Annotated in this window: 59 protein-coding genes (2 of these 59 cut by a window edge); 29 read left to right on the top strand and 30 right to left on the bottom strand. The window is 42.9% G+C overall.

All coding sequences use genetic code 11. The features are described from left to right. From Q8M62_RS02745 to Q8M62_RS02785, 9 genes are all read left to right on the top strand, one after another. Nucleotides 1-575, top strand: partial view of a glycoside hydrolase family 10 protein gene (locus Q8M62_RS02745; RefSeq protein WP_304899145.1) — the final stretch only. The gene continues 1069 nt to the left of window position 1, outside the view; 575 of the gene's 1644 nt are visible here — the last part of the coding sequence; the start codon falls outside the window, past its left edge; the stop codon is at nucleotides 573-575. Then, complete coding sequence (locus Q8M62_RS02750) at nucleotides 572-1051, top strand: GNAT family N-acetyltransferase (RefSeq protein ID WP_304899146.1); 480 nt, start codon at nucleotides 572-574, stop codon at nucleotides 1049-1051. The genes Q8M62_RS02745 and Q8M62_RS02750 overlap by 4 nt, the downstream gene beginning before the upstream one ends. Next, nucleotides 1048-2313 carry an MFS transporter gene (locus Q8M62_RS02755; protein WP_304899147.1) on the top strand — a complete coding sequence of 422 codons (1266 nt, stop codon included), beginning with the start codon at nucleotides 1048-1050 and terminating at the stop codon, nucleotides 2311-2313. The genes Q8M62_RS02750 and Q8M62_RS02755 overlap by 4 nt, the downstream gene beginning before the upstream one ends. A gap of 282 nt (nucleotides 2314-2595) precedes the next feature. After that, nucleotides 2596-4095, top strand: a complete 1500-nt coding sequence (locus Q8M62_RS02760; RefSeq protein WP_304899148.1) for a glycoside hydrolase family 3 protein — start codon at nucleotides 2596-2598, stop codon at nucleotides 4093-4095. A gap of 45 nt (nucleotides 4096-4140) precedes the next feature. Next, the gene (locus Q8M62_RS02765; protein ID WP_304899149.1) at nucleotides 4141-4548 is read left to right on the top strand and encodes a hypothetical protein; all 408 of its coding nucleotides are present in this window, start codon (nucleotides 4141-4143) and stop codon (nucleotides 4546-4548) included. Nucleotides 4549-4779: 231 nt separating this feature from the next. Further along, a complete protein-coding gene (locus tag Q8M62_RS02770) occupies nucleotides 4780-5079 on the top strand; it encodes a type II toxin-antitoxin system RelE/ParE family toxin (RefSeq protein ID WP_304899150.1) in 300 nt (99 codons plus the stop codon). A gap of 1 nt (nucleotide 5080) precedes the next feature. Further along, nucleotides 5081-5362, top strand: coding sequence for an addiction module antidote protein (locus Q8M62_RS02775; protein WP_304899151.1), 282 nt, complete (start codon nucleotides 5081-5083; stop codon nucleotides 5360-5362). Nucleotides 5363-5417: 55 nt separating this feature from the next. Then, nucleotides 5418-5591 (top strand): hypothetical protein, encoded by a 174-nt coding sequence (locus tag Q8M62_RS02780; RefSeq protein WP_304899152.1) that lies wholly within the window; start codon nucleotides 5418-5420, stop codon nucleotides 5589-5591. Further along, complete coding sequence (locus Q8M62_RS02785) at nucleotides 5585-5878, top strand: type II toxin-antitoxin system RelE/ParE family toxin (RefSeq protein ID WP_304899153.1); 294 nt, start codon at nucleotides 5585-5587, stop codon at nucleotides 5876-5878. The genes Q8M62_RS02780 and Q8M62_RS02785 overlap by 7 nt, the downstream gene beginning before the upstream one ends. Nucleotides 5879-5917: 39 nt before the next feature. On the opposite strand, the gene Q8M62_RS02790 is transcribed toward Q8M62_RS02785, so the two are convergent. The 3 genes from Q8M62_RS02790 to gndA all read right to left on the bottom strand — a co-directional run bounded on the left by Q8M62_RS02790 (nucleotide 5918) and on the right by gndA (nucleotide 10779). After that, nucleotides 5918-7048 (bottom strand): aldose epimerase family protein, encoded by a 1131-nt coding sequence (locus Q8M62_RS02790; RefSeq protein WP_304899154.1) that lies wholly within the window; start codon nucleotides 7046-7048, stop codon nucleotides 5918-5920. Nucleotides 7049-7184: 136 nt separating this feature from the next. Beyond that, nucleotides 7185-8555, bottom strand: a complete 1371-nt coding sequence (locus Q8M62_RS02795) for an amidohydrolase family protein (RefSeq protein WP_304899155.1) — start codon at nucleotides 8553-8555, stop codon at nucleotides 7185-7187. Between the two features lie 328 nt (nucleotides 8556-8883). Continuing rightward, nucleotides 8884-10779 (bottom strand): NADP-dependent phosphogluconate dehydrogenase, encoded by a 1896-nt coding sequence (gndA, locus tag Q8M62_RS02800; protein ID WP_304899156.1) that lies wholly within the window; start codon nucleotides 10777-10779, stop codon nucleotides 8884-8886. Between the two features lie 171 nt (nucleotides 10780-10950). On the opposite strand from gndA, the gene Q8M62_RS02805 reads away from it, so the two are divergent. After that, on the top strand, nucleotides 10951-12585 hold the full coding sequence (locus tag Q8M62_RS02805; protein WP_304899157.1) for an ABC-F family ATP-binding cassette domain-containing protein: 1635 nt from the start codon (nucleotides 10951-10953) through the stop codon (nucleotides 12583-12585). Between the two features lie 360 nt (nucleotides 12586-12945). Here the strand turns inward: Q8M62_RS02805 and Q8M62_RS02810 are convergent, their stop codons facing one another. From Q8M62_RS02810 to rpsT, 14 genes are all read right to left on the bottom strand, one after another. Next, complete coding sequence (locus Q8M62_RS02810; RefSeq protein ID WP_305668010.1) at nucleotides 12946-14241, bottom strand: TRAP transporter large permease; 1296 nt, start codon at nucleotides 14239-14241, stop codon at nucleotides 12946-12948. Continuing rightward, on the bottom strand, nucleotides 14241-14732 hold the full coding sequence (locus Q8M62_RS02815; RefSeq protein ID WP_304899159.1) for a TRAP transporter small permease: 492 nt from the start codon (nucleotides 14730-14732) through the stop codon (nucleotides 14241-14243). Before Q8M62_RS02815 ends, Q8M62_RS02810 begins: the two co-directional genes overlap by 1 nt. Nucleotides 14733-14752: 20 nt before the next feature. Then, complete coding sequence (locus Q8M62_RS02820; RefSeq protein ID WP_304899160.1) at nucleotides 14753-15739, bottom strand: TRAP transporter substrate-binding protein; 987 nt, start codon at nucleotides 15737-15739, stop codon at nucleotides 14753-14755. Nucleotides 15740-15953: 214 nt separating this feature from the next. Beyond that, complete coding sequence (locus Q8M62_RS02825; RefSeq protein ID WP_304899161.1) at nucleotides 15954-16985, bottom strand: Gfo/Idh/MocA family protein; 1032 nt, start codon at nucleotides 16983-16985, stop codon at nucleotides 15954-15956. A 105-nt stretch (nucleotides 16986-17090) separates the two neighbouring features. Continuing rightward, entirely contained in the window at nucleotides 17091-18104 is a 1014-nt protein-coding gene (yiaK, locus tag Q8M62_RS02830; RefSeq protein ID WP_304899162.1) for a 3-dehydro-L-gulonate 2-dehydrogenase, read from the bottom strand. Nucleotides 18105-18148: 44 nt separating this feature from the next. Next, complete coding sequence (locus Q8M62_RS02835; protein WP_304899163.1) at nucleotides 18149-18541, bottom strand: VOC family protein; 393 nt, start codon at nucleotides 18539-18541, stop codon at nucleotides 18149-18151. Between the two features lie 227 nt (nucleotides 18542-18768). After that, nucleotides 18769-19542: a zinc-dependent peptidase gene (locus Q8M62_RS02840; protein ID WP_304899164.1), complete on the bottom strand. Its 774-nt coding sequence runs from the start codon at nucleotides 19540-19542 to the stop codon at nucleotides 18769-18771. Between the two features lie 61 nt (nucleotides 19543-19603). Beyond that, complete coding sequence (gene rny / locus Q8M62_RS02845; RefSeq protein ID WP_304899165.1) at nucleotides 19604-21169, bottom strand: ribonuclease Y; 1566 nt, start codon at nucleotides 21167-21169, stop codon at nucleotides 19604-19606. A 66-nt stretch (nucleotides 21170-21235) separates the two neighbouring features. Next, a complete protein-coding gene (locus Q8M62_RS02850; RefSeq protein ID WP_092729309.1) occupies nucleotides 21236-21520 on the bottom strand; it encodes a cell division protein ZapA in 285 nt (94 codons plus the stop codon). A 1-nt stretch (nucleotide 21521) separates the two neighbouring features. Next, nucleotides 21522-21806, bottom strand: coding sequence for a hypothetical protein (locus Q8M62_RS02855; RefSeq protein ID WP_304899166.1), 285 nt, complete (start codon nucleotides 21804-21806; stop codon nucleotides 21522-21524). 2 nt (nucleotides 21807-21808) lie between these two features. Further along, complete coding sequence (gene pheT, locus Q8M62_RS02860) at nucleotides 21809-24223, bottom strand: phenylalanine--tRNA ligase subunit beta (protein WP_304899167.1); 2415 nt, start codon at nucleotides 24221-24223, stop codon at nucleotides 21809-21811. A 105-nt stretch (nucleotides 24224-24328) separates the two neighbouring features. Next, nucleotides 24329-24949: a DUF1684 domain-containing protein gene (locus Q8M62_RS02865; protein WP_304899168.1), complete on the bottom strand. Its 621-nt coding sequence runs from the start codon at nucleotides 24947-24949 to the stop codon at nucleotides 24329-24331. After that, the gene (gene radC / locus Q8M62_RS02870) at nucleotides 24950-25645 is read right to left on the bottom strand and encodes a DNA repair protein RadC (protein ID WP_304899169.1); all 696 of its coding nucleotides are present in this window, start codon (nucleotides 25643-25645) and stop codon (nucleotides 24950-24952) included. A 111-nt stretch (nucleotides 25646-25756) separates the two neighbouring features. After that, the gene (gene rpsT, locus Q8M62_RS02875) at nucleotides 25757-26011 is read right to left on the bottom strand and encodes a 30S ribosomal protein S20 (RefSeq protein ID WP_092729314.1); all 255 of its coding nucleotides are present in this window, start codon (nucleotides 26009-26011) and stop codon (nucleotides 25757-25759) included. A 210-nt stretch (nucleotides 26012-26221) separates the two neighbouring features. On the opposite strand from rpsT, the gene Q8M62_RS02880 reads away from it, so the two are divergent. Continuing rightward, the gene (locus tag Q8M62_RS02880; protein WP_304899170.1) at nucleotides 26222-27160 is read left to right on the top strand and encodes a zinc dependent phospholipase C family protein; all 939 of its coding nucleotides are present in this window, start codon (nucleotides 26222-26224) and stop codon (nucleotides 27158-27160) included. A 65-nt stretch (nucleotides 27161-27225) separates the two neighbouring features. Here Q8M62_RS02880 and Q8M62_RS02885 read toward each other — a convergent pair whose 3' ends face one another. Beyond that, complete coding sequence (locus Q8M62_RS02885) at nucleotides 27226-28530, bottom strand: pyridoxal phosphate-dependent aminotransferase (protein WP_304899171.1); 1305 nt, start codon at nucleotides 28528-28530, stop codon at nucleotides 27226-27228. Between the two features lie 389 nt (nucleotides 28531-28919). On the opposite strand from Q8M62_RS02885, the gene Q8M62_RS02890 reads away from it, so the two are divergent. Continuing rightward, complete coding sequence (locus Q8M62_RS02890; protein ID WP_304899172.1) at nucleotides 28920-30134, top strand: ATP-binding protein; 1215 nt, start codon at nucleotides 28920-28922, stop codon at nucleotides 30132-30134. A 172-nt stretch (nucleotides 30135-30306) separates the two neighbouring features. Here Q8M62_RS02890 and Q8M62_RS02895 read toward each other — a convergent pair whose 3' ends face one another. Further along, the gene (locus Q8M62_RS02895) at nucleotides 30307-30714 is read right to left on the bottom strand and encodes a hypothetical protein (protein ID WP_304899173.1); all 408 of its coding nucleotides are present in this window, start codon (nucleotides 30712-30714) and stop codon (nucleotides 30307-30309) included. A gap of 225 nt (nucleotides 30715-30939) precedes the next feature. Beyond that, nucleotides 30940-32619: an energy-dependent translational throttle protein EttA gene (gene ettA / locus Q8M62_RS02900; RefSeq protein WP_304899174.1), complete on the bottom strand. Its 1680-nt coding sequence runs from the start codon at nucleotides 32617-32619 to the stop codon at nucleotides 30940-30942. A 132-nt stretch (nucleotides 32620-32751) separates the two neighbouring features. Here ettA and Q8M62_RS02905 point away from each other — a divergent pair, with 132 nt between their 5' ends. Next, nucleotides 32752-34002, top strand: coding sequence for a DUF349 domain-containing protein (locus tag Q8M62_RS02905; protein ID WP_304899175.1), 1251 nt, complete (start codon nucleotides 32752-32754; stop codon nucleotides 34000-34002). A gap of 76 nt (nucleotides 34003-34078) precedes the next feature. Next, nucleotides 34079-34300, top strand: a complete 222-nt coding sequence (locus Q8M62_RS02910; RefSeq protein WP_026952747.1) for a DUF2795 domain-containing protein — start codon at nucleotides 34079-34081, stop codon at nucleotides 34298-34300. An 81-nt stretch (nucleotides 34301-34381) separates the two neighbouring features. On the opposite strand, the gene Q8M62_RS02915 is transcribed toward Q8M62_RS02910, so the two are convergent. From Q8M62_RS02915 to queA, 5 genes are all read right to left on the bottom strand, one after another. Continuing rightward, complete coding sequence (locus Q8M62_RS02915; protein ID WP_304899176.1) at nucleotides 34382-35116, bottom strand: LytTR family DNA-binding domain-containing protein; 735 nt, start codon at nucleotides 35114-35116, stop codon at nucleotides 34382-34384. Beyond that, on the bottom strand, nucleotides 35113-36150 hold the full coding sequence (locus Q8M62_RS02920; RefSeq protein WP_304899177.1) for a sensor histidine kinase: 1038 nt from the start codon (nucleotides 36148-36150) through the stop codon (nucleotides 35113-35115). The genes Q8M62_RS02915 and Q8M62_RS02920 overlap by 4 nt, the downstream gene beginning before the upstream one ends. Nucleotides 36151-36183: 33 nt before the next feature. Next, a complete protein-coding gene (locus Q8M62_RS02925; protein WP_304899178.1) occupies nucleotides 36184-37032 on the bottom strand; it encodes a LiaI-LiaF-like domain-containing protein in 849 nt (282 codons plus the stop codon). A 136-nt stretch (nucleotides 37033-37168) separates the two neighbouring features. Continuing rightward, a complete protein-coding gene (locus Q8M62_RS02930) occupies nucleotides 37169-37846 on the bottom strand; it encodes a 2-C-methyl-D-erythritol 4-phosphate cytidylyltransferase (protein WP_304899179.1) in 678 nt (225 codons plus the stop codon). A gap of 191 nt (nucleotides 37847-38037) precedes the next feature. Next, entirely contained in the window at nucleotides 38038-39087 is a 1050-nt protein-coding gene (gene queA / locus Q8M62_RS02935; protein ID WP_304899180.1) for a tRNA preQ1(34) S-adenosylmethionine ribosyltransferase-isomerase QueA, read from the bottom strand. Nucleotides 39088-39213: 126 nt separating this feature from the next. Here queA and Q8M62_RS02940 point away from each other — a divergent pair, with 126 nt between their 5' ends. Then, on the top strand, nucleotides 39214-40461 hold the full coding sequence (locus tag Q8M62_RS02940; protein ID WP_304899181.1) for an ABC transporter permease: 1248 nt from the start codon (nucleotides 39214-39216) through the stop codon (nucleotides 40459-40461). Nucleotides 40462-40528: 67 nt separating this feature from the next. Here the strand turns inward: Q8M62_RS02940 and recA are convergent, their stop codons facing one another. Continuing rightward, nucleotides 40529-41557 (bottom strand): recombinase RecA, encoded by a 1029-nt coding sequence (gene recA, locus Q8M62_RS02945; protein ID WP_092728922.1) that lies wholly within the window; start codon nucleotides 41555-41557, stop codon nucleotides 40529-40531. 181 nt (nucleotides 41558-41738) lie between these two features. Between recA and Q8M62_RS02950 the strand changes: the two genes are divergently transcribed. The 3 genes from Q8M62_RS02950 to Q8M62_RS02960 all read left to right on the top strand — a co-directional run bounded on the left by Q8M62_RS02950 (nucleotide 41739) and on the right by Q8M62_RS02960 (nucleotide 44462). Beyond that, nucleotides 41739-42527, top strand: a complete 789-nt coding sequence (locus Q8M62_RS02950) for a DUF3108 domain-containing protein (RefSeq protein WP_304899182.1) — start codon at nucleotides 41739-41741, stop codon at nucleotides 42525-42527. Nucleotides 42528-42679: 152 nt separating this feature from the next. Next, nucleotides 42680-43369 (top strand): response regulator transcription factor, encoded by a 690-nt coding sequence (locus Q8M62_RS02955; protein WP_092728923.1) that lies wholly within the window; start codon nucleotides 42680-42682, stop codon nucleotides 43367-43369. Between the two features lies 1 nt (nucleotide 43370). Beyond that, entirely contained in the window at nucleotides 43371-44462 is a 1092-nt protein-coding gene (locus tag Q8M62_RS02960) for a cell wall metabolism sensor histidine kinase WalK (protein ID WP_304899183.1), read from the top strand. On the opposite strand, the gene Q8M62_RS02965 is transcribed toward Q8M62_RS02960, so the two are convergent. Then, nucleotides 44459-44842 (bottom strand): DUF3037 domain-containing protein, encoded by a 384-nt coding sequence (locus Q8M62_RS02965; RefSeq protein WP_304899184.1) that lies wholly within the window; start codon nucleotides 44840-44842, stop codon nucleotides 44459-44461. The two genes, Q8M62_RS02960 and Q8M62_RS02965, sit on opposite strands and share 4 nt — an antisense overlap. Beyond that, a complete protein-coding gene (locus Q8M62_RS02970) occupies nucleotides 44820-45623 on the bottom strand; it encodes a HipA family kinase (protein ID WP_304899185.1) in 804 nt (267 codons plus the stop codon). Before Q8M62_RS02970 ends, Q8M62_RS02965 begins: the two co-directional genes overlap by 23 nt. Before the next feature lie 522 nt (nucleotides 45624-46145). Here Q8M62_RS02970 and Q8M62_RS02975 point away from each other — a divergent pair. The 7 genes from Q8M62_RS02975 to Q8M62_RS03005 all read left to right on the top strand — a co-directional run bounded on the left by Q8M62_RS02975 (nucleotide 46146) and on the right by Q8M62_RS03005 (nucleotide 50764). Beyond that, on the top strand, nucleotides 46146-46856 hold the full coding sequence (locus Q8M62_RS02975) for an RluA family pseudouridine synthase (RefSeq protein ID WP_304899186.1): 711 nt from the start codon (nucleotides 46146-46148) through the stop codon (nucleotides 46854-46856). Nucleotides 46857-47031: 175 nt separating this feature from the next. Next, a complete protein-coding gene (gene rplM, locus Q8M62_RS02980; protein WP_304899187.1) occupies nucleotides 47032-47475 on the top strand; it encodes a 50S ribosomal protein L13 in 444 nt (147 codons plus the stop codon). Nucleotides 47476-47486: 11 nt separating this feature from the next. Then, entirely contained in the window at nucleotides 47487-47873 is a 387-nt protein-coding gene (rpsI, locus tag Q8M62_RS02985; RefSeq protein ID WP_304899188.1) for a 30S ribosomal protein S9, read from the top strand. Nucleotides 47874-47911: 38 nt separating this feature from the next. After that, complete coding sequence (gene rpsB / locus Q8M62_RS02990) at nucleotides 47912-48673, top strand: 30S ribosomal protein S2 (RefSeq protein ID WP_304899189.1); 762 nt, start codon at nucleotides 47912-47914, stop codon at nucleotides 48671-48673. 117 nt (nucleotides 48674-48790) lie between these two features. Continuing rightward, complete coding sequence (tsf, locus tag Q8M62_RS02995; protein ID WP_304899190.1) at nucleotides 48791-49621, top strand: translation elongation factor Ts; 831 nt, start codon at nucleotides 48791-48793, stop codon at nucleotides 49619-49621. A gap of 166 nt (nucleotides 49622-49787) precedes the next feature. Beyond that, complete coding sequence (locus Q8M62_RS03000) at nucleotides 49788-50288, top strand: hypothetical protein (RefSeq protein WP_304899191.1); 501 nt, start codon at nucleotides 49788-49790, stop codon at nucleotides 50286-50288. Nucleotides 50289-50290: 2 nt separating this feature from the next. Next, complete coding sequence (locus Q8M62_RS03005; protein WP_304899192.1) at nucleotides 50291-50764, top strand: hypothetical protein; 474 nt, start codon at nucleotides 50291-50293, stop codon at nucleotides 50762-50764. A gap of 145 nt (nucleotides 50765-50909) precedes the next feature. Here Q8M62_RS03005 and Q8M62_RS03010 read toward each other — a convergent pair whose 3' ends face one another. After that, nucleotides 50910-51056, bottom strand: coding sequence for a type II toxin-antitoxin system VapB family antitoxin (locus tag Q8M62_RS03010; RefSeq protein WP_370690529.1), 147 nt, complete (start codon nucleotides 51054-51056; stop codon nucleotides 50910-50912). 207 nt (nucleotides 51057-51263) lie between these two features. Further along, a complete protein-coding gene (locus tag Q8M62_RS03015) occupies nucleotides 51264-52553 on the bottom strand; it encodes an aminopeptidase P family protein (protein WP_304899193.1) in 1290 nt (429 codons plus the stop codon). Between the two features lie 112 nt (nucleotides 52554-52665). Between Q8M62_RS03015 and Q8M62_RS03020 the strand changes: the two genes are divergently transcribed. The 4 genes from Q8M62_RS03020 to Q8M62_RS03035 form a co-directional block, all read left to right on the top strand. Further along, a complete protein-coding gene (locus Q8M62_RS03020; RefSeq protein ID WP_304899194.1) occupies nucleotides 52666-53895 on the top strand; it encodes a pitrilysin family protein in 1230 nt (409 codons plus the stop codon). A gap of 3 nt (nucleotides 53896-53898) precedes the next feature. Further along, nucleotides 53899-54543: an O-methyltransferase gene (locus tag Q8M62_RS03025; protein ID WP_092728934.1), complete on the top strand. Its 645-nt coding sequence runs from the start codon at nucleotides 53899-53901 to the stop codon at nucleotides 54541-54543. 61 nt (nucleotides 54544-54604) lie between these two features. Next, nucleotides 54605-56182, top strand: a complete 1578-nt coding sequence (locus Q8M62_RS03030; protein ID WP_304899195.1) for a lytic transglycosylase domain-containing protein — start codon at nucleotides 54605-54607, stop codon at nucleotides 56180-56182. Nucleotides 56183-56205: 23 nt separating this feature from the next. Beyond that, nucleotides 56206-56912: the 5' portion of a DUF3078 domain-containing protein gene (locus Q8M62_RS03035; protein ID WP_304899196.1), read on the top strand. It continues 286 nt past the right edge of the window; 707 of the gene's 993 nt are visible here — the first part of the coding sequence; its start codon is at nucleotides 56206-56208; its stop codon lies off the right edge, out of view.

Consider the following 56912-nt stretch of genomic DNA (forward strand, 5'->3'; position numbering starts at 1 on the left):
ACCGTAAACTGGCAGACTGGTGGTCCAACAACAGTTATAACACCAATATTTACATCGGAAACGGCCCGTATAAAATACGAGACGACTCCGATGAGGCTTGGAAAATCCCATCCGAACTCAACACGCAGGTCAATTATGCCCGGACTTTACCTCAGATTCATGGCAACGCATTTTTTTCGGCAAAATCCATCTATGTCAAAAATCAGGATATTGCAGAATTGCTCAAAAAAGAAGTCTACGACAAACCAACCCTGCCTCCTTCCTTTGAACCCAAGTCCGCGGCAATCATCGAAATCCCGGTAGTATATGATGTAAAAACGACAACGGACAAAACTCAAATCAACCTCGAAAAGCCACTTGATCCAGCCATTCGCTATGCAATGGTCCAAGGTGGAAGCGATCTCAATACACTTCATGAAGCCACCATCCATACCGCTTGGGTCGGGGGATCGCGAGTCCGGTATTTAGAAGTACCCAGCCTGAACACTGAGTATTTAGCCATTCGGTGGATTGATCATTACGGAAGAATTGTGCAAACTCAGGTATTCCAAACCCCAAAATCCACCCGCCCATGAAAGACATGCTCGTTCGCCTGATAGAACTTCCCGATGTTTCGGAAATTGAAAAGAAGCTTCTGGAAAAGGAAAAAATTATTTTCCGGAGGGCAATTGCTCCCGAAAAACATTTGGTAAGCGAATGGGTCATGGAGCAGTTTGGAACCTATTGGCAATCGGAAGTAGAAGTTGCTTTTTCGCGGCAGCCGGTATCTTGCTGGATTGCACAGCGAGGAAATCAAATTTTGGGCTTTGCCTGCTACGAAAGTACAGCTCGGAATTTCTTCGGGCCAACTGGCACTTTAGAATCCGAAAGAGGTAAAGGAATTGGAAAAGTTTTATTGATTAAATCTCTATTATCCCTAAAGGAAATGGGCTACGCGTATGCGATCATTGGGGGAGTTGGTCCGGCGGAATTTTATGAAAAAGCCGTGGGCGCAAAAACGATCGATGGCTCTGAAGTCAGTGTTTATGAAAACTTACTGCGTAAAATATGACCCAAACCTCCACGAAAAACCCTTGGTTTTGGGTTCCATCACTTTACCTCACCGAGTCCGTCCCTTATGTCATCATTATTACTGTTTCGGTAATCATGTACAAAAGTCTCGGCGTATCCAATGCCGACATCGGGCTTTACACGTCATTTCTGTATTTGCCTTGGGTGATCAAACCCATCTGGAGCCCGATTTTGGAGCTTTTCGGCAACAAAAAGAAGTGGTTTCTCAGCATGCAGTTGATCTTGGCCCTGGCTTTTTTGGGAGTGGGATTGACCACCGGAACCTCCCATTTCTTCATCATCACGCTCGCCTTTTTTTGGATGGGCGCTTTTGCTTCTGCCACCAATGACATTGCTTCGGATGGCATGTACCTCATTGCGCTGAAGCCTGATCAGCAGAGCTTTTTCGTGGGCATGCGAAGTACATTCTACCGGGTTGGGATGATCACCGGACAGGGATTGATCGTCATTATCGCTGGAAATCTGGAGACTCACTTTGGCGATCCGGCGAAAGCCTGGTCCTGGACGATGATCATTGTAGCAGGATTAATGCTGACGCTAACGCTGGTTAACTATTTCACTACACCAAATGTCATCGAAGAGCGCGTAGCAAGAGCTGATCAACCTAGTTTTGGAAAAGTATTTTCGACCTTTTTCACCAAGAAAAATATTGGGTTGTCACTCGGCTTTGTTCTCCTCTATCGCCTTGGTGAATCTCAACTGGTGAAGATGGCCTCCCCTTTCTTTTTGGATGAACGTACAGAAGGTGGCTTGGGATTAAGTGTGACAGATGTTGGGTTTCTTTATGGTACGCTTGGGGTAATTTCACTTTTGGCAGGAGGGATTTTGGGAGGAATTTTGATTTCCCGAGACGGACTGGGCAAGTGGATGATGCCTATGGTGATAGCGATTAATGTCCCGAATATTGGATACGTTTTTCTCGCGTGGCTTCAACCCGAAAGTATGGTATTTGCCGGAGGGGTGGTCTTGATTGAGCAACTGGGTTATGGATTTGGCTTTGCTGCATACATGGTCTTCTTGATTTATTTGGCTGAAGGACTTTTCAAAACTGCCCATTATGCGCTTGCCACCGGATTTATGGCCATGGGAATGATGCTACCGGGAATGCTGAGTGGCTACATGCAGCAGTGGTTGGGCTATCCGGGATTCTTTGTTTGGGTGGTCTTAGCAACGATTCCGGGATTTGTGATGGCTTATTTGGTGAAGTATCCGAGGGAATTTGGCAGGAAGTTAGAAAGCTAAAGTGAGAATTTTAAAACTTCGACATTCGATGTTCAGCATTCGATATTCGAAATTTTAATAATGAATATCGAACGCTGAATAAGATATAGGAAAGTGCAACTCGCAGCCGAAGTTCGTGTCTCCACGAACTTCAATAAAATATAGTAAAACACAGAAGTGAAGATACTTCTGTTGGCAATCTCGTTCCACATTCGATATTGAGCGTTCATAATTAGATATTTTTCAAATAATGAATGTCGAACGCCGAATAATGAATAGCGAAGTGAAAATCGACAAGACAAAATGAATAGGAAACAAAAAATCGCCCAATGCTTCTCTCCTGCGGCGTTTATTCACGATACCGAGGAAAACCACCAAGCCATTGAAAAGCTGATTCAAGAGCAGGAAATCGGAGGTTTGACTTTTTTTCACAGCCGGCATTCAGCCGCAGCCAACTTTGAAAAACGGGCTGAAGTTCTCGAAGTCACTGGGACTTTTGAGAAAATGATCGGGCTGATCAACCGTTACCAAACAATTTCCAAGGTCCCACTTCTAATAAGTATCGACGGGGAATATGGCTTGGCGATGCGGGTTGAGAAAACACCACAATATCCTTTTGCGATTACCCTTGGCGCATTAAAAAATGATGCTGAAACGCAGATCAAAGAAGTCGGCTATCGAATGGGATTTGATATGAAGCGCTCCGGTATTCACCTGAATTTAGCTCCTTGTGCAGATGTGAATACCAATCCAAATAATCCTGTGATCGGTTATCGTTCTTTTGGAAATCAAGCCAAAAACGTTGCGAAGCTTTCATTTGCTGCCTATACTGGAATGAAAAAGGCAGGAATAGGAGCTTGTCTGAAACATTTTCCCGGACACGGAGACACCGAGGTGGACTCACACTTGGGCTTACCGATTTTAAATAAAACCAAAGCCGAACTCCAAACTGAAGAACTTTTCCCCTTCCAATATGGAATTGATCGCGGAGTGGAAATGATCATGGTAGGACACTTAGCCGTGCCTGCACTGACCGGAGGAAAAGACATTCCCGCCAGCATCAGTCGGGAGTTGATTACCGATTTGCTGAAGGGAGAAATGGGTTTCAAAGGCCTCGTGATCTCCGATGCGCTGAATATGAAAGCTGTAGCAAACCTATTTCCCGAACCTGGAGACTTGGAATGGGAGGCTTTCCTTGCCGGAAATGACATTCTTTGTTTTTCAGATCATGTAAAAGAAGGGATCGAAAAAATCGCTCAAAACAGCTCAGATGCAGAAGTGCATGCCGTCTTTGAAAAAGTGATGGATTTGAAAAAGCGCTTGGAAGTGTTGGAAACTAGGCCAATTGATGTTCCAACTTTTGATTGGGAACGTCATTCCAAACTACAAAAGGACTTGGCGGAGAATTATATTTCGGTGATTTCGGGTGAAATCAAACCCAAAGAACTTCAAGCCTTGGCAGAAGGAGGAAAGTTGGGTTACCAGGAGTTTTTTACTTCGGGAAAAAGTCATTTTGCTCAAAAATTGGAGATCCCATTTGCATCGGTGGAACAAGCGGAAAAAGTAATCCTGACGGTGTTTGTCCCAAGTCACAAGCCCTTGAATCAGTTTGGAATGGAGCAAACTGTGCTAGATGAAATTAAGGAATTGGCTAAAAGTAAACCTTGTTTTTTGATCCATTTTGGAAATCCATTGGCCCTAAAGCATTTGGGAAATCCAAGTGATTTCGAAGCGGTGATTTGTGGGTATCAGGGATTTGAAGAGGTGCAGGAGCTGGTAGCCAAACTTTTTTTCGAATGCTAATCTATTGTAAATCCTTTTTATTTTTAGAATCTTAGAAATCTCCTTATGAATAACACTCCAAAATACCGATCACCGGATGGTAAACATAAACTGAGTTTTATTTTAGAGGGCGACATAAGATTTGGGCCTTCATACTATATTCTTGAATTAAACGGAAAACCAATTAAAAATCGAATTTTTGGATTTGTCAACCTTTGGCATCCAGAGTCAAAGTATTTGGCATTGCAGGAATGGCTTACAACTGATTATCAAGAAGGGCCGATTACTTCCCTAACTATTGTTGATTTAAAAGAAATGCGAATTTCGAAGATTTCTACTATACGTAAAGGATTTATATCTCCAATAAATTTTGAAGAAGATGTCATTATCTATGAAAAGGCTTATTCTTTTGGTCAAAAAGGAGAGTTTGAAATGGATTTAAGAACTGTTATGAATTGGAAAAAAATAATCTAATTGAATTGAAAAAAAACAAAACGCTGCAAAAGCCACAAAACTCTTGGGTTCTTTGTTTACTTCTCCATAGAGAATCAGTATTTGATGTTGTGAGTGTACTTTTCATGGATTCAGAATTGAGCTAGGCAAGTTGTAAGAATTTGTGCAATCTGGACAGTTTGAATTAATAGAACCTTAAACAGAAAAAGGCTAAGGCATTTTACTTTTGTATCCAAGTGATTACATTTACGTATGTTTCTTCTGGAGAAAACCTCAGAATTCGACAAGTGGCTTAAAAAACTGAATGACAGAAAAGCCAAGGCTAAAATATTGCTGAGATTACAAAGAATTGAATCTGGCAATCTCGGAGACGTTAGCTCAGTGGGCGATGGAATTGAAGAAATGCGGGTTCACTTTGGACCGGGTTATAGAGTATACTTCAAGAAACAAGGGGATAAACTGATTTTACTACTAATTGGTGGAGACAAAAGCACTCAAGATTCTGACATAAAAAAAGCAAAGGCCCTCTGGAATCAATACAAAGAAAACTAATATGAATACCTCAAAATTTGACATTTCCGAATACCTCGATGATGTGGAAATGGTTCAGGAATACTTGAATACCGTACTCGAAGAAGGAAATGCCCAAGAAATCATCGTTGCGCTTGGCCATGTGGCAAAGGCGATAGGAATGTCCCGCATCGCTGACCAAACCGGACTCAGCCGTCCAAGCCTGTACAAAGCCCTCTCCCCAGACTCCAAACCTCAGTTTGAAACCATTCTAAAAGTAATCCGAGCGATTGGAGAGAATTTGCAGTTGAAGCCAATCTTGTAAAATTTTCACACCCTATTCTGAAAGACCTTTCTCAGAATAATTCGTAAATTCCTGTATGGAAAAGAAAAAAGCATTGGAGGCTATTCAGGAAATGCCTGAAAACTTTGACTTGGAAGTTTTGATAGAACGCTTGATTTTCATAGAAAAAGTTGAAAAAGGCCTTGAACAGGTAAATGAAGGGAAAGTTATTTCCCATGAGGAGTTGAAAAATTTAGCTCAGAAATGGTAAACATTTTTTGGTCTGATTTAGCAGTCCAAGATCTTAAAACCATTCATTCTTATATCAAAGAGGGTTCTAAATTTTATGCAGATCAACAAGTCCAGAAATTGATCAAAAGGGTTGATCAACTTGAAAATTTTCCCGAATCAGGAAGAATAGTTCCTGAATTTTCAATATCTCAAATCCGAGAATTAACAGAAGGGAATTACCGAATTGTTTATTACCTCGATTTGGATTCAGTTTTTATAATGAGAGTACATCATTCAGCCCTGCTTCTACGGTTTATTAAAGATTAAACCCTCCAAGGGCTTTAAGTCCCTTGGAGGGATTCTTTTTTACTTCTCTACCGAAAAGCGATACTCAATATTATGCGTGTACTTCTCTCCTGGATTTAGAATTGGGCTGGGGAAGTTGTCGTGATTGATGGCGTCAGGCCAGTTTTGGGACTCCAGACAAAAGCCCCAATGTTTGTCATAGATTTTTCCATCCGCTCCGGCAAAGTTGGAAATAAAGTTGCCGGTATAGAACTGCACGCCCATGTTGTCCGAGTACATATCCATCACACGACCACTTTCGGCATGACGCACTTTGACGAAATGCTTCATGTCCGATGATTTTTCCATTTTCATCACCATGTTGTGATCAAATCCGCCTGCATTGGCAGCAATTTGATCTCCCAAGATCTTAGGAGTTCGGAAATCAAATGGTGTTCCCGTCACATCTTTCACCTCTCCTATTGGTATCAACTCATCATCTACCGGCGTATATGCATCCGCCCAAAATTGAAATTCATGATCCTGCACATCTCTTTTCGCTCCGCCTAGATTAAAGTAGGTGTGGTTGGTCAGGTTGAGGATTGTCTTTTTATCAGTTGTGGCCTCAAATCGGATTCGAAGAACATTATCAGTAGTGAGTTCCATCCAAAGCGTAGATTCTAAATTACCCGGATATCCCTCTTCGCCATCCACACTGAGGTAAGTCATTTTGACTCCGACTACAGAGTCGTTGGAGTAGGTCTCCGGAGTCCACACTTTTTTGTTGAACCCTTCTACTCCCCCGTGTAGGTGATTATCCCCGTTGGTTTTGGCGAGGGTGTACTCAGTGCCATCAAGGTTGAATTTGGCATCAGCAATTCGGTTGGCTACTCGACCCGCAGTTGCTCCAAAAAAAGGATTTGGCTTGGTGAGGAACTCCGAAATGCTATCCAAAGTCAGGGTAATATTTTCAAGATTGCCATTTTTATCTGGAGCGATGATTTTGGAGATGAGTCCGCCATAGTTTGACATTTCCACCTGCATGGTTCCGTTGTCGAGGACGTAATGGAATACGGGTTGGCCTTTGTGCTCAGCCACTTGTTCAGCTTTGATCATTAGATTGATTTCTTCTTTAATAGGTTTTTGGTTTTGGGAACAGGAAATAGCCAACAAAGCGGTCAGCGAAATTCCTAAAAGGTTTTGGTATTTCATGGTTTTGGGTTGGAAAGTTGTAATGTGAGAAGGTTGGAAAGTAGGAAAGTAGGAAAGTACATCAAGTCTATTTGGCCACTCGAAATCATACTTCGTATTTCAAGCCTCGTATTTCTAATTTCGTACTTCGCACTTTCTATTGTCTTATATACTTTTGACGAATCAGATTTATCTGCAGCTGAAGTTCGTCCCGCTGCATGAACTTCCCTCCGATCATAATTGCCTGTGGCTTCTCCAATGTAGTCAGATCTTCAAGCGGATTTTTTTGAACCATCACAAACTCTGCCGCGGCACCGGGCTTCAATACTCCCCACTCTCCTCCTTGCTCATAGTATTCAGCACAATTCACCGATCCGGTTTTTAAAATTTCATAGTTTGACATCCCGGCATCGGACATGGATTCGATTTCCCGGTGAATGGAAAATCCCGGCACATTGAAAACCTGTGGGGAATCCGAACTCATCAGCATGGGAACACCTGCTTGATGAAGTTCCAGAAAAAGAGCCTTACGAAAATCAAGGTAAGGTTTCACTTTCTCCTCTGCCAAAACACCGCTACTTTCCAACTGAGTCTTGGTATTAAACCATTGCGTCACGAGCTGACCTGGCAAGTAGAACATTTCCGGTTGCTGACGCAATTCGTAGGCAGGCTGATATCCAAAATATCGCTCAAATAGTGTCATGGTGGGCGCGACATACGCTTTGTTGTCCAATGTCATTTTGATCAATCCCGGCAAAAGATTTTTATCTACTTCACCTACCGAAAGCATATTGAATGGTCCTGATTTGGTTGGGTCAAGTTTACTCTTATCGGTGATCATCGCTTCGAGGTAGCCATCGATATGCTCCACAGATCGGTAGCCGTTGGTCAATGAAGTCACCAAGCCCACATCCATCGACACGTGACCTCCATAGAAAATACCTATCTTTTTAGCTTCGTCAGCTATGGCCAAAAATTTTGGAGTATCCAATCCGGGATGAAGCTTGAGATGATCGTAGCCGGCAGCTTTTTGCGCTCTAACCATCGCTCGTCCTGCTTCGGGGTCAGTGACAGAGGTGCCGTTAAGCGAAGGACCTGAGACAAACATCCGAGGGCCTTTGATTTCACCACTTTCAACTCTAGCCTTCAATGCCAAATGCGATTCATGCCCCAACATACTTCGAATTCTCAGCACCCCATTTGCCAGGTACAGCCATAACACTTCCTCCTGAAATTCGGGACCAAACTGTTCAGGGGGTGGAATATGCGCATGAAACTCAGCCAAACCCGGAAAAATATACATTCCCCGTCCGTCCAAAGTGCGAATTCCAGCAACGCTGATTTCTTCTTCGGGAGCAATTTCCATAATGACTCCATCCTTCACGTAGATCGAGTGATCCTCCAACACCATATCATTTTCCATGGTGATGATGTTGACATGATTGATCAGTAGCTCTTGGGAAAAAAGAAGAGAACTGCTGAAAAAGCTCATAAAAAAGAGCCAAAACAGAATTTTAGCGGTTTTCATATCGATCAGGGTTAGGTTGGTCACATAATTTCGGCCTTTCCCTTTTGCAAACCTATCCGATGATGGAAAATTTTGATTTCACCACAGAGAGCGGGAGGATTTTTGTGAAAGGTTAGTGGTGAGTGGTAAAAAGTAAATGGTGAAATCAGTGAAGATCTGTGGCATCTGTGAGCAATTCTTGCTACAAAGACACGATAGCCCTGAGAGTAACTTGTAAATGGTAATTGGTGAAAAGTAAGCGGTAAATCTGTGCTTATCTGAGCCATCTGTGAGAAATAAAAAAAGGACTGAATCTCTCCAGCCCCTCGTAATTCATATTTCGTAAATCTTAACTCCACTCCGTGTGGTAAAACTTCCCGCTGGGATCGTCTTTCCGCTGATAGGTATGCGCTCCGAAGTAGTCCCGCTGCGCCTGAATGACAGATGCGCTGGATTCGGCAGTGATTCTCCCCAAGAGATAATTAATTCCGGCACTCATCACCGGCAGTGCAAACCCGTGAGTCAGTCCCAACCCAACCAATTCCGCCAAAGGCTTTCTTCCGGAGATCACCTGATCTTTAACCCCCGTCATTTCGAAAAACGGCTTGATATCCGCATAATTCACTGAAATCGTCTCCATCAAGCCCGAACGGATGATACAACCATTGGTCCAGATTCTTGAAATCTCATTGAAGTTCAAGTCCCAATTTTTGGCATCAGAAACAGTTTTCATCAATCGGAATCCCACCTCGTGGTTGATGATCCGGGACAAAGAATACGCCGCTTTGATTTTGGGAAGCCATTCTTCGAGCGAACCCTCCACTTTTACAAACTCATGTTGGAAGGTTTTGGAGAAAGCTACCCGCATTACCTTTTCTCCGGAAACCCCGCGTGCATTCACCGATTCCGCCAAAGGACTGTATGGAATTCCGTATTCCAATGCTGTAGTCAATGACCAGGCTCCGGTTCCTTTTTGGCCAGCCTGATCCAGGATTTTATCCAAAAGCAACTCTCCGTTTTCCTTAAAAAGAAGCAGATCAGCGGTGATTTCAAGCAGGAAGGACTTGAGCTCTCCCTTTCCCCATTCGCTGAAAATCTCAGAAACTTGCTCAGGCGTACAACCAAATCCAAATCTCAACAAGTGCGTCAATTCCGCCAAAACCTGCATTTCTCCATATTCTATGGAATTGTGTACCATTTTAATAAAGTGGCCCGACCCGCCCGGCCCTACGTACGTCACGCAGGGTTTGCCGTTTTTATCTTTAGCAGAAATTCTCCCCAAGAAATCGGCCACCATTGCATAGCCCTCGGCATTTCCTCCGGGCATGATGGAAGGACCTTTTCGAGCGCCTTCTTCACCACCCGATACGCCCATTGGCAGGAAATGCATCCCTACTTCTTTCAGTCGGTTTACGCGTCGATCCGAGTCGAGGTAAAAAGAATTACCTCCATCAATGACCAAGTCATCTTTTTCAAGAATTGGAATCAAAGTATCCAACTGCGCGTCAATCGCAGCGCCTGCAGGAATCATCATCAAAATCCGCCGTGGCTTTTCGAGTGAATCCACAAATTTTTGCAAGTCCTCAAATGCCAACATATTGGAAAATTCAGGATTTTCATCGACTACTTTCTGAGCGATTCCTTCCTCTTTTCCAGCTACAAATCGGTTGTAAAGTGATACGGGAACGCCTTTTTCAGCTAAATTCAGCGCAAGGCTTTTGCCCATCACGCCCATTCCGATCACGCCCATTTTCATGTTCATAGGTTGAGTTTTTAGGTAATTAAGAGACTCCTCGAGCAATTCTTCGGGAGTCCCGGAAATATCAAGTTCGAATCCGGTCTGTGGTTTTTCCCAAGTGGCAATCTGAGAATCCAGCATTCCGGCCTTCATGTAATGGTTTTTTCGCGCCAGCATCCGCTCCCAAATCAGCTCTCGCGATCCAATCAGGTGAATCCATCGAAGATTTTCTGAAACGTTGAGCTTTTCCCGGTACGGATTTTTCAAAGCAGAACAAGCCAACACGGCACCACCTTCAAGCTCCGAAGCTACCAATCGATCCGCCAAAGCCTGAAGCCAGGGAACTCGATCTTCATCATTGAGGGGATGACCTGCACTCATTTTGGCGATATTTTCCGCAGAATGAAAATGATCCGCGTCGAAAAAAGGTAGTTTGAGCCTTTCGGCCAATAGCGATCCCAAGGTGGTTTTACCCGTTCCCGAGACACCGGTGACAATTACAAGCATGGGGCGAAGTTAAGTTTTAAAGTCCATTGTCCATAGTCTATAGACCATAGTTGGAAGAAAATCTGAGTCTATAAGCTATGGTCTATGGACTATAGGCTATCAGCTAATTTCCCAATCTTCAAATTTTTCAATCTTCAATTTCCTACCTTTGCATCTTCAATTCCAAGATTCATGATTTCAGTTGACAATGTGACCGTCATGCACGGCGGCACTCCGCTTTTTAGCAATATTTCCTTTGCCATCAATGATACCGACAAAATTGCCTTGATGGGTAAAAATGGCGCAGGTAAATCCACCCTTCTTAAGATCATCGCAGGTCAAAGCAAGCCTTCTTCGGGGTCTGTTTCTGCTCCCAAAGGATTTGTCGTGGCCTATCTTCCACAACACTTGTTGACTTCGGACGATTGCTCGGTGATGGAAGAGACGGCAAAAGCCTTCGCAAGCTATCTGGACATGAAGGCCGAAATCGAGAAAATCAACGAAGAACTTACCGTCAGAACAGACTATGAATCGGACAACTATTACAAGTTGATCGAACGTGTCTCCGAACTCAGCGAGAAGTTTTACGCCATCGAAGAGGTGAATTATGAAGCGGAAGTAGAGAAAGTTCTGCTTGGATTGGGCTTCGAACGGGCAGATTTCACGCGTTCGACTTCGGAATTTTCTGGAGGATGGAGAATGCGAATTGAGTTGGCTAAAATTCTTTTGCAAAAACCTGATCTGATCCTGCTGGATGAACCAACCAACCATTTGGACATCGAATCCATTCAGTGGTTGGAGGAATTTTTGATGACTAAGGCCAAAGCTGTAGTGGTAATATCTCACGACAGGGCTTTTGTAGACAACATTACGACCCGTACCATTGAAGTCACAATGGGCAGGATATACGACTACAAAGCCAAGTACAGTCATTATCTGGAGCTTCGAAAAGAACGTCGCGAGCAGCAACAGAAACACTACGAGGATCAACAGCGAACCATCGCAGATATTCAGGAATTTATCGACCGCTTCAAGGGCACTTATTCCAAGACATTACAGGTTCAGTCTCGTGTGAAAATGCTGGAGAAAATGGAGCTCATCGAAGTGGACGAGGTAGACAGTTCTGCTTTGAAACTCCGATTTCCTCCATCCCCGAGATCGGGAAATTACCCGGTAATCGTGGACGACATGAGCAAAAGCTATGGAGACCATGTGGTTTTCAAAAATTCATCCATGACCATTGAACGTGGGCAGAAAGTAGCTTTTGTCGGAAAAAACGGAGAAGGTAAGTCGACTATGATGAAAGCCATCATGGGTCAGATTGAATTTCAGGGTAAATGTGAACTCGGCCACAATGCCATGATTGGGTATTTTGCTCAAAATCAAGCATCACTTTTGGATGAAAGCTTAACCATATTTGAAACAATCGATCAGATTGCGGTCGGTGAAATCAGAACAAAAGTGAAGGACCTATTGGGAGCGTTCATGTTTAAAGGAGACGAAATCAACAAAAAGGTGAAGGTACTTTCCGGCGGAGAAAAAACACGCTTGGCGATGATCAAATTATTGCTTGAGCCGGTCAACCTGCTGATTCTCGATGAACCGACCAACCATTTGGACATGAAAACCAAGGACATTATCAAAGATGCCTTGAAGGCATTTGATGGCACCTTGGTGATCGTTTCCCACGACCGGGACTTCTTGGATGGTTTGGTGACCAAAGTTTTTGAATTTGGGAATAAGCGGGTCAAGGAACATTTCGAAGACATCAACGGCTTCCTGAGAAATAAGAAACTGGAGAATCTGCGAGAAGTGGAAAGAAAGTAATCAGTATTCAGTCGCAGTAGGCAGAACGATGACCTTTGAGGTTTTTTTTCAAACCTCGAAGGTCTTCAATGTCGAAAGCTTCCGATTGAAAAGGCGAGTTTCATGCTTTATAAAAGCAAAAATCCGAAGTTATCAGCTTCGGATTTTTGCTTTTCTCAGAAAACTCATCAGAAATTTTAATTCCGTAAATAGCACTCTAGATTTATTTGGACTTTGGAAAGCCTGCGAGAACCCTCTCCTTACGCTACTAAAATTCCTACTGCACCCATTAATTGCGATTCGATTTCAAAATAAAATTGCTGTCCAAGTGGGAGTTGAGTTTAATTCTAGTGTCTTGCATCTTGTGTCTTTAGTCTCACTTTACAACCCAAATTGTCTCGGCAACCATAGCGTAATCTCCGGAAACAGCATAATCAAGATCAAAGCAAGAATCATTGCCAAGAAGAACGGCAGGAGTGGTTTGATTACTTTTTGAATAGTCGTCTGTGCAATACCCACACCAATAAAAAGAATCGACCCTACCGGCGGCGTACACAAGCCAATACAAAGGTTAAGTACCATCATAATCCCAAAATGAACCGGATCCACACCGAGATTGGTCACTACAGGCAGAAATATCGGAGTGAAGATCAATACTGCCGGGGTCATATCCATGAATACACCCACAAACAACAGCAGGATATTTATCAGTATCAGGATCACGATGATATTATCACTGAGCGAGAGCATGGCATTGCTGATGCGCTGAGGAATTTCCTCACTGGACATCACCCAAGACATAGCCATAGAAGTAGCAATCAAAAGCATGACCACAGCAGTAGTTTCAGCTGATTTAAGCAAGACGGACGGGAGGTCCTTCCATCCGATTTCTCGATAAATCAAGGTGAGAACTAAGCTATAGACTACTGCAATCGCCGATGCTTCAGTTGCGGTGAAGACTCCTCCAATGATCCCCCCAATCACTACAATCAGGAGGAAAAGACTTGGAACTGCCCGCCAAAACGTAGTCAGAACCAACTTAAGGGAAGAAACTTCTCCGGCAGGAAGTTTTTTGATTTTGACCATAATCGCAGCCGTGATCATCAGCAGCAATCCCACCAAAAATCCCGGTAAATACCCCGCCACAAACAAAGCCGCAACGGAAACCCCTCCTGATGCCAAAGAATAAACGATCAACACATTGGATGGGGGAATGATCAATCCCGTCGTGGAAGAAGTAATGTTTACGGCCGCGCCCAACTCTTTGGGATAGCCTTCTTTTTCCATTCTTTTACCCAAAATCCCACCCATAGAGGATGCTGCCGCCACCGCAGATCCCGCAATGGCCCCCATCAGCATCGCCGCAACGATATTGACATGAAGCAAGCCACCCGGAAGTCGACCCGTGAGTGCTTTTGCAAATTCTATCAATCGATTGGCTATACCTCCGCGGTTCATCAGCTCTCCTGCTAGGATGAAAAATGGGATTGCAAGCAAAGAGAAGCTGTCCAAACCCGTCCCCATCCGCTGAGCTACAGTAGTAATTGCAGGCATGGTAGCCACGGTGACCATCAAGGTCAACATGCTGGAAAGTCCAAGACTCCAAGCTACCGGAACCCCTATCCCAAGAAAAAATATAAAGGATAAAACGAGTACTAATATGCTTATCACTTCCATTATTCGGCTGATTTTAAAGATTGAGTCAAATGAACAATGGTAAACGCTTGATAATAACAAACCAAAATTCCGCTAAATGGAATGATGCCATACACATAGGCCAAAGGAATCTGAAGTGTCGCAGATTTTTGTCCCAAAATGAATGTAATGTAAACCAAATTTGAGCCCCCGATGACCATCACTGTCAAAGCGAAAATCATAACCAAAAGGCTGACCAAGATCAGTACTTTCTTCTGAAGCTTTTCTCTGAGGCTATTTAGGACAATATCGATGGCGAGGTGTTCGTTTTTCCCGGCTACATAGGCCGCACCGAGCATCCCCACCCAAATCAACATGTATCGGGAAAGTTCATCCGTAAATGAGCTCGGATCTTTGAAAACGTAGCGGGAAGTCACTTGCCAAGTCACATTCAGTACCATTAGGGCCATCAGGATGACCAGCATATTGGCGATCAACTGATCCAGTTTGGATTTTGCGTAGTTGGAAAACATTTTCGCTTCAGGGTTTTGGGTTAATTGACTTCTCGGATTGCACTGACTATAGCATAGATCTCCGGTTGCTGAACCTTGAGTTGTTCATATACACTTTCCACTGCCTTACGGAAGGGTTCTTTGTCCGGATAAGTAATGGTGACACCTGCGGCTTCAAGCTCTCGCATGGATTCGGCAGTGGATTCGGCCCAAAGTTTATATTCATAGGTTGCAGATTCGTCAGCCGCTTCCTGAACCCACTTTTGCTCCTCCGGGCTAAGTCTTTCCCAGACTTTGGTACTGATGATGACCACATCGGGTATCGCAGTGTGCTCATCCAAGCTGTAAAACTTGCAGACCTCGTAATGCTTAGAGGTGTACAAACTTGGGGGATTATTTTCGGCTGCATCCACGATTCCCTGCTGCAGCGCTGTGTACAGTTCTCCATAGGATACCGGTGTCGGTGAACTTCCAAAGCTTTTGACCATACTTGCAGCAGTTGGGCTTTCCATTACCCGGACTTTGAGTCCGGCGAGATCTGCCGGTGTTTCCACCGGTTTGTTTTTGGTATAAAAACTCCGCTTTCCTGCATCGTAATAGGTCAGGCCACGGAGCCAAAACTCCTCTCCATCCAGCAAAAGTTGCTTTCCGATCTCACCTTCCAAGACTTTGCGCTGATGCGCATCATCTCTAAACAAATAAGGCATCCCAAAAACCTGCATAGTAGGTGCAAATCCCTCCAAGGCAGCTGCAGAAACCTTGGTCATTCCCAGACTCCCGATCTGCAAAAGCTCAATCAACTCACGCTCCGAACCCAATTGCTGATTGGGGTACACCTTCATGATGATTTTTCCTCCGGATTTCTTTTCCACCTGCTCTGCCATAAAAAGCATGGCCTCGTGAACGGGATGATTGACCACTTGTGCATGACCCAATTTGATGATTTTGACATCCAGCGGCCCAGAACAGGAAATGGGCAAGAACCCGGCAAGTAGAATGAAAACAAAAAGAGTAATGGTCTTATTCATGGGCTTACTGTATTAGAAAAGGGACTACCAATATTAGATTTTCCTCGCATAGATTCCTCAGAAATTACGGAATCGATTTAAAACCAATTTTTTTGATGAAATGAACACATTAACACAATACAATTCGGACTCTTGTACGTTTCCTAGGCTCGCTTTACTCCCCGAGATTCAGTTTTCGGGTATCAGGAATTCTAAAAGGAAAAAACCCTAGTCACTAGGTCTTATCAGAAAAAGGGAATTCAATGAGCTTTCCCTCCTTTGATGAAAAATAGATCGCCCGGATCAGCTCAACTGATTTTCGGGCAGTTTTACCATCTACGACTGGATTTAAATTTTCCTTAATAGCATTAATAAATAATCTCCATTGCTCCAAGTGCAATTGATGGCCTATCGCCGTAGGATCCGAAGCCCCCGATCCACCGGCATTTTCAGTTGGTTTTACAGATTCAAAACTTCCTTTTACATTCCATTGCGTTAGTTTTCCAGCTTCCAGGATTGCACTTCCTTCCGTCCCAAAAATCTCAATCCGCTCCGAATATCCGGGATAAAGTGCAGTGGCTGAAGTAATATTTCCCAAAGCTCCATTTTTGAAATTCACAATGGCAGCTCCCAAATCCTCCCCTTCGATAGGATACAAGGTCGTCTGAACCTGCCCAAAGACGCTTTTCACCTCGCCCATCAGATCCAAAAGCAAATCAATTGTATGAATACCTTGGTTAATCAATGCGCCTCCTCCGTCCGCCTTCAATGTGCCTTTCCAGTTGCTGGTGGAATAGTAAGCAGAATCTCTAAACCAATTGACGTAAGCATTCCCCATAAGGAGTCGACCAAAAACACCATCTGAAACTGCCTTCTTCAGTTTTTGGTAATCCTCGGTAAATCGGTTTTGGAATATCACAGCGAGTTTAACCCTGTTTTCTTCGCAGCAGGCTATCAGTTGGTCAGTTCTATCCAGATTGATTTCAATTGGCTTTTCGATCATAAGATGTTTCCCCGCTTTCGCAGCCGCTAATGCCGGCTCCAAATGCATCCCGCTCGGGGTACAAACGCAGACAATAGCTAACTCAGGCAAACTCAGAAATTCATTCAAATCCGAAAAAACGGAAATTCCAAATTGAGCTTTTGCTTTTGCAGCACTTTCGGGATTGGGATTGTACAATGCCACTAATTCCGCTCCTTCAATTTCGGCAATAGCCTGGGCGTGTTTGCCTACGATTGACCCTGTTCCGATGATTCCGATATTCATGTGATTATAATTGTTTTTTAAAGGCCATCCCGATTGCTATCGGGAGGAATCTCGCATTTATTGTAATTATCCCACTGGGTGATATTACTAGGTTCATGCTCAATTTCATACTTCTAGTTGTTTAAGGATTTCTTCCCAAGTGAATTCTTGGACAGGAATTCCACTTTTTAGATTTTTCGAACGGATTTGCAATACTTTTTCCCCGGGAAATCGAACGGCTTCACCTTCAAAAACGGCAGAATTTTTAAGATTATCAAGGATGGTATCAGTCTTTTGCTCCATCCATTCCATCAAGTCCAACTTGACTGGATCAAAGCAGATAAAAACCTGAGAAAGACCATATTCATCACCATTGTGGTCAACCTCATGTGTGGAGTTTCCCCCTGAAAGTATAGACACCAGCAAATCCAGCATCAAAGAAAGGCCTGCCCCTTTCCACAGACCCATGGGCAAGGCAAGGTGATTTTCCAAAATCACTTTTGGGTCTTTTGTCAGCTTTCCTTGCTGATCAAAACCTCCCTCATAAGGCAACTCCTGACCTCTTTGCGCAAACAGGCTCATTTGGCCATACGCAAATTGCGACATGGCCATATCCAGAACCACGGGAGATTCCTTCCTGGGAATCCCTACTACAAGCGGATTATTACCAAGGATGGGCTCACTTCCACCCCAAGTTGGCATATTGGGTTTGGTATTGGTAAAGCAGATTCCAATGCAGCCGGCATCAACTGCCTGCCAACCAAAATTCCCTCCCCGCATCCAGTGATTCGTCTGGGCAAGGGTGACACAACCAATTCCAAACTCCTTGGAAAGACTGATAGCCCGCTCCATTGCAAAATGTGCATTTAGATTTCCCGGCCCCAAATTACCATCCCAGCGCTCAAACATTCCGATTTTACTCAGTATTGTTGGTGAATGGGATGGTTTGACATAGCCCTTTTCTATAAATTCCAGGAAAAGCGGAAATCGGTTGACCCCGTGAGACCGGACTCCATCCAGATCAGTTTTCGCAAAAAGAGTAGCGCAGCGAATCGCACGGCTTTCCTCAAAACCAAACTTCAGTAAAATCTGCTTGAGCGTTGAAACCAACTCGTCAAACGATACCAGAACATCATTCATATTCGCTTAAAGAAAGAAAAAATGGTCACAAATCCGAAATTTGATTAATGGTCTTTCAACATGAGTATTGATCTTTTGCAAAACTGAATACAAATTCCCCAAGGATCTCTGAGCATCACCAGGTGAGAACTATCTGGCAAAATATCATCGCTCATTTCACTTGCCCCTGCATTGATCAATCGGGCTTTATCTTTGGCAGGGTCCTCTGATACAAAAGCCAAATGAACTGCCAAGGGATGAAAGCGGGTGAAATCAAGTGTTTCACCTTTGGGATTACTGTAGATTTCCAGCAGTATCGTACCACTGTCATCTGCGAGAAAAGTCATGTATGGCGCTTCAGTCATCTTTTTCACCACTTTCAATCCAAGGTGAGCTTCGTACCAAATGGACATTTCTTGGGCATTTGGGACATTTAGTGCAAAGTGTTCGAATTTCATGTGTTTATAATTGTTTTTTAGCGGTCACATGGAATCTTCGCATGGTCGATAATCACCCCAGTGTGTGACTTTTTAGTCATGCCTGTCTGCCTCAGGCAGGCTCGATTTCATGTGTTTATAATTTGATTTTTATTTGTCACATGGAATACCCTAAATAATCATCCCCCTGTGTGAGAAGCCATTCTCATGGGCATTTCATGTGTTTATAATTTGTTTTTCAGTTCGGATTAATTCATTTCAGTTTTGGCCCAAACCCGGGGGTCCAATTTCATCAGTCGCACCAGAGCCAGGTACAACTCCTGCCTAGAACGGAAAAACTCCCAGGGTCTTTCGAAGAAATTCTCGAGTGCCACAGCAAAAAACTCGTGTTCATTGAGCGCGGCATTTTCCCTGAACAAAGCGTTTTCCCCGGATTTCACCTTCTCTATTTCCTCAGGAACGAGGGTTTTGTAGGTTTTCCATGCCTGAGGCTCAAATTCCTTTTCTCCATCTGTGTCAATTTGGTTTGCAAGTTTGAGCGCATGGGCTATTTCGTGAATACCAAGATTCACTCCATCATTTTCATCCAAAAGTCCTTCCACAAAACAACGCCAAGAGATCACTATCAGTCCGAATTTGGGGTTGACTTCCCCTCGGTGATATGTTTTGTTAGATGTGCTGTAGTAGGCATTGGGATACACCAAAATGGTATGAAAATGCGCCAAACGGAGTCGCTTCCAGCCAAAAGTAACCATGGCAATCGTGGCACTGATTAAAAGCTCCATTTCCGCTGTCACTTCTAAGAGTCCTCCACGCGGTATAAATTTTTTTGTAGAAAGGACCATCTCGAGTTTTTCCAAAAACTCCTTTTTGTGCTGTGGATTCAATCGATTAAAAAATGAAAAATACTTCTCCAGATAAGTCAGGTCTTCTTGACTTAATTTCCTTTTAAAAAGTAAAAAACGAGCCTGCTCCATCCACCATCTCGCTCGCTTCAACAAGTAATAACTTCGAATCATCATGAAAACAAAAATGGCAATTACCTAAAGGTAATTGCCATGGATTTGCTATGCAAATGGTTCCTTATCTCGCGTAGTTGACTGCTCTCATTTCACGGATTACAGTCACTTTGATTTGACCAGGATACTGCATTTCTTTTTCAATTTTTTGAGAAATATCAAAGGAAAGCTTACCGGCAGTTTGATCGTCCACATTGTCCGCATCAACAAGGATACGAAGTTCTCGACCTGCCTGCATCGCAAAGCATTTGTTCACTCCGTCAAACGCAAGCGCAAGCTCTTCAAGCTCTTTGAGGCGCTTGATGTAGCTATCCATGATTTCGCGACGTGCGCCCGGCCTTGAGCCTGATATCGCGTCACAGGCCTGAACGATCGGGGATATCATAGAGGTCATTTCGATCTCATCATGGTGAGCACCGATGGCATTGCAGATTTCGGGATGTTCTTTGTAGCGTTTTGCCAACTCCATTCCAAGTACGGCGTGCGGCAATTCCTGTTCTTCCGGCCAGACTTTTCCGATATCGTGAAGTAATCCTGCACGCTTGGCAAGCTTGGCGTTGAGACCCATTTCAGCAGCCATGGTAGCGGCCAGTTTGGCCACTTCTCTGGAGTGCTGAAGGAGGTTCTGTCCGTAGGAAGATCGAAATCTCATCCGTCCCACCATCCGGATCAATTCGGGATGAAGCCCGTGAATTCCCAAATCGATGCAGGTACGCTCACCGATTTCAACAATTTCTTCCTCGATATTTTTCTCGGTTTTTGCAACTACTTCTTCAATTCGTGCCGGGTGGATTCTTCCATCCTGCACCAATCTATGAAGTGAAAGTCTGGCGATCTCTCTTCTTACCGGATCAAATCCGGAGATAATGATCGCTTCTGGCGTATCATCCACCACGATTTCCACACCGGTAGCCGCTTCCAGAGCCCGGATGTTTCTTCCTTCCCGACCGATGATTTTACCTTTGATATCGTCGCTTTCAATGTTGAAGACAGATACACAGTTTTCCACTGCATGTTCCGTCGCCGTGCGCTGGATGGTATCCAAAACGATCTTTTTCGCCTGTTTGGTAGCGGTCAATTTCGCCTCATCCAAGATGTCTTTGATCTGTGAGGATGCCTTGGATTGTGCCTCTTCGGTCAACATTGTAATGATCTGATCTTTGGCTTCTTCCCGGGTCAGCCCGGCGATTTTTTCCAAATCGGCAATCCGCTGATTAGTGATTCGGTCAAGCTCTTCTTTTTTGACTTGGACCGAGTGAAGTTGGGCACTCAGATTTTCCTTCTTGCTGTCAAGTTCGGCTTCTTTTCTTTTCAGTGCTTCCTGCTCTTTGGACACTTGACTCTGGAGTTGCTTGACTTTGTTTTCGTTGGTGATGATGATACTTTTCTTGTTATTCATCTCCTCGTCAAACTCCGACTTCAATTTCAGATACTTTTCTTTAGCCTCCAGTATTCTGTCTTTCTTGATCGTCTCTGCAGTAAGCTCAGCCTCCCGAAGCATGGACTTGACCCTGACTTGGGTCTCTTCTTCCAACTTCGCATTTTTATTTTTAATGAAAAATCCCGCCAATGCGGCACCCCCACCAAGCCCTACCAGGGCTGCGAGGATGATAAATAGTACGTCTGCCATAGGTATTTATATAGTTATACTACCTCTCCGGCTCCGAAAATCCCAGAAACAAGTGGATATCAATAATCAAACAGCCTTTGTCAACAAAGCTGAAATATGGGAAAGACTTTTACGAACATGTTCGCTGTCTTCAGCATTTACCTCATTGGTTTCGAGAGACTCTACCATGCAGTCAAAAGCTACCATGGCAAGCAAATCCTGAAAGTCATCCAAACCAAATTCGGCTTTATATTTCCTCAATTTTTCATTAATCAACTTCCCGGCATGCCTTATTTTAGCCTCATCTTCAGGCTTTACACGCATAGGATATTCCCTTTCTCCGATTTTCACTCTGATGGCCAGCGTCTCCATATCATTCGGAAAGGTATGTGATCAAATGATCGATTTCTTGTATATAATTATTGATTAAGTCACTCATTTCGGTGGCATCCTCTGGATTCACCGGTCGGTTGTCCACAATGTTACTAATTTTAATCTTATTTTTAAAATGATGGATTTCCTGCTCTTTTTCCTGAATCCCCTGCTCCAACTGAGACAAACGAGCCTTTAACAGCTCATTTTCAGCAGATACCGACTCCAGTTTTTTACTGACCTGTACGGCCAGTTTTTCCAATTTTTGCAGTTCCTCGTGAATCATTTTTAGCTTCTGATGATTGCTCCCACCTGTTCTTGGAAGGCCTGAATCAATTTACTCATTGTTTTCTCAATTACCTTATCGGTTAGGGTATTTTCCTGATCCTGCAGGTGGAAACTCAAAGCATAGGCCTTTTTCCCCGAATCAATTTTATCCCCCTGATACACATCAAAAACTCCGATCTTTCTGACCAATTTCCCTCCCGCTTTCTCAGCTACTGATTTCACCTGATCATATGTCACAGCCTTGTCAATGACCAAAGAAAGATCTCGACGGACTTCGGGAAACTTGGAGATTTCCTGAAATTTCTTCAAACCTGATGCTTTTTTGGTCAATAGATCCCAATCAAGTTCAACAAACCAAACGTCCTGACGAACTTCAGCAAGCTTTAGAATTTTCTCATCGACCAAGCCCACTGTTCCGAGTACCTTTTCTCCCAATTTCAAAGTCAGACCATAGCTAAACGGTGCTGACTCATTCATTGAAACTTGTCCCACCTCGATATTCAGTCGCTCAAGAATTCGCTCTACGGTTGCATAGAGGTCCGAAAAACCGAAAGGCTTCTCAGGTTCAATCCAACTTTCAGAAGAACGGTTTCCCGAATGGAAAATTGCCAGCCTTCTTCCTTCTTTGTAGCCTTCCGCTATTTTCTGATAGACCGTTCCAAACTCGAAACACTTCAAATCAGTCTGTCTGCGATTGATATTATGTGCCAATACCTCCAGGCCATTGAACAGCAGGGTCTGACGCATGACGCCAAGATCCTCGCTGAGCTTGTTGAATATTTCCACATTTACGGCCGAATCCACAAAACCTGATTTCTCGGCATAAACCGGTTTGGTTAGGCTGTTGGTGATCATTTCAAAATACCCCTGCCCGGCCAGCATCTCAGTCATTCGGTACTGAAGCTTGTTCAGATCTTTAACTGGATGTTCCGCCAAATAATCGGTTTTGAGGTTTTCGGAAAGCTCCACTTGATGGAAGCCATAAATCCTTAATATTTCCTCTATAATATCAGCTTCTCGGGTCACATCGACACGATATGGCTTCACGATTGCCGTGAATCCGTCGTTGGTTTCATTTTCAACATTGATATCGAGACTTTCCAAAATGGACTTCACTTCGGAAGGAGCGATTCTCTTCCCAATCAGTCTATTTATATGGCCGTAGTTCACAGCGATCACAAAATCCTGAACAGGATCTGGATAAAGATCGATGATTTCAGAAGCAACTTTGCCTCCGGCAATTTCCTGCAGCAAAGCCACTGCACGCTTAAGTGCATAAACCGGCATATTCGGATCCGTTCCCCGCTCAAATCGGAAGGAAGCATCCGTTTTCAATCCATGAAACTGCGAGCCCTTACGGATTACATCCGGAGAGAAATAGGCGGATTCCAAGAAAATGGATGTCGTCTGATCACTAACTCCAGAATGATTCCCTCCGAAAATTCCCGCAATACACATACCCCCGGTAGGATCACAGATCATCAGCTCTTCCCCCGAGAGTTTCCGCTCCTTCCCATCCAACGTGACAAAAGGTGTTCCTTTTGGAAGCTTTCCTACGATGATTTTTCCACTGGAAATCTTATCCGCATCAAATGCGTGGAGCGGCTGTCCCAAATCATGCAAAATGAAATTGGTGATGTCCACAACATTATTTATCGGCTCCAAATCAAGGGATCTCAGAAAATTCTGAAGCCATTGAGGCGATGGCCCAACCTTCAGGTCCGTCATCACCACTCCTGCATAGCGTGGGCAATCCACTGGACTCTTAACTTCCACAGTGACTGTCGGCCCGGATATTTCTGAAATCAAAGGATTCTCTTCAGGAAGGTAGACCGAGCGGCCTAGCAAAGCCTTCAAATCTCTGGCAACTCCTAAATGAGACGCCGCATCTGCACGGTTTGGTGTTAAGCCGATCTCCAAAACATGATCCTGAGAAACTTCAAAATACTCGGAAGCCGGGGTTCCATTTGGTAGATCCGTGTTCAAAATCATAATGCCGGCATGGGAAGTTCCAATACCGATTTCGTCCTCAGCGCAGATCATACCTTCGGATGCTTGACCACGGATTTTAGCCTTTTTGATTTCAAAAGGCTCTCCTTCGCTTGGATACAGTTTTGCTCCTACAGTAGCTACGACTACCTTTTGCCCAGACGCCACATTTGGAGCCCCGCAGACAATCTGAGAAGGGGTACCCGTACCAATATCCACAGTAGTAAGGCTGAGTTTGTCCGCATCCGGGTGTTTTTCGCAGGTCAAAACCTCCCCGATCACCACACCTTCCAAGCCTCCACGGACAGACACAAATTCCTCAACCGCTTCCACTTCTAAACCCGAGCGGGTAAGCAATACGGCGATTTCTTCTGGGCTTTCTGTTAGAGAAATATATTTTTTTAAGCGATTAATCGAGATTTTCATAAATTTCTTCTTGCAGGAATCTGATCCTGATCTTCAACAAAAAAGGTGCTTTTGCACCTTTCATAAAACTGATTGGCAAATTTATAAGAATTGCTTCGGGCTTTCTTATTCTTTGTAATTTTTCTCCCCTGCTTCCAAGGCAATCTCCAAAAGATTTTCTTTGGGAGGAATCGGACAGGCATAGTCGGGATTGTAGGCGCAATAAGGATTGTATGCAAGATTAAAGTCCAGTGTGATACTGTTTTTACCATCTTGCCTTACATTCAGGTAGCGCCCACCGCCGTAGGTTTCTCCCGCACTCGTGGCATCAGCAAAAGCCAAAAAGAAATTCCGCTTGTCCGCTTCGTCCATCGCCTGGAGTAACAGCAATTTATTTGTCCTTCCTCCTAATTCAAATTCGGCAAAGGAATGTTCGATATACCGTTGCTTTGAACCGTCTGTCAAAGGGACTTCCCGTACTTTTTTGTTTTCGATCGGTAATAAACGGGCTTTGACTTTGTAAGCAGGATTAATGTCATAAAAGGTCAACTTGGTAAACCCTCGTTTTTGCTCCTCAGTCAATGGTGATTCGATATTAAACCGGATAAACTTAAACTGCCGCTCCCGCTCTTTTTCGATTTTCTCCACATAGGCTTCGGGGCTTTCCGCCGCTGTAAACATGTAGGCGACAGCGGTGATCACCACCAATCCAACGGCAATGAGTAAAATGTAATTTGATTTTTTCATTTAGAGTATGCCTTCATCGGCGAAGCTAAAATAGCCACGATCTCCAAAAATTACATGGTCCAATACAGGTAAATCCAATTCTCGCCCAATTTTGACCAATCTTTCGGTCAATCGCTTGTCCTGTTCGGAAGGAGATAGATTGCCGCTGGGATGATTATGAACTAAAATAACGGACTGAGAGACCTGCTCAAGTGCAATTTTAAAAACAATTTTAGGATCCACAACGGTTCCTGATGTCCCGCCTTGACTCACGAGTTGCTTTTTTATCACATAATTTGATCTCGACAGTAAAATCAGGTAAAAGTGCTCCACGATTTCATCGTAAAGTTCCGGCTTCATCAACTCGTAGATGTCCCGTGAACTGGTGATTTTAATCCGTGTCTGGGGTTCTTGTTCTTTACGTCTTCGCCCAAGTTCCATTGCCGCCACGATGGAAATCGCCTTTGCTTCACCGATTCCTTTAAACTTCATGAGGTCTTTGACGGACATTTTTGCCAAGGAGGCAAGGTCATAACTGACCTCACGGAGAATCATTCGGGAAAGATCCACGGCACTGATCATAGGAGTACCCGAACCAATCAGGATTGCGATTAATTCTGCGTCTGAAAGCGATGATTTCCCCTTGAGCAATAGCTTTTCCCTAGGACGGTCTTCTTCTGCCAATTCGGATATTTTAATCGAAGTAGCCTGACTCATAAGCAGTTCTTTAAAAAAGGTTGTACAAAAAGTGTAACTAAAACTAATCAGAAAAAGGCATAAAAAAAACCCTGCTTTTGACAGGGTTTAGGTAGGATAGTCTTTAAGAGATTAAGCCAAAGCGCTTACGAACTTAGCCAATCTTGATTTCTTGTTACTAGCGTTGTTTTTGTGAATCACATTCTTCTTTGCCAGTTTGTCCAACATAGATGAAACCTTCTTGTAAAGCTCTGTAGCTTCTACTTTATCAGTTGCAGCTTTCAATCTTTTGATGAAAGTTCTAGTGGTCTTAGCCTGATATCTGTTTCTCAAACGCTTCGCTTCGTTGGCACGAATTCTTTTAAGAGCTGATTTGTGATTTGCCATATCTTGTTTTTAAATAAAATCTTTACGTTCCCCTATTCCGAATTGGAGTGCAAAGTTATTGTAAATAATTAATTCTGCCAAAGTAATTTGAAACATTCCTTTTAGCGTTATCTTTTTCTAAAATAACATATTTGGCTCCAAGCCTAAAACAGGACGTAAATATAGGTCTTTTGTCTTCGAATAAGAGAAATCTTTTGACTATTTTCAAAAATGAAGATTTTTATGATGTGGGCTTTTAGCTTTCTTTTTTGGTTTCCAAGTTTTGAGGACTGGGGGTTCTATGCACATTCGCTGATCAATCAACAGGCTGTTTACTCGCTCCCACCCGAAATGATCGGTTATTACAAGCCTCACATTCAGTTTATTACTGAAAAAGCAGTCAATCCTGACCGTAGACGATATGTCGTAAAAGGCGAAGCTGAAAAGCATTACATTGATTTGGATCATTACGGAGACAGTGCGCTTTTTATTTTACCGAAATACTGGCATGAAGCCCTGAAAAAATTTCCTGAGGACTCTCTTAGGGCCAACGGCATCGGACCTTGGTCCGCTTATCTCACGCTGATCAGCCTGACAAAAGCCTTTGAACAAAAGAATTCCCAAGCAATCCTGAGACTTTCAGCGGACTTGGGACATTACATTGGAGACCTCAATGTCCCGCTCCACACCACTAAAAATTATAACGGTCAATTGACCGGACAGGAAGGGATTCATGGTTTTTGGGAAAGTCGGGTGCCGGAATTGATGGCAAAAAACTATTCCCTTTGGGTTGGAAAAGCAGAATATGTGGAAAAACCGCAACTCGCACTCTGGAATGCAGTCGAAAATGCACACAGTCAAGTGGACAGTGTATTGCGAATCGAGCGGGAACTCACCAAAAACTTTCCGGAAGATCAGAAATACAGCTACGAGGAGCGGAATGGACTTACAGTCCGGGTTTATTCCAGAGATTTCACAGAAGCCTATGCTCAAGCCTTAGACCATCAGATTGAGCGGCAGATGAAGCGCTCCATCAAGATGATCGCTGACTTTTGGTATACCGCTTGGGTCAATGCCGGTCAACCGGATTTAAGCACCTTGAAAGGCGCTGTAGTTGAAGAAGAAAAACTGATTCCGGATCCGAAATTGAAGGTCAGAGAGCATTTGTGAGTAGTGAGCAGTAAGTTGTAAGTGGTCCCTTCAAAACTCATTATTCACTTTTCACTACTTACATTTTACGACGAAAGGTACTGGACGATCGCCTTCCCAAGTCTCCTAAATGTATCCTTAAACACTTCCTCATTTTCTTCCAGAAGTGTCACTCTGAACCCTCTCAAATCCGAACAAAATGAAGAAATCGGCACCACACAAATCCGCTCAGAAGCTAACAAATAATACACAAATCGCTTATCCAAAGGCATCTCCGAATCATTAAGCCAAGAATCCAGCAAGCTTTTCAACTTTTCGTCTTCGATGGGTAAACTTTGATTTGGATTCAATAATTTCTCATCAAAAACAATGGTATTGTAAAATGCTCCTTGCGTTGGATTGAATTTGATTCCAGGAATGTCACCCAAAATCTCTCGCATCCAATCGCTTCGTTTGCCTATCTCAGCATTTGCTTTTTCACGATACGAATGATATTCAGGATGGCTCATGATTTTCGGGATTGCCAATTGAGGCAAAATAGTGGAGCAAACTTCGATCATTTTCGCATTTTCCAGCGTTTGGCAAAGCTTTGCAAATTCTTTCGAAGAGTCCCGATTGTAAAACTCCATCCAACCACAACGAGCTCCCGGCCATGGGAATTCTTTTGAAATTCCTTTCAGTGAAATTGCAGGTCGATCTCCGATCACTTCCGCCAAAGCCACAGCTTTAATTCCGTTATAGGTGATGTTTTGGTAAATCTCGTCAGCAATCAGCAACAGGTTAAACTCCTCCGCAATCTTCACGAAACCTTCCAAAACCTCCTTGGGATAGACCATCCCTGTGGGATTGTCGGGATTGATAATCAGGATACCGACGATCGACGGATTGTACTTCACCTTCATGAACAGATCCTCCATATCCGGCAGCCATTGGTTGTCCGGGTCAAGCTTATAAGTAATCGGAGCGGTATTGGCATGTGCAGCTTCCGCTGAACTGTGGGTAGAATAGGCGGGCGAAGGGCCGATAATCCGAGCCGTTGGAATTAGAAATTGGTACAACTTCGCAATTGCATCACCGAGCCCGTTGAAAAAAAGAATGTCTTCAGCAGTGATTTGGCTTCCTCCTTTTTGATTGTTAAGATCTGCGAGGAATTTACGGGTCTCCAGAACTCCTTTGGAATCGGCATAACCGTACGTTTTGTCTTCCTTAAGCAGTTCGGCGATAATTGCTTTCATCCAATCCGGCACGTGATTATGCTTTTGGATGGGATCACCGATGTTTTCCCAGGTCATGGCATAGCCAAGCGCTTCAATTTGGCGGGCTTTTTTTACAATTCCACGGATCTCGTAATTCAATTCTTCTGCTCCGGGTCTGAGGAGTAGCTGTCTCATAGGTCAATAGGCTGGTTTGGAAAAAATTCCGATACAAATAAAAGGAAAAGGGGGTTGAAAAATCGGGCAACCCAACAAAATTCAAAAGAATTGGAATAGTCAAGAAAGGGAGGGCTTACCTATTTACCCTTATTCTGTTACAAGAAATGGAGAAATCTACCCTTATTCTGTGACAAGATTCTCTGAATTTACCCTTATTCTGTTACAAGATATTCGATTATTTACCATTTTTTGAGTGGTAAGGACTACCAAACTTGGCCTACTTTCTGGACACCTATATCCGAAAATACTTAGAATGATTTATCGGTTAAAAGCTTGTATTTGAAACACAAGATATCTTGTATTTCAAATACAAGCTTTTATATTTGCATTGATTTACAAGGATTTAAATGATACAAATAGATCTTCTTACCCAGATAATTGAGGAACAAGACAGAAATTTCCTCCAAAAACAGCTTATCTCCCGGGAAATGACCGTCCCTTTACAAACCAACCAAATCTTGGTTGTGAGCGGGGTGAGACGATGTGGAAAAAGCATTCTAATCCGCAAAAGTCTACCTTCCACTGAGCCCGGACTTTATCTGAACTTTGAAGACCCAAGATTAGTGGATTTTGAGGCGGTTGATTTTCCAAAACTCGAACGACTCAGAGATGAAATGGGCAAAATCTCCATACTCTTGGATGAAGTCCAAAGTGTGGCAGGTTGGGAAATATTTGCCAGATCCCTTCATGAAAAAGGTAAAAAGCTCTACATCACAGGCTCGAATGCCAGCATGCTGAGTCGAGAACTGGGAACTCGTCTCACTGGACGCTACAAACAAATGGAATTATTCCCCTTTAGCTACAATGAGTTTTTGCTTTTCAAAAACTTATCACCAGGAGAGGAGAGCTTCGAAAGCTATTTCCATTTAGGTGGATTTCCAGAGTTTCTGCACATTCAGGATCAAGACTATTTGAGAACTCTATTCCGAGACATACTTACGCGTGATGTGGCTGTCCGACGAAACATAACTAACGAAACTTCGCTGATACGACTGGGTGTATTTCTATGTTCCAATGTGGTCAAACCCTTCAGCTATTCCCGAATAGGAAGCCTATTGGAGATAAAGTCAGTCAGGACGGTAATCGATTATTGTGATTACCTCGAGGAGAGTTACCTGTTTGATTTGATACCAATGTATTCCCCTTCGATCCGCAAGCAGTTGGCCAATCCAAAAAAAGCATTTTGCGTTGACCCTGCCTTGGCTGCTGCAAATTCACTTTCCTTCAGCAAGGATTTGGGCAGAAAACTTGAGAATTATGTCTATCTCCATCTCCGACGATCTTTCAAAGAAATCCAATATTTCCAAAATAAGGATTCGGAGTGTGATTTTGTGGTCAAATGGAACGAAGGAATCATTGGTGCGGTACAAGTGTGTTGGGAACTAAACACTGATAATCTCCATCGGGAAATCAAAGGATTGCAGGCTGCATTATCCGAAACACAAGCTCCAAAAGGGGTTTTGCTTACCTGGGACCAAGAAGATTTACTCGAAGGAATAATAGTGATTCCTGTTTGGAAGTGGCTTCTAATGCCTGCGAAAGAATTTTTCGGAATAGCCTAAACTTCCTTCTTTCTCTGTTTCATCGCCTCCAAGAAAAAAGTGACTGCCCCTAAAATTAAAGCTCCTCCCAGCAGCCAATTTGGTACCGGAAACAGGTCTAAATACTTTCCTAATAGCAGAATCCCTATAAGGATATGGGGCAATCCATACAATTTGTCAATAGGTTTTCTTCTCATTTTCGTTTTAGCAAAAAGCGAGTATTCCCATTAGAATAGCCCAAAAGCAACGTATCTCCCGAGAAACCATAGCGAACTTGTTGGCTTCCTTGACTAGTATCGATAATCAAGATTTCATTATTGATGGTTCCCCAAGAAAAAGTAGGAATTAAAGAATAATCCAAAGGCTCTTTGTTACCACTACTTTTCATATCATCCCTCAAAAATTGCGGGTCGAGAATGTACTTGCCGTCTTTTGTATAGGTTTCGATATATTTTTTTCCATAAAATTCATCCTTAATAATCTCACCATTTGAGTCTTTGGTAAAAAGCATCATCCACCTTCCAACCAGTCGAGGATCTCGCTCGGCCTTTTGGAAAAAAGCTAGAATAAAAACACTTAAAAAAAGTAAGACAATTCGCATAGACTTAAAATTTAATCAATTAATAATCCCAACAATTATTAGTTCAATTAAAGGAATTTGAATTGAAAAATCAAACTTCTCCAAAAAAACAAACCCCTCGAAGATCTCTCCTCGAAGGGTTCAGTTTCAGCTTTCTCACTTTAGACTTCTGCATTGAAGCCTTCGACTCCCCGCCGCGGCGGGCAAGCTGCTCAGGCTGACAATCTGCCAACTGAGACTGCCAACTTACTTCAAATTCTTATACCGAATCCTTTTCGGCATCACATCTCCTAGGCGCTTCTTCTTATTTTCCTCGTAATCGGAGAAGTTGCCTTCAAACCAATACACTTGGGAATCTCCTTCGAAGGCCAAGATGTGCGTACAGATTCTGTCCAGAAACCATCTGTCGTGGGAAATAATCACCGCACAGCCACCAAAGTTTTCCAAGGCTTCCTCCAGTGATCGAAGTGTATTCACATCCAAGTCGTTGGTCGGTTCATCGAGTAGCAACAAGTTTCCACCTTCTTTGAGTGTGATCGCTAGGTGAACCCGGTTTCGCTCTCCACCGGATAGCACGCCTACCTTCTTCTCCTGATCCGAACCTGCAAAATTGAACTTAGAAACATAGGCTCTGGAGTTGACTTCCTTGTTGCCCAACTTCATCAGCTCATTCCCATCCGAGATCAATTGATAGACTGTTTTGTTAGGATCAAGAGCATCGTGTTCCTGATCGACATAGGCAAGCTTTACCGTCTCTCCTACTTCGAAGTTTCCGGAATCAGCTTTTTCCTGTCCTGTGATCAATTTGAAAAGTGTGGATTTTCCAGCTCCGTTTGGTCCGATGATTCCAACTATACCACCTTGAGGAAGTGAGAAACTCAGATTTTCGAACAGTAACTTATCCCCAAAAGCTTTGGACACATTATTTACCTCAATGACTTTGGCTCCCAATCTCGGTCCTGGCGGGATAAACAATTCCAATTTGGCTTCACGCTCTTTGGATTCCTCTCCAACCAATTTGTCGTAGGCAGAAAGTCGCGCTTTTCCTTTGGATTGTCTGGCTTTCGGAGACATCCGGATCCACTCCAACTCACGCTCCAAGGTTTTCTGGCGCTTGGACTCGGTCTTTTCCTCCTGCTTCAATCGCTGTTGTTTTTGATCCAGCCAAGAAGAATAATTTCCTTTCCAGGGAATACCTTCACCCCGATCCAGTTCCAAAATCCAGCCTGCCACATTGTCCAGGAAGTATCTATCGTGGGTCACGGCGATGACCGTACCTTTGTAATTTTGCAAATGCTGCTCCAACCAATGCACCGATTCCGCATCCAAGTGGTTAGTCGGTTCGTCGAGCAGCAGGACGTCCGGTTCCTGAAGCAATAGTCTGCAGAGTGCAACCCGTCGCTTTTCACCACCGGATAAATTCGCCACGTTTGCATCACTTGGAGGCAGTCTTAAGGCATCCATGGCTTTGTCCAGCATCACGTCCAGTTCCCATGCATTTACAGCGTCCAGCTTCTCCTGAACCTCGCCCTGACGCGTGATCAGTTTGTCCATCGCATCTGGATCATCCATGAGTGCCGGATCCATGAATTTCTCATTGATCTCTTCGAATTCCTTGAGCAAATTGACTGTATCAGCCACCGCTTCTTCGACGACTTCTTTGACCGTTTTACTCGGGTCGAGTTTCGGCTCCTGTTCCAACATGCCGACGGTATATCCCGGAGACCAGACCACTTCGCCAAGGAATTCCTTGTCCATCCCGGCAATGATCCGAAGGAGGGACGATTTTCCGGAACCGTTCAAACCGAGGACTCCGATTTTGGCACCATAAAAAAACGAGAGGTAAATATCTTTGAGGACTTTTTTCTGAGGTGGGTAGATTTTTGAAACCCCAGCCATGGAAAAGATGATTTTTTCTGAGCTCATGCTTTAATTTTTCCGTAAAACTTGACTTAATCGGCAAAGATGGCAAAAAAAGCCCTTTCTTAGGATAAGTGCTTTTGAATTAATTAATTTGCGGAAAGTTGAAAACGACCACCTATAACCTATTGTAATGAAATGGAGCATCCGTTTGGATATATCAAAGACAACAAAGTCTTTTTAAGAGGTTTTTTAGGGCAAGAGGATAGGGAAATTGGCGAAGTGAAGGAAGACGAGGCTTCTACAATCAGCTATTTTGAAGCCCGTTTTGAGCAAATCAAAGAAAAAGTCGCCAAGCTAAAATCTGACATTCAGGAAAACCAAAACAAGGGTTCCTTCCTGATGAAATTGATTCACTTGCGCGATTCACTTTTCCAATCTGACGCTTTGGGAGATTTCATCCCATTGATCGAAGAATTGAATGAGCAAGAGGCTTTTTTGAATGAAATCATTCAATCCAACCGCTCCAAAAATCTAGAGGTAAAGAAGGCATTGATCCTCGAAGCTGAGGCGATGAAAAATGATACGGACTGGAAAAATACGGCTGAATTTTTCAAAGAATTGAAAATGAGGTGGATCAAAACCGGGCCGGTGGAAAAGGAAATTCACGAAGAAATCGAGCAGGAGTTCAACGACTCAATTCAGACCTTTTTCGAAAACAGAAGACATTTCTTTGAAGGGATGGCACTGCAGGCCGAGGAAAACATCAAAATATATGAGGCTTTAGTCGTTCAGGCCAGGGAAGCACACGATTTCCCTGACGCCAAGATGGCTTTTGAAATCAGCAAACGAATCCAAAAAGAATGGAAGGAAGCCGGAAAGGTTCCTGCAGAGAAGCGTCAACCACTTTGGGATGAGTTTTCCAAATTAAACAACCGGATATTTTCCCGCTATAAGCGCGGTCTAAATCCAGGCCCTGAGATGCACCCCAGAGAAGTCCTGCGCAAAATCGATGAAATGGTCGATGAATTGAAAAAGATGGCTCACCAACCGAGTAGCTATGCGATTACCAGCCGAGCAAAGGCAATTCAGGAAGACTGGAAAAAACTTCCTATGCGAAAACCAAAAGAAGCTAACTTACCTGCGCGATCCTATCAGTTTTTTATGGATATTATTTTCGAAAAATCGTTCCTTGAAAAACTGGCACATAACAAATATGCTGACTTTGATTCGCTGCCTGTTCAAGAGCAAAACCAAATTAAGTCATCGATAATCAAAGACTTACTTCACCGGGATCAAAGCGAACTTGAGACGATGCAAAACAATTCGGATAACTTCCGAGTACAGACTCCTGACTTTGAAATGATGATGCGGAAAAAACTTTCAGGACTCAGGCGAAAAGTAGATGTAAAAAACTACATTTTGAAGCAACTTTCTCCCAAAATATAAGTAGACACTACTTATTCAAAAATTCACTAATCTTGCAACTTTAAAAAATTGAAGAATACCTTTTAAAATAAACACTATGTACTGGACACTTGAACTAGCATCCTATCTGGAGGACGCACCCTGGCCAGCGACCAAGGATGAGCTTATTGATTACGCTATCCGCTCCGGCGCTCCACTGGAAGTAGTGGAAAATCTCCAAGAGCTCGAAGACGACGGAGAGCCCTATGAGACCATCGAAGAGATTTGGCCTGATTATCCGACTAAGGATGATTTCTTCTTTAATGAAGACGAATATTAAAAACTGAAGTCCCGCAGTCGCGGGATTTTTTTTTTGTGCCCAACCCTCCAAGGGATTTAAACCCTTGGAGGGTTGCCAAACTTACAGCCCCAATACTTGCCTAAGTCGCGCATACCCTGCCTTGCTGACAGGTATCTGTTCTCCAGCACGCAATTTGACCAAATAGGAATCCCGCTCATAGGGTTCGATCCCGGTGATTCCGTTTAAATTGATGATGTAGGATCGGTGCACGCGTGCAAATTTCGCCGGATCTAGACTCTCCTCCAGCATTTTCATCGTCATTTTCTTGAGATACTTCCCTCCTTGCGTGTGGATGACCACGTAATCATCCTCTGCCTCAAAATAATTTACTTCGTGGATCGAAATGATTTTGATGTCATTTTTAACTCTCACAACCAATCGGTTGCTTTTTTCGGCGAGCTGACTCAGGCCTGAATCAACTCTTTCAGTTTCCTGAGCTTTTCCCCAGCTATCCAAAAATCGTTCAATTGCCTGCTTAAATCTGGATTGGGAAAAAGGCTTTAACAAGTAATCCATTGCTTTGGCATCAAAGGCTTTCAAAGCAAACTGATCAAATGCTGTTGTAAAAATCACAGCCGGAGGCGTGTCGAGCAATTCCAACATTTCAAATCCGGTGATTTTCGGCATTTGGACATCCAGAAAAATAAGATCTGGCTTATGCTCCTGAATCGCCTTCAGTCCCTGGAATCCATCCTGACAAACCCCCAGAACTTCGAACTGAGGAAAGTCGGCCAAAAACTCCTGCACAATTCCTGCTGCAAGCGGTTCGTCATCGATGATTATGGTCCGTATCATTGGTATTGTGGGATTTTAAGTCTGACTTTGAAAAGATTCCCCGCTACTCCTGATACCAGTAGGTCGGTTCGTCCAAATAAAAGAAAGAGTCTGCGCTCCACTGAACTCAATCCAAAGCCTGTTCCTTCCGGCACTGAAGATTCTATATCAAAAGGATTGATGACCTCAATGAGAAAATAACTTCCTTCCTTCTTTCCCTTCACTTCAATTTTCACTTCTCCTGTCACCCCATACAAACCGTGTTTGATTGCATTTTCTACCAGTGGCTGAATCAACAGCTGTGGGAGTTTGACTTGATAGAATTCCTTATCTACCTCAAAATCAACCTGAAGTCTATGTCCAAACCTTACCCGCTCGATGTCAAGGTACATTTTCAGGTAATTCAATTCCTCTTCCAGCGGGATCCATTGCTGAGAATCTTTTCGGATCGTACCTCTGAGAAAATCTGATAGCTGCAAGACCATTTCCCGAGCCTTTTGCGGTTGGGAAATAACCAAGGCATTGATTGAATTGAGGCTATTGAATAAGAAGTGAGGTTGCAACTGCTGACGAAGTTGAGCCAATTCGGCGTCTTTCGACAACTGAAGCATTTGAGCTTCTCTTTTTTGAATTTCCTCCTGTCGCTCCAGCTGCGACACCACCAAAGCCAAAACTGAAATCAACTGATCCGCCAGGGCTAAAATTGCCCATCTCAGATAAAAACTGTTGGTCAGAAAATCCAAATAGGGGGCATCATTAAGCCACCATTTAAGCACATACCCATGAACCATCACTCCTATCCAGCTTAGGATTATCGGAACAGTGAAAAGCAACCAGATATTTTTCCCTTTCGGTGCAAAAAGACTGAATACCCGATCAAGTACGAATACCCCACCCAAAAAAATCAGGGCAAAGACAAAAGAATCATAAAACGCCAGTTCTCCTTCAATTTCATAATTCATCAATAAAAGAAAACATCCCAAAAACCAGATGACTCCGGTTCCGGGGATGATCCATTTTCCAAGTTTAGGATTTGAAAAAGCGTTAAAAAACAAAGTAGTAGTGGTTTTTAGAGGATTTGAATAACGTTAAAAGGATTTGATTTCCAAACCTCCGAAGAGAATCGTGCCTTTCAGAACCACGACTTTATTCGGATCTACACCACCTTCTCTGAAATATCGCTTGTCCTCAATACCTGCGGCAATGTTGGTAATCTCAGTACGGATATCCCAGTGTGGCGGTACGACCATTTTCACACCTCCAAAGATAATATCTACCTGAATGGTGATCACTCCATTGAAATCTGCTGAGGTCAAGTCCAAATCTATCCCGCCAAATGCGGCGGTAATTTTTCCTCCTTCAAAATTTTTGGTCATCAACTTCCTGTTCACACCGCTGAAAATCGCATCAATATTCAAACGATCGGAGAAAGCCGTACCCGTAGTTCTGGTAAATCCTGAATCAGAAGTTGATTTGGCTCCCTGGGCAAAAGAAGAAAAGGGCTCATTTTCTCCAACAACCTTAGCTTCTTCAACATAAGTTTTCGAATATCCCGTGTTAGCCTGTCGCTTACTTTCCCAATCTCGCCGGACGTTTTCCAGCACTTTGTTCTCCCGTTGCTTTTGGAAAATCAAGTAGATACCCAAGGCTATCAATCCCAAAGGCCAAATGTATTGGCTTAGCCCAAAGTCAAAGTCAAATTCATTTCTCAATAAAAAATAGGCTCCAAGGAAAAGTAGTACAAATCCAAAGAAGCTTTTAAACTCATGTTTGATTATTGCGAAAGTGCCGATTGCTATTAAAATCATCGGCCAGGTAGTAACCCAACCCGGGATAAAAACCCCTGCTTTTCTCAATAAAAGGATGATGCCTATTCCGAGGATAATGAATCCGAAGGCGATATTTCCGTCATTGTTTTTAGGCTTAAATTCGTTCATGGCTTTTGTGTTAAAATGATGATCAAAAGTACAGCAAGCGGTATTCAGCCGGAATAAGCAATAGGCAAAGCTTAAAAAAAAGTCGGTGAAGTAGGAGAATTAGTCGGTAAAATTGCAGCTCAGGTTTTCACCGATCCTATTTTTCCCGGGAAAGCAAAAAATTCGCGTACTCCAAATCCTCAGGAGTAGTGATTTTGATGTTTTCGGGATTGCCCTGAATCAGGCTTACTTCCCAGCCCTGATGTTCATACACTGTGGCATCATCAGTAAATTGGGGTAGCTCATCCACCTCGAAAGCCATTTTGATTTTACCGATCTGAAAAGTCTGCGGAGTCTGAACCAAACGAAATAATTGTCGCTCCTGAAATTTACTGGCTCCATTTCCCGATACCTTTCGAAGTGAATCCTTCAGATCCACTACTGCGATTGCACTTCCGGATTTCTCTGCCCGCGAAAAGCTTTCAAGGATCACTTCATTTTTCACAAAAGGTCTAACTCCATCGTGAATAGCTACCAACCCATCCTCAAATGGAAGTGCATTTAGCCCGTTTTTAACAGATTGGAATCGGGAAGTCCCACCCTCAATCACATGATGAACCAGTGAAAATTTGTATTTATCACATAGATTTTTCCAAATGGAAAAATCACTCTCCGGTAAAACCAAAATCAAAAAAGTGCTGGGATCAGCCTCATAGAATTTTTCAAGCGTATGCATCAGCACAGGTTTCCCACCTATAGGCAAATATTGCTTGGGAACAGGTCCACCCATTCGGCTACCTCTTCCTCCGGCCACCACAACTGCTGCTCTATTCATCAGGGGGATTTTAAAATTAATTAAAACGAAATTGGAAGGTAATGACCAAACCTGAATTTTGGAAACTAGTCAAAACCCATAGAGATTTTTTTTTGATTTTATATCCTGTTGGAATCTTTGTCATTTTCTGAACAGATCCCCGGAAATAATAAAAGGGTAAAAAAAAAGCCCCTTTCGGAGCTTTTTATTTTTTAGAGAATCAACATCGCGTCTCCGTAAGAGAAGAAACGATATTTTTCCTTGATGGCTTCTTTGTAAGCTTTCATCACCAAATCATATCCTCCAAATGCAGAAGCTGTCATTAGTAGAGTAGATTCCGGTAAGTGGAAATTCGTGATCAAGGAATTAGCAATCTTGAATTCATAAGGAGGGATGATAAACTTATCAGTCCATCCGGTGCTTTCTTTAAGTCTTCCGCCGGCTGTAACAGAAGATTCGATGGTTTTCAGTGAAGTCGTTCCAACTGCAACTACTCTCTTTTTAGCATCGAGTGCTTCATTCACCAACTTTACCGTATTAGCTGGAATGTTGTAATTCTCGGAGTCCATCTTGTGCTTGGTCAGGTCCTCCACGTCAACCTGACGGAAAGTACCTAATCCCACGTGAAGCGTGATTGGCGTCACTTCAACACCTTTCAGTTCCAGTCTCTTCAGCAATTGCGGCGTAAAATGAAGTCCTGCAGTAGGCGCAGCTACGGCACCAACATTTTTTGCAAAGACAGTCTGATATCTTTCTCTGTCTTCAGGCTCGATTTTTCGCTCGATGATATCTTTCAAAAGAGGAGTCTCACCCAGTGTGTCGATAGTTTTCTCGAATTCATCGTGATTGCCGTCAAAAAGGAATCGGATCGTACGGCCTCTGGAGGTCGTATTATCAATCACTTCAGCCACCAAGTCACTGTCACCGAAATAAAGCTTATTTCCAACACGTATTTTTCTGGCAGGATCTACCAATACATCCCAAAGTCTCAATTCCGGATTGAGTTCTCTCAAAAGGAATACTTCAATTTTGGCACCGGTCTTTTCTTTATTCCCATACAATCTGGCCGGGAACACTTTGGTATCATTGGTTACGAATACGTCACCTTCCTCAAAGTATTCAAGAATGTCCTTGAAAATTCTGTGTTCGATTTGGCCTGTCTTCCGATGAACCACCATCAAACGTGAATCGTCTCGGTTTTCAGTTGGATAAAGAGAAATTAGTTTCTTGGGGACGTCAAATTTGAAGTCTGATAATTTCATATTGGAGCTTTAGGAATCTTACTCGATATTGTGACTCTGTGAATTGCTTTAAAAAATGCAAAGTTAATAACAATAATGCCCAATTTCAGCTAACTTGACAAATTGTTTTAACCAACTATTAAAAGCATGCTGTTTTTCCAACTCACATGGGAAAGTTTTCGCTTCGCCATCTCCGCCCTTAAATCCAACCTTACCCGTACCATTCTGTCCCTATTGGGCGTAACAGTGGGTATTTTCGCAATTATTGCAGTATTCACTTTGGTGGATTCCCTAGAGGGGAAAATAAAATCATCATTTGCCTTTTTAGGAACAAATGTGATCCGGGTAGATCGCTTTCCATTTGCCAATGGACCTCAAAATTACCCTTGGTGGAAATATTTTCGCAGACCCCCTGCCACCTTGGCTGAGTATAAATTCATCGCCCCTAGACTAAAAAACGCCGAAGCAGTAACCATTTCCGCTTCATCCAATGCTACAATTCAGGCAGGAAGTAATGCCTTTGAGGGCATGTCTTTAACTGGCGTTGAATACACGTACCAAGACGTGTTTGAAGTTGCATTGGAAGAAGGGAGGTATTTTTCGGAGTCTGAAATCAATGCATCCCGAAATCTGGCGATTTTAGGGAAAAAGATTGCCACTTCGCTTTATCCAAACCAACCGGCCTTAGGGAAGGAGGTTAAGATCAAAGGAATGAAATTTACTGTAATCGGGATTTTTGAAGAGGAAGGGGAAGGTTTTCTTGATCTCCCCTCCAAAGACCAGGCTTGTCTGATCCCCTATGGTGCTTTTAATAAAATGTATTACACCGGCAGAAATGGACTTGAGCCTACCATTGCCGCCAAAGGACTGGAAACTGACATTGGGTTGGTAGCACTTGAAAATGAAATCACAGGTTTGCTCAGGGCCAAGCGCGGCCTTAAACCCAGTCAGGAGGATAATTTTTCGCTTAACAAAACAGAATTTATCCAAAATGCCATAGGATCTATTTTCGACGTAATATCAGTAGCTGGGTGGGTTATAGGTGGATTTTCTATTTTGGTAGGTGGATTTGGGATCGCCAACATCATGTTTGTCTCCGTAAGGGAGCGAACCAATATCATTGGAATCCAAAAATCACTGGGAGCAAAAAATTATTTCATACTCTTTCAGTTTTTATTTGAAGCGGTTTGCTTGAGTTTAATAGGAGGCATTGCCGGGATTCTTCTGGTTTACATATTAAGCTTTATCCCACTTGGAAGTTTGGACTTGATCTTGTCGGTTAACAATGTAATTCTGGGTTTGGGTGTTTCATCCATTATCGGTGTGGTAGCTGGAATTGTACCTGCTACACTTGCCGCAAGAATGGATCCCGTCGAGGCTATCCGGACAGCATAAAAAATATGATAATTGTAATCAAAAAAGGAGGCGCTTGCCTCCTTTTTTGATTGATATCTGGATTAAGTTATTCTTCGATTGAAATGGTTGGTTCGGTGGGAAGGAGGCCTGAAGCCGACTTAATCTTTCCTTCCAGCTCTTCCATTAACTCCGGATTATCCAAAAGCAGATTTTTTACTGAATCTCTTCCCTGTCCAAGTTTTTCTCCATTATAAGAGAACCAAGAACCAGCCTTTTTAATGATTTCAAATTCGACACCCAGGTCAATAATCTCCCCCACTTTAGAGATCCCCTGACCATACATGATATCAAATTCCACTACTTTAAACGGTGGTGCAACTTTGTTTTTTACCACTTTCACTCTTGTCCTGTTTCCAAGAATATTGTCAGGACCATCTTTGATCTGACCCACACGACGGATATCCAGACGGACGGATGCGTAGAATTTCAATGCATTACCGCCTGTAGTAGTCTCGGGGCTACCAAACATCACTCCGATTTTATCACGCAACTGATTGATAAAAACGCAAGAACATCCGGTCTTGTGAATCGCGCCGGTAAGCTTCCTAAGAGCTTGAGACATCAATCTCGCCTGTAATCCCATTTTGCTTTCGCCCATCTCACCTTCCAATTCACCCTTTGGAACCAAGGCTGCCACAGAGTCAATCACAATAATGTCGATGGCCCCGGATCGGATCAAGTGTTCGGCGATTTCCAGTGCCTGCTCACCATTATCTGGCTGAGAGATCAACAAATTTTCGGTATCGATCCCGAGTTTCTCTGCATAGCTTTTGTCAAAGGCATGTTCAGCATCAATAAATGCCGCCAGACCTCCTGCCTTTTGGGCCTCAGCTATGCAATGAAGAGTTAGAGTAGTTTTACCTGAAGACTCCGGTCCATAAATTTCGATAACTCGTCCACGAGGAATTCCTCCAATTCCAAGGGCCATGTCCAAACCTAAGGAACCTGTAGAAATCGCAGGAATATCTAAAACTTTGTTATCACTTAGCTTCATTACGGTGCCTTTTCCGTATGTCTTTTCTAGCTTATCGATTGTAAGCTGTAAAGCTTTCAGTTTTTCTGCGTTGTTACTCATAAGTTCAAAATTGTAAAAGATTCAAATGTTGTTGAAATTAACGAAAGACGAAGGCATAACCAAAATGGAATACGCTATTGTTTCAGATAGCCAAATTCGTACTTTTATTCAGTCGAATGATTCTTTTTTTCGTAATACCTTTCAAATCGACCAAAAATTGTCAGGTATTGTCAAACATTTAATGAAAACCTGTCTCAACATCCTCTTTCTTTTATTCGCAACGATTACCGTCTCTTTTAGTCAAAGTGGCCAAAAAAACACTGCATTCACTTTTGGAGAAGAATTGCAGTTTGATGTGACTTATGGCTGGCTAAATTTGGCCGAAGCCAAACTTCAGATCCACAGAAGGGTGGTAAATGAGAATTCCCGCCCACATTATAAAATAGATGCTTTCGGAAAAACGAAAGGAGCAGCGACCATATTCGGTCGAGTAAATGACAATTGGGGCACTCATTTAGACACTGGCACACTTCTGCCCTCACTTTCCTATCGATACATAGAGGAAGGAAAATACCGTAAAAATGAAAAGGTCTTTTTTGATCAGCAAAATAAAAAGGCTAAAATGGAACTCTATGATCGGGATAATCGCACCCTGAAAGAAACCAAAGAGTATAATTTACCTGGACAAGTACAGGATTTGGTGAGTGGGTTTTACCTTCTCAGAACCATGGATCTCACCAATTTGAAAAAAGGACAGCAGATTTTAATCGTGGGTTTTTTTGATAAAGAAATATATAACCTAAAATTAATATACGAAGGTACCGAACAGATTCAAACCAGCCTCGGCTTGAAGGAAACCTATATCTTTTCTCCACTAATGCCCCCAAATAAACTCTTCCGAGGGGACTATCCCGTCAAAGTATGGGTCACGAAGGATGAAAACAAAATACCTGTTAAGATCAAAGCCAACCTTTTTATAGGCTCCTTGAATATGGATATCTCCTCAGCTAAAGGATTGAGGAATAATTAATTAACATTCAATTAATATTCAGGTAACATTGCGGGAATAAAGTTGATCATTCCTTGAAATTCTTAGGAATCCTAAGTGATTTGCCAATTTTTGTTTGGTTCCTATCCTCATTTATTCACTAATTTTAAACGAACATTAAAAGCAATTCCTCCATGAGCGAAAAGCAAAAGATCAAAGTTCTCATTGTAGATGACGAACCGGACATCGTAGAGATCTTAAAATATAACCTTCAAAAAGAAGGGTATGAAGTAGCCACGGCAGAAGATGGAATCAAAGGCGTCAAGGTCGCCACAAAGTTTCAGCCAGATGTAATCTTGCTAGATATCATGATGCCCAATCAGGATGGTGTGGAAACTTGTCTTCAAATCCGCCAAATACCGGAATTGAAAAACACCTTCATCATATTCCTGACCGCCAGAATGGAAGAATACTCAGAAGTGGCGGCATTTGATGTGGGTGCAGATGACTACATCACCAAACCTATCAAGCCAAGAGCATTGATGAGCAGAATCTCGGCACTGTTTAGAAGAGAATCAAAAAAAGAGCAAGAACAAATTCAGATAAAAGTCAAAGATCTTACGATCGACCGCGGGAGCTATACTATCGACAAATCCGGCAAGACCATCACTTTACCCAAGAAGGAATTCGAACTGTTGTATTTCCTTGCCAAAAACCCTAATATGGTATTTAGTAGAGACGAATTGCTTCACAATATCTGGGGTTCCGATGTTTTTGTATTGGCCCGCACGGTCGATGTACATATCCGAAAAGTCCGCGAAAAGATCGGTGAAGACTATATCTCTACAGTGAAAGGCGTAGGATACAAGTTCGATTTGGGATAAAATGCTGACAAATTCTAGGGGAATATCAATGGTTTTGGCATTTGCCATTTCTGCCCTTGTGGCTGCATTCCTCTCCTTGATGCCTGACTCCAATCTGACCATTTTAGTGGTTGCTTGGGGTCTTTCTTTTTCCGTATCGTACTTATTGATTACGATTACACTTGAATTTCTGGTCTTTCGTGAAATCGGGAACATTTACTCTCTCTTAGAAAAAATCCAGAAAAAAGACCTCTCCGAGATCAGTGATAAATCCATCAAATCATCTTCTCTTTCTCCCTTACGGAAAATAAATTCCGTGATCAACTCCTACGCTTTGGCAAGGCAAAAAGAGATCGAAACGCTCCAAAAAACCGCTGAATTTCGAAAGGAATTTATTGCAGATATCTCACATGAGCTGAAAACACCTATTTTTTCAGCGCAGGGCTACATTCATACACTCCTTGATGGAGCAATTGAGGATAAGCAAGTGCGGTTGAAATTTTTGAAGCGTGCCGCAAAAAGCCTGGATTCGCTTGACGTGCTCGTTCAGGATCTGCTGACCTTGAATCAGATGGAAAGTGGGGTGATCAAGTTTATTTTCACGGAATTTGATCTGAAACTACTAATCGAAGAGGTCATCGAGGAACTGGAGCAAAAAGCCAGCAAGCGGAAGATCAAGATTGATTTCAGCTTCGATCACGAAAAAACCTACATCACCAAGGCTGACCATCAAAAGATCTACCGGGTTTGTCAAAACCTGATCTACAATGCTGTCAAATACAATCATGACGGAGGAGAAGTAAAAGTCTCCCTCAAAGCCAGCAAAACAAATATTCAGGTGGACATCAAAGATGATGGACAAGGCATACCTCCGGATGACCTGAAGCGGATCTTTGAGCGATTTTATCGAGTCGAGAAAAGCAGAAATAAGAAAGAAGGTGGAACAGGTCTTGGATTGGCGATCGTCAAGCATATTCTGGAAGGCCACCAAAGCAAAATATCAGTGAGTTCGACCGTGGGTAAAGGCTCAATGTTTAGCTTTTCGCTACCCTTGATTAAAGACAAGAAAACCTTGGAAAGGGAATTGGCCGAATCCAAACCACTCACTCCTTAAAAAACATACTCCTCCATCAAACTTGCTAAGGATTCTTCCAAATCCATGGTAAATCCTGAATGCGGACGGGAAGTCTGCAGCATGGAACTTCGGATTGAAGTCAGCCAGCGAAACCGAGACGCAGCGTCCTGAAGCGAAATCGGATTTCCACCCTTTCCCCCTGCACAGATTTTCTCAAAGGAATCCAAATAGCTACGATATAAATCAAAATCAGCATCAGGATCCAAAGCCAAAATTTTGCCTTCATTCAAGTGTATCTGACAACGGATGAAATTTTGCCGCTTGCAGCAGATCACCACTCCTACATTGACAAATTCTTCGCGCTCCACCTTAGGCACAATGCGGACAATGGCATATTCAAATAAGTGCTTTCCTTGCATCGTTGGCTTGAATTAAAAACACGTGGGAATGGGCCAGTCTCATCTTCAAAAAGGAAGCATACACTTCCCTGGCTTCTTGAGCCGTCTCGGTATCACGTGATGCCAGAATCCACTCATCCGGCACCAGTTCCAAAACCTGATCAATGATTTCATGCGTAATCAGGGACTTCATTTCAGCATCTACTCGATCCAACTCAGAAGCTCTTGGAAGCAGTACATGATCTTGGACCATCGCAAATGGGCTCAGCGCATGCTTCTCCCAATTATCCCAAGAATGATGGAAAACCAAAGAAGCCCCATGATCGATCAGCCAGAGTTCCCGATTCCAGATCAGCAGATTGGTATTGCGAAAGGTGCGATCTACGTTGGTAATCCATGCATCAAACCAGACGATTTGCGAAGCCAAGTATTCATCAATCTGAGAGGCTCCGGGATCAAACGTCATCGCCTTGGACAGAAAATGAAGGGCAAGATTCAAGCCTTGGCTGCTTTTGAGCAAATCCTGAATCTCTTCGTCTCCTTCTGAGTTGCCAAATGCCGAATCCAAATTTGCAAACACTATCTCCGGCACTTTGAACCCAACCCGTCTTGCCAGCTCCCCTCCGATCACCTCGGCGATCAGTGCTTTCTCTCGCTGTCCGGCACCTTTGAATTTGAGCACATAATTGAATCCGTCATCAGCTTCAGCCAATGCCGGCAATGAGCCGCCTTCTCTCAGCGGCATGACATAGCGTGTGACATTGACTTGGCGAAGAGAATAAAGGGAATTCGTGTCCGGCATTTTCAGTATTAAATAAAAACAAAGAAAAGCCGAAAACTTCAAAAACCATGAAAGCTCATAAATATTTACTTGTGTTTTTACCAATGAAAGACTTATGATATTTCCCTTTTAAACTCAGCAGAAATGAATGATGTGCTCCAAAAAAGCTTTAGCTTTTTTTCTTTGCGCCCTTGAAAAGGATTGATTCCCCTAAAACCCCAGAAGTTCAATAAGAGATTGATACAGTTACAAATCTCTTTCATTGCGCAACTTTGCGTCAAAAAAAAGTACTGGAACCTAGGAGGAGGTTGGAAGATTTTTCTGAGTGCCAATGATGGTAATGAAAAGATTGCTTCGGGATCACAGAACTGAAGAATGATTTAACAATCAAAAAGATTCCTACCGATGACGCGCTCCATAACAATCATTCCTCATTTGCAAATCCTAAATTTTCCCCACCTGCAAAGTCAATTCCAGCCCCCATTTTTTTCCGACTTGCCAAATGCCTACTTTTGCAGCCGCTTCAATTGAAGCGATTTATAGATGAAGAAAGTAGATTTTCAAAAACTTATCCTGTTTGAAAGCGAGGATTACCTGGTAATCAACAAGCCCCCCTACCTGTCAAGCTTGGACGACCGTCACGAGGCTCAGAATATCCTTGACCTGGCAAGGATGTACACTTCTGACCCTCAGCTATGCCATAGACTGGACAAGGAGACTTCCGGCTGTCTGGTGATCGCCAAAAACCCGGTGGCTTATCGGCACTTGGCTATGCAGTTTGAAAACAGGAAAGTGGAAAAGGTCTACCATGCTGTAGTGGAAGGAATCAAGGATTTCAAAAACGAGTTAGTGGATAAAAATCTCCTATCCAACAACAAAGGAATCGCCAAAGTAAGTAAGGAAGGCAAACCTGCACAGACGATTTTCAATACCCTTAAAACCTATTACAAGCACACGCTTGTGGAATGCAAACCAATCACGGGTAGATTGCATCAGATCCGAGTTCACTTGGCTTATCTCAAATCACCTATTTGTGGCGACACGCTTTATGGTGGAAATACACTCTATCTTTCCTCGCTTAAGCGCCGATTCAATTTGAAAAAAGAAACCGAAGAGTTACCTATCATGCAGCGGGTCTCTTTACATGCCTATTCGATCACGTTTGAAGGACTGGATAATTTACCATTAAAGGTGGAGGCACCTTACCCGAAGGATTTTCAGGTTTTGGTACATCAGTTGGAAAAGAACGCCTAAAAAAACAATTTGAATTCCAAGAAAACGAATTCAATTTGGGTCAATTTTCCTAATCCAATGAAAATTAGGACTTAGGATTGGAAATAGTTTGGATGAAAAATAAAATACATCTATCTTTGTGTCCCTTTTTGGGGTCGATAAATTAATAACAAGCTAAAAATTAAACAGTTACACAGTGGATACTCTGAGCTATAAAACCATCTCAGCCAATTCTTCCACAGTAGAAAAGCAGTGGGTGGTAGTGGATGCCCAAGCTGCGATTCTCGGACGATTGGCGAGTGAGGTAGCAAAAATTTTGCGAGGAAAGACGAAGCCTAGCTTCACTCCTAATGTTGATTGCGGTGACAACGTCATTGTAATCAATGCTGACAAAGTCAGACTGACGGGTGACAAGTGGGACGCCAAAGTATATGTGCGTCATACCGGTTACCCAGGTGGACAGCGAATCTCTACCCCTAGAATGTTGAAGCAGAAGTCTTCAACTATCTTGGTTGAGAAGGCTGTAAGGGGCATGTTGCCTAAAAACCGATTGGGAAGCAAATTGTACGGCAATCTGTACGTGTATGAAGGTGCGGAGCATCCGCATGCAGCACAGCAGCCTAAAGCCATCACACTTTAATCTCCTAAATCATGGAAATGATCAACAAAATCGGTAGAAGAAAGACCTCTGTAGCCCGTATTTATATGGGACCAGGAAATGGCAAAATTACCGTCAACAACAAAGCAATCGAAGTTTACTTCCCATTTGATCTTCATCAGATTGTAGTAAAGCAGCCATTGACCCTAGTGGGCGTGGATGGTAACTACGATATCCAGATCAATGTAGACGGCGGTGGAATCAAAGGTCAGGCAGAAGCAGCCCGTATGGCTATCTCCAGAGCTTTGTGCGAATTCGATGCAGAACACAGACCTGCATTGAAAAAAGAAGGGTTTCTTACCCGTGATCCAAGAATGGTCGAGCGTAAGAAGCCAGGACGTAGAAAAGCAAGAAGGAAATTCCAGTTCTCCAAGCGTTAATCGGAACCTACTTCAATCAATAGAAAACTATTTCATTCATGTCAAAAATCGAATACAAAGACTTACTGGATGCTGGTGTCCATTTCGGACACTTGACGAGAAAGTGGGATCCAAGAATGTCTCCATATATCTTCATGGAGAAGAACGGTATCCACATTATCGACCTCAACAAAACGCTCGCCTGCCTCGAAGAAGCATCCAACGCGGTGAAGCAAATCGTTCGTTCCGGCAAAAAAATCATGTTTGTCGCTACGAAAAAACAAGCCAAAGATCTAGTTGCAGCAGAAGCTCAGCGTCTGAATATGCCGTACGTAACCGAAAGATGGTTGGGTGGTATGTTGACCAACTTCGCTACGATTCGTAAGTCCCTCAAAAAAATGTCAGGTCTTGAAAAACTGATGAAAGAGGACGCTTACAAGAACTTGGCTAAAAAAGAGCGTCTCATGGTGAGCCGTGACAAAGAGAAAATGGAAAGTGTATTGGGCGGTATCGCTGACCTAAGCAGACTTCCGGCAGCGCTTTTTGTTGTGGACATCAAAAGAGAACACATCGCTATTGCTGAAGCTCAAAAGCTTGGCATCCCGGTTTTCGCATTAGTGGATACGAACTCCAACCCGAACGAGGTGGAATTCCCTATCCCTGCTAATGATGATGCATTCAAGTCAGTTTCTCTTTTGGTAAAAGCTTTCGGAGCTGCTATCGAAGAAGGACTTTCTGAGCGCAAGAGAGATAAGGACGATGCTAAACTTTCTGAAGAGGAAGAAGCAAAAAAAGCAGTGGACGCTGAAGTAAAAGAATAATCCACACTTGATTTTATAAGTAAAAGATTGAACATCCGGCCTAGGTCGATGTTCAATTTTTTGTTTTATCCAGAACAAAGAAAATATCCAGTTTAAAAAAAATAAACAGATCACAAAATGGCAATCACTGCACAAGACGTAAACAAACTGAGACAAATGACCGGTGCCGGTATGATGGACTGCAAAAAAGCTTTGACTGAAGCTGAAGGCGACTTCGAAAAAGCAGTAGACATCCTCAGAAAAAAAGGTCAAAAAGTATCTGCATCCAGAGCTGACCGTGAAACCAAAGAAGGAGTAGTAGCAACACGTGTAACCGAAAACGGTACAAAAGGAACTTTGCTTTCTTTGACTTGTGAGACTGACTTCGTGGCCAAAAATGAAGGTTTTGTCACTTTTGCCAATACCTTGATCGATATCGCAGTAGCCAACGGAGCAACTTCCCAAGAGGCTGTTTTGGCACTTCCTTTCGAAAACATCACAGTTGCTGAGAAAATCATCGAAATGACTGGTAAAATCGGTGAGAAAATCGATATCTCTCATTTTGAAATCATCACTGCAGAGACTGTAGTTCCTTACATCCACTCCAATGGTAAATTGGGCGTGTTGGTAGGTTTGGTGAATACTTCAGGAACTGACGTTGAAGAAGCAGGAAAAGACGTAGCAATGCAGATTGCAGCGATGAATCCAGTTGCTGTTGACAAAGACGGAGTAGATGCTTCTACTATCGAAAGAGAAATCGAAATCGGAAAAGAGCAGGCAAGAGCTGAAGGCAAGCCAGAAGAAATGCTTGAAAAAATCGCGATGGGCAAATTGGCTAAGTTCTACAAAGAAAGCACTTTGTTGAGCCAGCAGTTTGTAAAAGACAACTCCAAGTCAATTGCTCAATACCTTGATGGTGTAAGCAAAGGAATGACTGTAAATGCATTCAAGAGAATCTCAATCGGTTAATTTTTCCGATTACATTCGAATAAAAAACCCTCTCGGAGCGATCTGAGAGGGTTTTGCTATTTACCCCGAACTATTTTCTTGTTTATATTCTTAAACAACGATAATATTGAGTAGCGTTTTGTTGTATTGTTGCGTTACATAGTTTTTAAGCTCTAGTTTTTACATCATGAAAAAAAATAAACTTCTATTTTACCTTGCTTTGATTTTAGTATCATTTACTGGCTGCATTGATAGGCGTGACTGTTGTGACATGGTTATTTCCCAGGAATTTTATGTCAATCTCCAGAATTCTGAAGCAAACAATTTATTAGATCCTCAGACGGAAGGATCAGTTGACATTAGTAAAATCAGACTTTTCCTGATAGAAAATGGAGAAGCAAAAATGTATCGGGTCGAAGGAGGAGGAATATTAGACAACCCTTTCGGAATAGCTCCAGTTGAAATAAATGGAATCTTGAATGCTAAGTTCCAATTCCAGTATAATGGCAAAAACAAAGAAATTAAAGGCTTTATCCAATGGAATGAATCCCTAGTTGACACTTTAAACTTTACTTTTAATTCCGCCAATAATCCCTCATTAATAATCAGAATTTCCCAGAATGGTCAAACCCTATGGGATAAAGAAACTGATCAGTTAAATCCTGTTATAATTAAGCTTACCCAATAATTATGAAAAAGCTACTTACAATCATCCTGATAGGATTTCTTTTTTCCAATTGTTCGAACGTAGATGATGAAGTTGACTGCGAAAGGTATGATCCCGCATTCCCTTCCCTTTACCTCAAGCTAGTCGATACCAGTGGAAACAATTTGATTGAAAACGGAACTCTTGACCCAAATAACATAACCCTTTTAAGGGGAGAAAGCATCCGATTTAATCCAGCAAGTCAATTCGCAGTTCCCGATGCGGATATTAGGATATACGATAACACATTAAAATTATCCATACCAAGACAGACCACTTTTGAATATGTTATCCAACTGGAAGAGAATCATACAATCTCATTAAAATATTCGGCAGTTGAGAAAAAAATCCTATGCGGTTTATCCTACTTTGTTCCGACCGGAGCTAGGCTTGAAAATGAACCTCTTGAATTAAAAGGGGGAAATGATTATCCATTTATAACGGAAATTGTGTTTTAAAAAAATTAATTCCCACCTCAACTGGTAGGTGTAAACAAAGGTTTGACTGTAAATGCTTTCAAGAGAATCGGGTAATTTTCAGATTATCAAATAATTAAAAACCCTCTAAGATTTCTCTGAGAGGGTTTTTCAGTTTTAGCAGGATTCAAGATCTATCACTTTCCCACTCAATTTCCCCTGCCAACCCTGCTAATTCAGTTAATTTGAGCCTTCTTAAATATTCTTCCAAAGCACGATGAACCACCTCCTTCTTGGTTTTGATGCTGGTTATTTTCATAATCTCATCAATCAGCTAGTGATTTAAATCGACATTTGTTCTCATTCTCCTTACTATTTATAAATGACAATCATTTATAAATGCGCCTTAGAAAAATGCCCTCCAAAGGAATTTCCGGAGAGCATTTCAATTAAGAAAAGTTCTTTTTTATGGAAACCAGCTCATCGGGAAATGCTAAACTCTAGATGTCTTCTGTCTTCGGTCTCCGGTCTTCCAACCAAGTCAGCTATTCATCAACTCCTCTATCTCCTCCGCTTCAATCGGAATATTTCGCATCAAATCGAAATAGCCGTTTTCCTGAATCACGATGTTGTTTTCCAACCGAATCCCAATCCCTTCTGCTGGAATGTAAATCCCCGGCTCCACGGTAAAGACCATCCCAGTCGTAATCGGATTATGCATAGTTCCTACATCATGCACATCCAATCCCAAATGATGGGAAGTTCCGTGCATGAAGTATTTTTTGTATGCCGGCCAAGCAGGATCTTGGTTGCTAATATCTGATTGATCAATTAATCCCAATCCGATTAATTCTGATTGCATGATCAAACCCACTTCCTTGTGATAATCCTGGATATTCGTCCCGGGCACTAACATGCTAGCGGCTTGCTTATGTACTCTCAAAACTGCATCATAAACCGCACGCTGTCTTTTGCTGAATCGCCCGTTGACAGGAATCGTCCGAGTCATGTCTGCATTGTAATTCCCGTATTCAGCTCCGACATCCATGAGGAGCAATTCGCCGTCATTACAGGCCTTATTATTCTCAATGTAATGAAGTACACATGCTGAGGCCCCGGAAGCGATGATGGGTTCGTAAGCAAAGCCCTTGCTTCTGTTTCTTACAAATTCATGGAGGTATTCCGCTTCAATTTCATATTCGGTGACACCGGGTTTGATGAAGGAGAGAATCCTTCGGAATCCCTTTTCTGTGATGTCACAAGCGACTTGCATTTGGTCAATTTCTTCCTGTTCTTTCACGCCACGCAATTGATGCATAATTGGAGCAGCGCGATCATACGCATGTAAAGGATACTTTTCCTTGCAGGATTTAATAAATCGGGCATCACGAGTTTCGACTACGATTCCTGCTCTCAAGTGCTCATTCGTATTCAGATAAATCCGCTCCGAAAGCATCACCACAGTGTTCAAAACCTGCTCAAAATTGGACAGCCACTGGATATTTTTGATGCCTGAAGCAGCCTCGGCTTCTTCTTTGGTGTACTTGTGCCCTTCCCAAACTGCTATCACCTCGTTGGTTTCTCTCAGGAAAAGAACCTCGCGCATGGCAGGATTTGGGCAATCCGGCGCAATCAATAAGATGGTTTCCTCCTGATCGATTCCTGAGAGGTAAAACAAGTCATTGTTTTGCCGAAATTTCATCGTGCCGTCAGCATTAGTCGGCATGATGTCGTTGGAATTAAAAATTGCTACTGCGTTTTTTGCCAATTTACCGGCAAACTTTGATCGGTTTCGGATATAGAGTTCTTTGGGTAATGGAGTATATTTCATATCGATTAATTTCAGCCTAAAGTTAACAATTCGTCTCTTTCCTGAATTAAATTCCCGTCATTACAGTTTTAGCAATTATGTGTATTTTCCGAGAAGGAGACAGAATAGCAGCATGCAGTTAAATATAAAAGAACTTTCCAACGGGATTCGTATTGTACACCAGCAAGTCACGCATACCCGAGTGGTCCATTGTGGATTTGTTTTGAATATAGGCAGTAGGGATGAGGACAAAGAACTGGAGGGATTAGCGCACTTCTGGGAACACATGGCCTTCAAGGGCACCCACAAGCGTAAAACATTCCACATCATCAATCGGCTGGAATCGCTTGGCGGAGAGCTCAATGCCTATACTACCAAGGAGAAAGTATGTTTTTACGCCTCTATTTTAAAAGAACATTACAACAAGGCGGCTGAATTACTTTTTGACATTACGTTCAACAGTACTTTCCCTGCCAAGCAAATCGAAAAGGAACGGCAGGTGATCCTGGAAGAAATGGCGATGTACCGGGATTCTCCGGATGATTCAATTCAGGATGAACTGGACGAGTTGGTATTTGAAAATCACGCCTTGGGCAGAAATATTCTTGGCACAGAGGATACCGTCTCCAGATTTTCCCAGCAGGATTTCTTCGAATTCATTTCCTCCCGATTGGACACTTCCGAAATCGTGTTTTCGATAGTTGGAAATATCACGTTTGAGAAGGCCCTAAAAGGAATTGAAGGAGCTTTAAATGAAATCAAGCCAAAGCACACTTTGTATGTAAGAAGCGGATTTCATGATTACCATCCTAAGCGAAAAACTGTCAAACGGGATGTCACCCAGTCCCTATGCGCCATTGGTCGACCTGCCTATTCACTTCACGACCCAAATCGGTTCAAGCTTTACCTCCTGAATAATATCCTCGGTGGACCCACGATGAACAGCCGTCTGAATCTTTCCCTACGGGAAAATCATGGATACGTGTACAGCATTGAGTCAAGTTATCAGGCCTTTTCAGACACTGGATTTTTTGGCATTTTCTTTGGCACCGAAGAAAAGACGCTCAAAAAATCCCTGACCATCGTTCATCGGGAAATGGAGAAGCTCCGAAACAAAAAACTCGGATACATACAACTTCACATGGCCAAGGAACAAGCCATCGGGCAGATGGCAATGGCTGAGGAAAATTACGCGGCGCTCATGCTTGTCTATGGCAAAAGCTTAATCGATCATGGAAAAATCGATCCTTTGGATTTGATCTTTGAAAAAATACGATCGACTACGGCTGAAGAAATTCAGGAGATCGCACAGGATATTTTCAGTCCTGAGCAGCTCAGTTATTTGATTTATACCCCAAATTAAAAAATGGAATTTATTGACCCGGCACTTCTGGCATATTGTGAATCGATCACCAGTTCTGAAGATCCGCTTTTGAAGAAAATCACCCGGGAGACTCAGTCCAAAGTCCTGATGCCCCGCATGATATCAGGGCATCTGCAGGGAAAGATGCTGGAGCTTTTCGCAAAAATGCTCAGCCCAAAGACAATTCTGGAAATTGGCACCTATACCGGCTATTCGGGGATTTGTCTGGCGAGAGGACTAAAATCCGGAGGAAAATTGATCACCTTAGATATCAATGATGAGCTGGAGTCGATGGTGAGAGGGTTTTTCGAAGAAAGTGGACTGGCAGATCAAATCGATTATCGATTGGGAAATGCCCGGGAAATCATTCCCACTTTAGATGGCCCATTTGACATGGTGTTTATTGACGCCGACAAGTTTTATTATTCGGAATATTTCGATTTGATCATTGACAAAGTCCCAAGTGGGGGAATCATTTTGGCTGACAATGTACTTTGGTCAGGAAAAATCCTCGTCGAAGAAGGACAGAAAATAGATAAGGACACCAGGGCTCTTTTAGCGTTCAACCAAAAAATACAGGACGATCCTAGGGTTGAAAATATCCTGCTTCCCATCCGGGACGGAGTACTCATGGCCAGAAAACTCTGATTGCTGCAAAATGGGAATCATTTTTGCTCAACAGGGATAAATAAAACGAAAGACCCTTTCGATGAAATTCCTGCAATTCACACTGTTATCCTTTTTTTCCTTAACTCTCTGTACGCACTCGCTACTAGCTCAGATTCCACAAGTTCCTGCACAACTTGAATTTGCAGACTTGACCGTAAAAATTACCCCGCAAGCGCAACGCGAAATCCAATTGGACGTGGATGCTCAATACCGCAATCCATCCTATTTCAAAGTAAAACAAGACCGAATCAACCTCTATATGCCCATAGTGGAGCGCGAGTTGAGAAGTCTGGGTGTCCCGGAGGACTTAAAGTACCTTGTGATCCAGGAAAGTGGGTTGATCCCTGATGCCGTTTCAACTTCAAATGCGGTTGGCTTTTGGCAGTTCAAGCAAGGTACGGCGGAGGAGGTAGGACTTCGGGTAGATGCACAGGTAGACGATCGCAAAAACATAGCGTCTTCCTCCCGTGGGGCAGCACTATATCTCAGAAAGCACAACAGTTCTCTCGACAACTGGATGACGGCGTTGGTTTCTTATCAAATGGGGCTAGGTGGAGCAAAAGCCTACTTCGGAAATCAGTATTCAGGGAAGAAAGTCATTGAAGTCGATCGCAATACGCATTGGTATTTCAAAAAATTCCTGGCACATAAAATAGCCTATGAGAATCAGATTGGAATGTTCGTTTCCAACCGACAGTTAGTAGAAATGAAAGTACAGGGACCGGTTACTTTGGCCACACTTTCCAAGCGATTAGGCGTAAGTGAAGAACATCTCAGGGAGTACAATAAATGGGCTGGAAACGGAAAAGTGCCCGCGGGGACATTTACGGTTTTTTACATTAAAGCAGGAAGTCTTCCGATGGAACCTGCCATAAGCAAATCTGAGGATACTCCTCAGAAAACACCCGTTTACACAGCTGCTGAAAAAAATTCTCCTGTCTATAAACAGGCAAATTCTTATCCGAGAATTTCGGGAAATACCACTAAAGCAAACCAGCCGAACCAAATTACAGTCAATGAATTAGATGGTGTTTTAGCTGCAAAAACCACTTCTCCAGGTAAATTTTCGAAAGAAATAGGATTAAAGGAGAAAAAATTCCTGCGTCTGAACGACATGAATTCAGATGAGCGAATCGAAACCGGTAAATACTATTATACCGAAAAGAAAAAAACCAGTGCGGAAGTTGAAACTCACTTGGTATTGCCGGGAGAAACACTTTGGTCCATTTCGCAAAAATACGGTGTTCGGCTAGCCTCACTGAAGTCCAAAAACCGGATCAGAAAAGATGCTGACTTAAAAGCAGGAATGCTTCTGAATCTACGTGAGCCCAGAAAACGCGGGGAAGAGATTCCAATCATCCCGATCACTCAGCCAGCACCGCAAACAAGAACGGTAATTGCCACCACAGCGCCTGAACAGATGGTACCGGAGCCACAGCCGGAAAAGCCATCCGTAAATCAACCAGAAAGGATTACTCATACCGTTGCTCAAGGAGAAACCCTTTTTGCTATTTCCAGAAAGTACGGAGTTTCCGTTGAAAATTTGAAATCATGGAATAGTATTGGTAGCCAAAACATCATCAGTGTAGGTCAAAAATTGGTTATCTTAAAACCCTGATCAGTTTGTCAAAATCCCCTTTAATGCAAAGAAATCTTCTTTTAACAGGAATTCTATTTTTTATTCTGAGCCTTACTGCTGTTGCTCAGGATAGATTAATCATTCCAGACACAGTGTTGATCAATGGAGACACCTTACTGATGCTTGGGGATTCGATTTTGGTCAATGAACCGGTCAAGGAGGTTTTCTGGAAAACCGGTGGAAATTATAATCTCAATATTCAACAAGTCACCCTCAGCAATTGGGCAGCAGGAGGAACAAGTTCATTTGCTCTAAATTCGGGTTTTGCATTGTTTGCTAACTACAAGAAAGACAACAAAGTTTGGGACACGCAACTAAATGTAAACTTGGGATTTAACCGTCAGGGGGAGCGGGATTTCGAAACGAGAAAATCCAACGACAACTTTGTTTTCGTCAGCAATTATGGACGGCAACTCTCCGATGTGATGTACTTGACTACACAGTTGGATGCAAGGACTCAGCTATTGGCAGGATTTAGATATTCCCGCCCACCAGGAAGTGAATTTGAAATACGGACTAAAATTTCGGACCTTCTTTCTCCGGGATACCTGCAATCTTCTACCGGTCTGAACTATAGGAAAACCTATAAAAACAAAAGCCGGTTTTCAGTTATCCTTTCTCCATTCACAGGCCGATTTACAATCGTTATGAATGACTCGCTCAGTCGGGTTGGCGCATTTGGTGTGACACCGGGAGAAAATGTACGGGC

Origin of the sequence: Algoriphagus sp., assembly GCF_030694375.1 — a bacterium.
Classification (GTDB): Bacteria; Bacteroidota; Bacteroidia; order Cytophagales; family Cyclobacteriaceae; genus Algoriphagus.

Excerpts from the sequence above, each read along its gene's own strand:
- Q8M62_RS02750 (WP_304899146.1), top strand. The coding sequence starts at position 572 with ATGAAAGACATGCTCGTTCGCCTGATAGAACTTCCCGATGTTTCGGAA.
- Q8M62_RS02755 (WP_304899147.1), top strand. The coding sequence starts at position 1,048 with ATGACCCAAACCTCCACGAAAAACCCTTGGTTTTGGGTTCCATCACTT.
- Q8M62_RS02760 (WP_304899148.1), top strand. The coding sequence starts at position 2,596 with ATGAATAGGAAACAAAAAATCGCCCAATGCTTCTCTCCTGCGGCGTTT.
- Q8M62_RS02765 (WP_304899149.1), top strand. The coding sequence starts at position 4,141 with ATGAATAACACTCCAAAATACCGATCACCGGATGGTAAACATAAACTG.
- Q8M62_RS02770 (WP_304899150.1), top strand. The coding sequence starts at position 4,780 with ATGTTTCTTCTGGAGAAAACCTCAGAATTCGACAAGTGGCTTAAAAAA.
- Q8M62_RS02775 (WP_304899151.1), top strand. The coding sequence starts at position 5,081 with ATGAATACCTCAAAATTTGACATTTCCGAATACCTCGATGATGTGGAA.
- Q8M62_RS02780 (WP_304899152.1), top strand. The coding sequence starts at position 5,418 with ATGGAAAAGAAAAAAGCATTGGAGGCTATTCAGGAAATGCCTGAAAAC.
- Q8M62_RS02785 (WP_304899153.1), top strand. The coding sequence starts at position 5,585 with ATGGTAAACATTTTTTGGTCTGATTTAGCAGTCCAAGATCTTAAAACC.
- Q8M62_RS02790 (WP_304899154.1), bottom strand. The coding sequence starts at position 7,048 with ATGAAATACCAAAACCTTTTAGGAATTTCGCTGACCGCTTTGTTGGCT.
- Q8M62_RS02795 (WP_304899155.1), bottom strand. The coding sequence starts at position 8,555 with ATGAAAACCGCTAAAATTCTGTTTTGGCTCTTTTTTATGAGCTTTTTC.
- gndA (WP_304899156.1), bottom strand. The coding sequence starts at position 10,779 with ATGCTTGTAATTGTCACCGGTGTCTCGGGAACGGGTAAAACCACCTTG.
- Q8M62_RS02805 (WP_304899157.1), top strand. The coding sequence starts at position 10,951 with ATGATTTCAGTTGACAATGTGACCGTCATGCACGGCGGCACTCCGCTT.
- Q8M62_RS02810 (WP_305668010.1), bottom strand. The coding sequence starts at position 14,241 with ATGGAAGTGATAAGCATATTAGTACTCGTTTTATCCTTTATATTTTTT.
- Q8M62_RS02815 (WP_304899159.1), bottom strand. The coding sequence starts at position 14,732 with ATGTTTTCCAACTACGCAAAATCCAAACTGGATCAGTTGATCGCCAAT.
- Q8M62_RS02820 (WP_304899160.1), bottom strand. The coding sequence starts at position 15,739 with ATGAATAAGACCATTACTCTTTTTGTTTTCATTCTACTTGCCGGGTTC.
- Q8M62_RS02825 (WP_304899161.1), bottom strand. The coding sequence starts at position 16,985 with ATGAATATCGGAATCATCGGAACAGGGTCAATCGTAGGCAAACACGCC.
- yiaK (WP_304899162.1), bottom strand. The coding sequence starts at position 18,104 with ATGAATGATGTTCTGGTATCGTTTGACGAGTTGGTTTCAACGCTCAAG.
- Q8M62_RS02835 (WP_304899163.1), bottom strand. The coding sequence starts at position 18,541 with ATGAAATTCGAACACTTTGCACTAAATGTCCCAAATGCCCAAGAAATG.
- Q8M62_RS02840 (WP_304899164.1), bottom strand. The coding sequence starts at position 19,542 with ATGATGATTCGAAGTTATTACTTGTTGAAGCGAGCGAGATGGTGGATG.
- rny (WP_304899165.1), bottom strand. The coding sequence starts at position 21,169 with ATGGCAGACGTACTATTTATCATCCTCGCAGCCCTGGTAGGGCTTGGT.
- Q8M62_RS02850 (WP_092729309.1), bottom strand. The coding sequence starts at position 21,520 with ATGGAGACGCTGGCCATCAGAGTGAAAATCGGAGAAAGGGAATATCCT.
- Q8M62_RS02855 (WP_304899166.1), bottom strand. The coding sequence starts at position 21,806 with ATGATTCACGAGGAACTGCAAAAATTGGAAAAACTGGCCGTACAGGTC.
- pheT (WP_304899167.1), bottom strand. The coding sequence starts at position 24,223 with ATGAAAATCTCGATTAATCGCTTAAAAAAATATATTTCTCTAACAGAA.
- Q8M62_RS02865 (WP_304899168.1), bottom strand. The coding sequence starts at position 24,949 with ATGAAAAAATCAAATTACATTTTACTCATTGCCGTTGGATTGGTGGTG.
- radC (WP_304899169.1), bottom strand. The coding sequence starts at position 25,645 with ATGAGTCAGGCTACTTCGATTAAAATATCCGAATTGGCAGAAGAAGAC.
- rpsT (WP_092729314.1), bottom strand. The coding sequence starts at position 26,011 with ATGGCAAATCACAAATCAGCTCTTAAAAGAATTCGTGCCAACGAAGCG.
- Q8M62_RS02880 (WP_304899170.1), top strand. The coding sequence starts at position 26,222 with ATGAAGATTTTTATGATGTGGGCTTTTAGCTTTCTTTTTTGGTTTCCA.
- Q8M62_RS02885 (WP_304899171.1), bottom strand. The coding sequence starts at position 28,530 with ATGAGACAGCTACTCCTCAGACCCGGAGCAGAAGAATTGAATTACGAG.
- Q8M62_RS02890 (WP_304899172.1), top strand. The coding sequence starts at position 28,920 with ATGATACAAATAGATCTTCTTACCCAGATAATTGAGGAACAAGACAGA.
- Q8M62_RS02895 (WP_304899173.1), bottom strand. The coding sequence starts at position 30,714 with ATGCGAATTGTCTTACTTTTTTTAAGTGTTTTTATTCTAGCTTTTTTC.
- ettA (WP_304899174.1), bottom strand. The coding sequence starts at position 32,619 with ATGAGCTCAGAAAAAATCATCTTTTCCATGGCTGGGGTTTCAAAAATC.
- Q8M62_RS02905 (WP_304899175.1), top strand. The coding sequence starts at position 32,752 with ATGGAGCATCCGTTTGGATATATCAAAGACAACAAAGTCTTTTTAAGA.
- Q8M62_RS02910 (WP_026952747.1), top strand. The coding sequence starts at position 34,079 with ATGTACTGGACACTTGAACTAGCATCCTATCTGGAGGACGCACCCTGG.
- Q8M62_RS02915 (WP_304899176.1), bottom strand. The coding sequence starts at position 35,116 with ATGATACGGACCATAATCATCGATGACGAACCGCTTGCAGCAGGAATT.
- Q8M62_RS02925 (WP_304899178.1), bottom strand. The coding sequence starts at position 37,032 with ATGAACGAATTTAAGCCTAAAAACAATGACGGAAATATCGCCTTCGGA.
- Q8M62_RS02930 (WP_304899179.1), bottom strand. The coding sequence starts at position 37,846 with ATGAATAGAGCAGCAGTTGTGGTGGCCGGAGGAAGAGGTAGCCGAATG.
- queA (WP_304899180.1), bottom strand. The coding sequence starts at position 39,087 with ATGAAATTATCAGACTTCAAATTTGACGTCCCCAAGAAACTAATTTCT.
- Q8M62_RS02940 (WP_304899181.1), top strand. The coding sequence starts at position 39,214 with ATGCTGTTTTTCCAACTCACATGGGAAAGTTTTCGCTTCGCCATCTCC.
- recA (WP_092728922.1), bottom strand. The coding sequence starts at position 41,557 with ATGAGTAACAACGCAGAAAAACTGAAAGCTTTACAGCTTACAATCGAT.
- Q8M62_RS02950 (WP_304899182.1), top strand. The coding sequence starts at position 41,739 with ATGAAAACCTGTCTCAACATCCTCTTTCTTTTATTCGCAACGATTACC.
- Q8M62_RS02955 (WP_092728923.1), top strand. The coding sequence starts at position 42,680 with ATGAGCGAAAAGCAAAAGATCAAAGTTCTCATTGTAGATGACGAACCG.
- Q8M62_RS02960 (WP_304899183.1), top strand. The coding sequence starts at position 43,371 with ATGCTGACAAATTCTAGGGGAATATCAATGGTTTTGGCATTTGCCATT.
- Q8M62_RS02965 (WP_304899184.1), bottom strand. The coding sequence starts at position 44,842 with ATGCAAGGAAAGCACTTATTTGAATATGCCATTGTCCGCATTGTGCCT.
- Q8M62_RS02970 (WP_304899185.1), bottom strand. The coding sequence starts at position 45,623 with ATGCCGGACACGAATTCCCTTTATTCTCTTCGCCAAGTCAATGTCACA.
- Q8M62_RS02975 (WP_304899186.1), top strand. The coding sequence starts at position 46,146 with ATGAAGAAAGTAGATTTTCAAAAACTTATCCTGTTTGAAAGCGAGGAT.
- rpsI (WP_304899188.1), top strand. The coding sequence starts at position 47,487 with ATGGAAATGATCAACAAAATCGGTAGAAGAAAGACCTCTGTAGCCCGT.
- rpsB (WP_304899189.1), top strand. The coding sequence starts at position 47,912 with ATGTCAAAAATCGAATACAAAGACTTACTGGATGCTGGTGTCCATTTC.
- tsf (WP_304899190.1), top strand. The coding sequence starts at position 48,791 with ATGGCAATCACTGCACAAGACGTAAACAAACTGAGACAAATGACCGGT.
- Q8M62_RS03000 (WP_304899191.1), top strand. The coding sequence starts at position 49,788 with ATGAAAAAAAATAAACTTCTATTTTACCTTGCTTTGATTTTAGTATCA.
- Q8M62_RS03005 (WP_304899192.1), top strand. The coding sequence starts at position 50,291 with ATGAAAAAGCTACTTACAATCATCCTGATAGGATTTCTTTTTTCCAAT.
- Q8M62_RS03015 (WP_304899193.1), bottom strand. The coding sequence starts at position 52,553 with ATGAAATATACTCCATTACCCAAAGAACTCTATATCCGAAACCGATCA.
- Q8M62_RS03020 (WP_304899194.1), top strand. The coding sequence starts at position 52,666 with ATGCAGTTAAATATAAAAGAACTTTCCAACGGGATTCGTATTGTACAC.
- Q8M62_RS03025 (WP_092728934.1), top strand. The coding sequence starts at position 53,899 with ATGGAATTTATTGACCCGGCACTTCTGGCATATTGTGAATCGATCACC.
- Q8M62_RS03030 (WP_304899195.1), top strand. The coding sequence starts at position 54,605 with ATGAAATTCCTGCAATTCACACTGTTATCCTTTTTTTCCTTAACTCTC.